At 63.2% G+C, this 56,941-nt stretch carries 53 protein-coding genes and 3 pseudogenes; 32 read left to right on the top strand and 24 right to left on the bottom strand.

What is annotated here, in order from left to right; all coding sequences use genetic code 11:
- The 19 genes from A5686_RS05525 to A5686_RS05440 form a co-directional block, all read left to right on the top strand.
- The coding region (locus tag A5686_RS05525; protein ID WP_197520483.1) for a response regulator transcription factor at nucleotides 1–213 on the top strand (213 nt) is incomplete at its 5' end.
- Nucleotides 214–305: 92 nt separating this feature from the next.
- The gene (locus A5686_RS05520; RefSeq protein WP_082947496.1) at nucleotides 306–3,116 is read left to right on the top strand and encodes a LuxR family transcriptional regulator; all 2,811 of its coding nucleotides are present in this window, start codon (nucleotides 306–308) and stop codon (nucleotides 3,114–3,116) included.
- 86 nt (nucleotides 3,117–3,202) lie between these two features.
- A complete protein-coding gene (locus tag A5686_RS05515; RefSeq protein ID WP_067931922.1) occupies nucleotides 3,203–6,007 on the top strand; it encodes a LuxR family transcriptional regulator in 2,805 nt (934 codons plus the stop codon).
- An 858-nt stretch (nucleotides 6,008–6,865) separates the two neighbouring features.
- Nucleotides 6,866–8,011: an alpha/beta fold hydrolase gene (locus A5686_RS05510; RefSeq protein WP_156749952.1), complete on the top strand. Its 1,146-nt coding sequence runs from the start codon at nucleotides 6,866–6,868 to the stop codon at nucleotides 8,009–8,011.
- 838 nt (nucleotides 8,012–8,849) lie between these two features.
- Nucleotides 8,850–11,117 carry a LuxR C-terminal-related transcriptional regulator gene (locus A5686_RS05505; protein WP_067931918.1) on the top strand — a complete coding sequence of 756 codons (2,268 nt, stop codon included), beginning with the start codon at nucleotides 8,850–8,852 and terminating at the stop codon, nucleotides 11,115–11,117.
- 217 nt (nucleotides 11,118–11,334) lie between these two features.
- Complete coding sequence (locus tag A5686_RS05500; RefSeq protein WP_369829679.1) at nucleotides 11,335–11,847, top strand: hypothetical protein; 513 nt, start codon at nucleotides 11,335–11,337, stop codon at nucleotides 11,845–11,847.
- Nucleotides 11,848–11,967: 120 nt separating this feature from the next.
- Nucleotides 11,968–12,279: a protein UsfY gene (usfY, locus tag A5686_RS05495; RefSeq protein WP_197520482.1), complete on the top strand. Its 312-nt coding sequence runs from the start codon at nucleotides 11,968–11,970 to the stop codon at nucleotides 12,277–12,279.
- A 189-nt stretch (nucleotides 12,280–12,468) separates the two neighbouring features.
- Nucleotides 12,469–12,708, top strand: a complete 240-nt coding sequence (locus A5686_RS27070) for a LuxR C-terminal-related transcriptional regulator (protein ID WP_231986294.1) — start codon at nucleotides 12,469–12,471, stop codon at nucleotides 12,706–12,708.
- 329 nt (nucleotides 12,709–13,037) lie between these two features.
- The gene (locus A5686_RS05490; protein ID WP_197520481.1) at nucleotides 13,038–14,393 is read left to right on the top strand and encodes a cytochrome ubiquinol oxidase subunit I; all 1,356 of its coding nucleotides are present in this window, start codon (nucleotides 13,038–13,040) and stop codon (nucleotides 14,391–14,393) included.
- On the top strand, nucleotides 14,393–15,655 hold the full coding sequence (gene cydB, locus A5686_RS05485) for a cytochrome d ubiquinol oxidase subunit II (RefSeq protein ID WP_067931914.1): 1,263 nt from the start codon (nucleotides 14,393–14,395) through the stop codon (nucleotides 15,653–15,655). The genes A5686_RS05490 and cydB overlap by 1 nt, the downstream gene beginning before the upstream one ends.
- The gene (locus A5686_RS05480) at nucleotides 15,645–17,321 is read left to right on the top strand and encodes an ABC transporter ATP-binding protein/permease (protein ID WP_067931911.1); all 1,677 of its coding nucleotides are present in this window, start codon (nucleotides 15,645–15,647) and stop codon (nucleotides 17,319–17,321) included. Before cydB ends, A5686_RS05480 begins: the two co-directional genes overlap by 11 nt.
- Nucleotides 17,318–18,868, top strand: coding sequence for an ATP-binding cassette domain-containing protein (locus A5686_RS05475; protein WP_197520480.1), 1,551 nt, complete (start codon nucleotides 17,318–17,320; stop codon nucleotides 18,866–18,868). Before A5686_RS05480 ends, A5686_RS05475 begins: the two co-directional genes overlap by 4 nt.
- A 386-nt stretch (nucleotides 18,869–19,254) precedes the next feature.
- Entirely contained in the window at nucleotides 19,255–19,770 is a 516-nt protein-coding gene (locus A5686_RS05470) for a YkgB family protein (RefSeq protein WP_067931907.1), read from the top strand.
- A gap of 80 nt (nucleotides 19,771–19,850) precedes the next feature.
- Nucleotides 19,851–20,090, top strand: a complete 240-nt coding sequence (locus tag A5686_RS05465; RefSeq protein ID WP_067931906.1) for a hypothetical protein — start codon at nucleotides 19,851–19,853, stop codon at nucleotides 20,088–20,090.
- Nucleotides 20,091–20,540: 450 nt separating this feature from the next.
- On the top strand, nucleotides 20,541–20,918 hold the full coding sequence (locus A5686_RS05460) for a tryptophanase (RefSeq protein WP_231986293.1): 378 nt from the start codon (nucleotides 20,541–20,543) through the stop codon (nucleotides 20,916–20,918).
- 163 nt (nucleotides 20,919–21,081) lie between these two features.
- A complete protein-coding gene (locus A5686_RS05455) occupies nucleotides 21,082–22,320 on the top strand; it encodes a thiolase family protein (RefSeq protein ID WP_067931935.1) in 1,239 nt (412 codons plus the stop codon).
- 36 nt (nucleotides 22,321–22,356) lie between these two features.
- Nucleotides 22,357–23,817 carry a mycothione reductase gene (gene mtr, locus A5686_RS05450; protein WP_067931904.1) on the top strand — a complete coding sequence of 487 codons (1,461 nt, stop codon included), beginning with the start codon at nucleotides 22,357–22,359 and terminating at the stop codon, nucleotides 23,815–23,817.
- A 389-nt stretch (nucleotides 23,818–24,206) separates the two neighbouring features.
- The gene (locus tag A5686_RS05445; RefSeq protein ID WP_067931901.1) at nucleotides 24,207–25,145 is read left to right on the top strand and encodes an SIS domain-containing protein; all 939 of its coding nucleotides are present in this window, start codon (nucleotides 24,207–24,209) and stop codon (nucleotides 25,143–25,145) included.
- Between the two features lie 15 nt (nucleotides 25,146–25,160).
- A complete protein-coding gene (locus tag A5686_RS05440) occupies nucleotides 25,161–26,114 on the top strand; it encodes an NAD(P)/FAD-dependent oxidoreductase (protein WP_067931899.1) in 954 nt (317 codons plus the stop codon).
- A 114-nt stretch (nucleotides 26,115–26,228) separates the two neighbouring features.
- Here A5686_RS05440 and A5686_RS27820 read toward each other — a convergent pair whose 3' ends face one another.
- From A5686_RS27820 to A5686_RS05395, 10 genes are all read right to left on the bottom strand, one after another.
- Nucleotides 26,229–26,636, bottom strand: a complete 408-nt coding sequence (locus tag A5686_RS27820; protein WP_082947494.1) for a four-helix bundle copper-binding protein — start codon at nucleotides 26,634–26,636, stop codon at nucleotides 26,229–26,231.
- A 223-nt stretch (nucleotides 26,637–26,859) separates the two neighbouring features.
- The gene (locus A5686_RS05435; protein ID WP_067931897.1) at nucleotides 26,860–27,351 is read right to left on the bottom strand and encodes a DUF421 domain-containing protein; all 492 of its coding nucleotides are present in this window, start codon (nucleotides 27,349–27,351) and stop codon (nucleotides 26,860–26,862) included.
- Between the two features lie 98 nt (nucleotides 27,352–27,449).
- Nucleotides 27,450–27,872: a Rid family hydrolase gene (locus A5686_RS05430; RefSeq protein WP_082947493.1), complete on the bottom strand. Its 423-nt coding sequence runs from the start codon at nucleotides 27,870–27,872 to the stop codon at nucleotides 27,450–27,452.
- Nucleotides 27,873–28,150: 278 nt separating this feature from the next.
- Nucleotides 28,151–28,801, bottom strand: a complete 651-nt coding sequence (locus A5686_RS05425; RefSeq protein WP_067931893.1) for an RraA family protein — start codon at nucleotides 28,799–28,801, stop codon at nucleotides 28,151–28,153.
- On the bottom strand, nucleotides 28,801–29,076 hold the full coding sequence (locus A5686_RS05420; protein ID WP_082947492.1) for a DUF6510 family protein: 276 nt from the start codon (nucleotides 29,074–29,076) through the stop codon (nucleotides 28,801–28,803). Before A5686_RS05420 ends, A5686_RS05425 begins: the two co-directional genes overlap by 1 nt.
- A 14-nt stretch (nucleotides 29,077–29,090) precedes the next feature.
- Entirely contained in the window at nucleotides 29,091–29,831 is a 741-nt protein-coding gene (locus A5686_RS05415) for a ferredoxin reductase (protein ID WP_067931891.1), read from the bottom strand.
- Nucleotides 29,832–29,839: 8 nt separating this feature from the next.
- Entirely contained in the window at nucleotides 29,840–30,439 is a 600-nt protein-coding gene (locus A5686_RS05410; RefSeq protein ID WP_067931931.1) for a molybdopterin-dependent oxidoreductase, read from the bottom strand.
- A gap of 136 nt (nucleotides 30,440–30,575) precedes the next feature.
- On the bottom strand, nucleotides 30,576–31,940 hold the full coding sequence (locus tag A5686_RS05405; RefSeq protein WP_067931889.1) for an NAD(P)/FAD-dependent oxidoreductase: 1,365 nt from the start codon (nucleotides 31,938–31,940) through the stop codon (nucleotides 30,576–30,578).
- A 154-nt stretch (nucleotides 31,941–32,094) separates the two neighbouring features.
- Entirely contained in the window at nucleotides 32,095–33,510 is a 1,416-nt protein-coding gene (locus A5686_RS05400; protein ID WP_067931887.1) for an NAD(P)H-quinone dehydrogenase, read from the bottom strand.
- Nucleotides 33,511–33,547: 37 nt separating this feature from the next.
- A complete protein-coding gene (locus A5686_RS05395; protein ID WP_067931885.1) occupies nucleotides 33,548–34,015 on the bottom strand; it encodes a DUF5709 domain-containing protein in 468 nt (155 codons plus the stop codon).
- 790 nt (nucleotides 34,016–34,805) lie between these two features.
- Between A5686_RS05395 and A5686_RS05390 the strand changes: the two genes are divergently transcribed.
- Nucleotides 34,806–35,480, top strand: a complete 675-nt coding sequence (locus tag A5686_RS05390) for a sigma-70 family RNA polymerase sigma factor (RefSeq protein WP_082947491.1) — start codon at nucleotides 34,806–34,808, stop codon at nucleotides 35,478–35,480.
- Between the two features lie 108 nt (nucleotides 35,481–35,588).
- On the top strand, nucleotides 35,589–35,828 hold the full coding sequence (locus tag A5686_RS27065; protein WP_156749950.1) for a hypothetical protein: 240 nt from the start codon (nucleotides 35,589–35,591) through the stop codon (nucleotides 35,826–35,828).
- 32 nt (nucleotides 35,829–35,860) lie between these two features.
- Here the strand turns inward: A5686_RS27065 and A5686_RS27060 are convergent, their stop codons facing one another.
- The 6 genes from A5686_RS27060 to A5686_RS05360 all read right to left on the bottom strand — a co-directional run bounded on the left by A5686_RS27060 (nucleotide 35,861) and on the right by A5686_RS05360 (nucleotide 41,236).
- Nucleotides 35,861–36,136, bottom strand: a complete 276-nt coding sequence (locus A5686_RS27060; protein WP_156749949.1) for a hypothetical protein — start codon at nucleotides 36,134–36,136, stop codon at nucleotides 35,861–35,863.
- A gap of 219 nt (nucleotides 36,137–36,355) precedes the next feature.
- Nucleotides 36,356–38,062, bottom strand: coding sequence for a cytochrome c oxidase subunit I (gene ctaD / locus A5686_RS05380; protein ID WP_067931880.1), 1,707 nt, complete (start codon nucleotides 38,060–38,062; stop codon nucleotides 36,356–36,358).
- A 46-nt stretch (nucleotides 38,063–38,108) separates the two neighbouring features.
- Nucleotides 38,109–39,197 carry a transaldolase gene (tal, locus tag A5686_RS05375; RefSeq protein ID WP_067931878.1) on the bottom strand — a complete coding sequence of 363 codons (1,089 nt, stop codon included), beginning with the start codon at nucleotides 39,195–39,197 and terminating at the stop codon, nucleotides 38,109–38,111.
- 156 nt (nucleotides 39,198–39,353) lie between these two features.
- Nucleotides 39,354–39,908 (bottom strand): peptide-methionine (S)-S-oxide reductase MsrA, encoded by a 555-nt coding sequence (msrA, locus tag A5686_RS05370; protein ID WP_067931929.1) that lies wholly within the window; start codon nucleotides 39,906–39,908, stop codon nucleotides 39,354–39,356.
- On the bottom strand, nucleotides 39,908–40,393 hold the full coding sequence (gene msrB, locus A5686_RS05365) for a peptide-methionine (R)-S-oxide reductase MsrB (protein ID WP_067931876.1): 486 nt from the start codon (nucleotides 40,391–40,393) through the stop codon (nucleotides 39,908–39,910). The genes msrA and msrB overlap by 1 nt, the downstream gene beginning before the upstream one ends.
- A gap of 72 nt (nucleotides 40,394–40,465) precedes the next feature.
- Nucleotides 40,466–41,236, bottom strand: coding sequence for an SDR family NAD(P)-dependent oxidoreductase (locus tag A5686_RS05360; protein WP_067931874.1), 771 nt, complete (start codon nucleotides 41,234–41,236; stop codon nucleotides 40,466–40,468).
- A gap of 579 nt (nucleotides 41,237–41,815) precedes the next feature.
- Between A5686_RS05360 and A5686_RS05355 the strand changes: the two genes are divergently transcribed.
- Nucleotides 41,816–42,127: a putative quinol monooxygenase gene (locus tag A5686_RS05355; protein WP_067931872.1), complete on the top strand. Its 312-nt coding sequence runs from the start codon at nucleotides 41,816–41,818 to the stop codon at nucleotides 42,125–42,127.
- A 163-nt stretch (nucleotides 42,128–42,290) separates the two neighbouring features.
- Here A5686_RS05355 and A5686_RS05350 read toward each other — a convergent pair whose 3' ends face one another.
- Nucleotides 42,291–42,536, bottom strand: coding sequence for a hypothetical protein (locus A5686_RS05350; RefSeq protein ID WP_067931870.1), 246 nt, complete (start codon nucleotides 42,534–42,536; stop codon nucleotides 42,291–42,293).
- A gap of 242 nt (nucleotides 42,537–42,778) precedes the next feature.
- Between A5686_RS05350 and A5686_RS05345 the strand changes: the two genes are divergently transcribed.
- The gene (locus A5686_RS05345) at nucleotides 42,779–43,444 is read left to right on the top strand and encodes a TetR/AcrR family transcriptional regulator (RefSeq protein ID WP_067931868.1); all 666 of its coding nucleotides are present in this window, start codon (nucleotides 42,779–42,781) and stop codon (nucleotides 43,442–43,444) included.
- Nucleotides 43,445–43,547: 103 nt separating this feature from the next.
- Here the strand turns inward: A5686_RS05345 and A5686_RS05340 are convergent, their stop codons facing one another.
- The 5 genes and pseudogenes from A5686_RS05340 to A5686_RS05320 form a co-directional block, all read right to left on the bottom strand.
- Complete coding sequence (locus A5686_RS05340) at nucleotides 43,548–44,258, bottom strand: TetR/AcrR family transcriptional regulator (RefSeq protein ID WP_082947490.1); 711 nt, start codon at nucleotides 44,256–44,258, stop codon at nucleotides 43,548–43,550.
- Nucleotides 44,259–44,354: 96 nt separating this feature from the next.
- Nucleotides 44,355–44,960 (bottom strand): GNAT family N-acetyltransferase, encoded by a 606-nt coding sequence (locus tag A5686_RS05335; protein ID WP_067931866.1) that lies wholly within the window; start codon nucleotides 44,958–44,960, stop codon nucleotides 44,355–44,357.
- A 505-nt stretch (nucleotides 44,961–45,465) separates the two neighbouring features.
- Nucleotides 45,466–46,638, bottom strand: a pseudogene (locus A5686_RS05325) (N-acetylmuramoyl-L-alanine amidase); the annotation flags it as partial.
- 375 nt (nucleotides 46,639–47,013) lie between these two features.
- Nucleotides 47,014–47,160 (bottom strand): hypothetical protein, encoded by a 147-nt coding sequence (locus A5686_RS27055; RefSeq protein WP_156749948.1) that lies wholly within the window; start codon nucleotides 47,158–47,160, stop codon nucleotides 47,014–47,016.
- A complete protein-coding gene (locus A5686_RS05320; protein ID WP_067931860.1) occupies nucleotides 47,160–47,498 on the bottom strand; it encodes a hypothetical protein in 339 nt (112 codons plus the stop codon). The genes A5686_RS27055 and A5686_RS05320 overlap by 1 nt, the downstream gene beginning before the upstream one ends.
- Before the next feature lie 934 nt (nucleotides 47,499–48,432).
- Here A5686_RS05320 and A5686_RS05315 point away from each other — a divergent pair.
- From A5686_RS05315 to A5686_RS05305, 3 genes are all read left to right on the top strand, one after another.
- Nucleotides 48,433–49,686 (top strand): cytochrome P450, encoded by a 1,254-nt coding sequence (locus tag A5686_RS05315; protein WP_067931858.1) that lies wholly within the window; start codon nucleotides 48,433–48,435, stop codon nucleotides 49,684–49,686.
- Complete coding sequence (locus tag A5686_RS05310) at nucleotides 49,679–50,353, top strand: TetR/AcrR family transcriptional regulator (RefSeq protein ID WP_067931856.1); 675 nt, start codon at nucleotides 49,679–49,681, stop codon at nucleotides 50,351–50,353. The genes A5686_RS05315 and A5686_RS05310 overlap by 8 nt, the downstream gene beginning before the upstream one ends.
- 87 nt (nucleotides 50,354–50,440) lie before the next feature.
- Nucleotides 50,441–51,262 carry an SDR family oxidoreductase gene (locus A5686_RS05305; protein WP_067931926.1) on the top strand — a complete coding sequence of 274 codons (822 nt, stop codon included), beginning with the start codon at nucleotides 50,441–50,443 and terminating at the stop codon, nucleotides 51,260–51,262.
- A 344-nt stretch (nucleotides 51,263–51,606) separates the two neighbouring features.
- On the opposite strand, the gene A5686_RS27810 is transcribed toward A5686_RS05305, so the two are convergent.
- Together A5686_RS27810 and A5686_RS28195 are read right to left on the bottom strand one after the other, a co-directional pair.
- Complete coding sequence (locus tag A5686_RS27810; protein WP_231986296.1) at nucleotides 51,607–51,981, bottom strand: hypothetical protein; 375 nt, start codon at nucleotides 51,979–51,981, stop codon at nucleotides 51,607–51,609.
- Nucleotides 51,982–52,020: 39 nt separating this feature from the next.
- A pseudogene (locus A5686_RS28195) lies at nucleotides 52,021–52,200 on the bottom strand (helix-turn-helix domain-containing protein); the annotation flags it as partial.
- A gap of 167 nt (nucleotides 52,201–52,367) precedes the next feature.
- On the opposite strand from A5686_RS28195, the gene A5686_RS05295 reads away from it, so the two are divergent.
- From A5686_RS05295 to A5686_RS27795, 6 genes and pseudogenes are all read left to right on the top strand, one after another.
- Nucleotides 52,368–53,579 carry a cytochrome P450 gene (locus tag A5686_RS05295; protein ID WP_067931852.1) on the top strand — a complete coding sequence of 404 codons (1,212 nt, stop codon included), beginning with the start codon at nucleotides 52,368–52,370 and terminating at the stop codon, nucleotides 53,577–53,579.
- A complete protein-coding gene (locus tag A5686_RS05290; RefSeq protein ID WP_067931850.1) occupies nucleotides 53,576–54,880 on the top strand; it encodes a DUF427 domain-containing protein in 1,305 nt (434 codons plus the stop codon). Before A5686_RS05295 ends, A5686_RS05290 begins: the two co-directional genes overlap by 4 nt.
- A 25-nt stretch (nucleotides 54,881–54,905) precedes the next feature.
- A complete protein-coding gene (locus A5686_RS05285) occupies nucleotides 54,906–56,117 on the top strand; it encodes a cytochrome P450 (protein ID WP_067931845.1) in 1,212 nt (403 codons plus the stop codon).
- Between the two features lie 11 nt (nucleotides 56,118–56,128).
- A pseudogene (locus A5686_RS05280) lies at nucleotides 56,129–56,323 on the top strand (cytochrome P450); the annotation flags it as partial.
- Nucleotides 56,324–56,415: 92 nt separating this feature from the next.
- Nucleotides 56,416–56,577 (top strand): hypothetical protein, encoded by a 162-nt coding sequence (locus A5686_RS27800; RefSeq protein ID WP_231986292.1) that lies wholly within the window; start codon nucleotides 56,416–56,418, stop codon nucleotides 56,575–56,577.
- A 62-nt stretch (nucleotides 56,578–56,639) separates the two neighbouring features.
- Nucleotides 56,640–56,792 (top strand): hypothetical protein, encoded by a 153-nt coding sequence (locus A5686_RS27795; protein WP_369829678.1) that lies wholly within the window; start codon nucleotides 56,640–56,642, stop codon nucleotides 56,790–56,792.
- Nucleotides 56,793–56,941: the final 149 nt, after the last annotated feature.

Raw genomic sequence — 56,941 nt, 5'->3', positions numbered from 1 at the left:
ACGCGCCCGCGGGCAAAAACGGGCTGGGACAGCCTGACCGAGTCCGAGCTCAAGGTGGTCAACCTGATTGCCCAGGGCGCGACCAACCGTGACGTCGCGCAACGGCTCCACCTTTCCCCCCATACCGTTAAGACACACGTGCACAATGCTTTCGCCAAGCTGGGCATCGCGTCTCGGGTTCAATTGGCGCAGCTCATCCACGGCACTGATTGACCGACAGCAAATCGGATAGCTGACGGCGGCATGCCTACAATGACATGCACTGCAGCGACAATCCGGTGAACGGTAGGTAGATAGGACACCCGGTGGGGCCTCCAACCGGCATTTTTGACGTCGGCGGTCGGCGGCTGGTCACTCCGCCGATTCGGGGGCGGTCAGACGAGCTGAAACTGATCGGCGCGCTGGTGAGCGCGGTGGCCCAAGGGCGCGGGGGCGTGCTGGTCATCGAGGGGCCGCCGGGCATCGGAAAGAGCCGCTTGCTCACCGAAGTATTAGCGCTGGCCGACAAGTGCGGGGTGCGCACCTTATTCGGTGAGGCGTTCGAATACCAGCAGATGGTGCCGTTCTATTCGCTGTTCATGGCGACGCTGAACGCTGATCCCCCGGTGGGAGACGCCGAGGCGTTGCGCGGACTGGCCGGCTCGGCCGATTTGCGCTACTGGGTGGTGCACGATCTGGCCGACGCGATTCATGCGGCGGCCGCGCAGACCCCGCTGGCGATCGTGTTGGAGGACATTCACTGGGCCGACAGCGGGACGCTGTTGGCTTTGCGGTCGCTTGCCAACGTGCGCGCGGATGTGGCGGTGTTGTGGGTGTTGACCGCCCGCACCGGGGCCGGCGGGCCAGCGGTGCAGGAGACCTTGTCGGTGCTGCAGCGCGCGAAGGCCACATTCGTGCGATTGCCGGCAATCGCGCCGAACGCTGTCGCCGACATGGTCTGCGACACGGTGCGGGCGAAAGCCGACGTGTCGCTATTGAATCTGGCCGCCAAGGCGCACGGCAATCCGTTTCTGGTCAGCGAGCTGGTCGGTGGTCTCGGCGAGGAGGGCCGGCTCACTCTTTCCGGCGGCCGTGCGAAGGTGACCGGAGAGGGGCTGCCGCGGCGTTTGGGCGCAACGATGCACCAGCGGCTGGACCTGCTCTCCGAGGATGCTTCGGAGGTGGTGCGGGTAGCCGGAGTTTTGCCGGACCGGTTTTCGGCCGGCTTGCTGGCCGCGATGCTGGACCGCCAGCCCGTCTCGTTGCTGTCGGCGCTCGAGGAGGCGGTGCGCGCAGATATTTTCGTCGAAGACGGTGAGCGGTTGAGGTTTCGGCACGATCTATTGCGCGAGGCCACCCGGCAGTCTCTGCCGCAGTCGCTGCGGCGAGCGATGGAGCGCCAATCGGCGTCGGTCATGCTCGGGATGGGGGCGGTGCCGGCCGAAGTGGCTGCCCAGCTGGCGCGTAGTGCCGAGCCAGGAGACGGCGAGGCGATCGGGGCACTGCGCCAAGCCGCGGAATCGGTTGGCCACAACGACGCCAGTTCGGCCGCCGACTTGAGCATGCGCGCGTTGGAGCTATTGCCCGCCGACGACCCCGACTACGGTTTCCTCGTCGCCGACACGGTGGAGTGGCTCAACCGGGCCGGCCGCTACGACGATGCCGAAGAATTGGCCGTCGTGGCCCTCTCGCAGGCGGCTTCGCCCGAAGAACAGGCCGAGATTCGCCTCCGGCTCCCGGCTCACACCAAGCACAACACCCAGCGGCGCGTGGAGGAGAATCGGCGCGCGCTCGAGTTGAGCGACATCAGCGAGGTCACCCGGGCACGGCATCTCGCGTGGTTGGCCTACAACGTGGCGTTGCAGGACCAAGGTGGGCAACGGCGCACGACAGCCGACCAGGCTGCCGCGGCCGCCGCAGCCACCGGTGATCTCGAGGCCACGATCATGGCCGATGTCACCGTCGCTGTGCTCGACGCAGGTGAGGGGTACACAGGCCGCGCCGTAAGCCGCCTCGAAGAGCTTTCCCCGCCCACGTCCACGAACGACGCGGCCTTAGCTTTTGCCTATGCCGCAATGCATTACGCGAACCTGCTGGCGGTGGTCGGTCGGTTGGACGACGCGACGGCACGGGTCGCCCGCGGCATCGGGCAAGCCCAGCGGGAAGGCAACGCGATGGCCCTTTTTATCTGGGCCGTCTTCAGTGGGATTGTCCACCTCGCTGCGGGCCGGCTATCGGCCGCTCGCGACGCCACGGAGTCATTGCCGCCACCACAGCCGACGGGTGCGACCGAGCCCGACATACTGCGGATGGTGACTCTGGCTGAGGTGGCAGTGCACACCGACGATCGAAACTTGCTGCAGCACATGGTCAACGACGCGCGCGATGCTTACGCCGCCGGCTCAGCCGCGGTGCGTCGAGGAGCGGCGTATGTGCTCGCACTGGCGGCGTGGCAGCACGACGACGTTCATGACGCGATGCGCTGGCTCGGCGAGGTCACCCTATTGGGGACACCACTTTTCCCCCATGCATTCGTTCGGCTGATCTTGGGTGCGCGAGTTGCTCTGGCCGCCGGTGATGCCGGCTTGCGCGCACGGGTCTTGCAGGCCACCGAGGTGCTGGAGCGTGAGCGGCCTGCGGTGCCGCTGTTGGCAGGGCTGGCCGGCTATGCCCGCGGGGTCCTCGAACACGATGCCCAGGCGCTGGTGGCCGCCGCGGAGTTGCTTCACTCGTCGGCGCGCCCGCTTCTGTTTGCAAGCGCGGCCGAGGACGCCGGCGCTGAGCTCGCTCACATCGGCCGTGGCGATGCGGCGGTTGCTCACCTCAATGCCGCATTCGACACCTACACAAGCCACGAAGCGATTGCCGATGCGCGCCGGGTCGGCCGCGCGCTGCGCCGACTAGGAGTGGAACGTCGCATCGTCACCCACCCGCGGGCGAAAACGGGCTGGGACAGCCTCACCGACTCCGAACTCACGGTCATCAACCTCATCGCACAGGGCGCGACCAACCGCGACGTCGCCACCGAACTGCACCTCTCCCCCCACACGGTGAAAACCCACGTCCACAACGCGTTCGCCAAGCTAGGCATTACTTCCCGCGCCCAATTGGCCCAGTTCATGCGCGGCACTGATTGACCGACAGCAGATCGGGTGGTGTGGGCGGGCAGGCCTACAATGGCGGGCACTGCAATGCAGTCCGGTAGACGGGAGACAAAAACCCGGTGGGGCCTTCAACTGGCCTATTTGATGTCGGCGGCCCGCACCTTGTCGCGCCGCCGATTCGGGGCCGGGCAGGCGAGCTGAAACTGATCGGCGCATTGGTGACCGAGGTGGCTCAGGGGCGCGGGGGCGTGCTGGTCATCGAGGGGCCGCCGGGCATCGGCAAGAGCCGCTTGCTCACCGAAGTGTTAGCGCTGGCCGACAAGCGCGGGGTGCGCACCTTATTCGGTGAGGCGTTCGAATACCAGCAGACGGTGCCATTCTTCTCGCTGTTCATGGCGACACTGCGCGCGGATCCCCCTATCGGTGATGCTGAGGCGTTGCGTAGCTTGGGCACGTCTGCCGATTTGCGCTATTGGGTGGTGCACGATCTAGCCGACGCTATTCATGCGGCGGCCGCGCAAACCCCGCTGGCGATTGTGCTGGAGGACATCCACTGGGCCGACAACGCCACGCTGTTGGCTTTGCGGTCGCTTGCTAACGTGCGCGCGGATGTGGCGGTGTTGTGGGTGTTGACCGCCCGCACCGGGGCCGGCGGGCCTGCGATGCAGGAGACCTTGTCGGTGCTGCAACGCGCGAACGCCACCTTCGTGCGGCTGGCGGCCATGACACCGGACGCCGTCATTGACATGGTCCAAGACGCCGTGCGGGCGAAAGCCGATGTGTCGCTGTTGAATCTGGCCGCCAAGGCGCACGGCAATCCGTTTCTGGTCACCGAGCTGGTCGGCGGGCTGGGCGAGGAGGGCCGGCTCACTCTCTCTGGCGGCCGTGTGAAAGTCACCGGGGACGAGCTGCCGCGGCGCCTGGGCGCAACGATGCAGCAACGGCTGGACCTGCTGTCCGGCGAGGCCTCAGAGGTGGTGCGGGTGGCCGCCGTGTTGCCGGACCGGTTCTCGGCCGGGCTGTTGGCCGCGATGCTGGAACGCTCACCCGCGTCGTTGCTGTCGGCGCTCGAGGAGGCGGTGCGCGCGAATCTTTTCGTCGAAGACGGTGAGCAGCTGAGGTTTCGGCATGACCTGTTGCGCGAGGCCACCCGGCAGTCGTTGCCCCAGTCGCTGCGGCGAGCGATGGAGCGCCAATCGGCGTCGGTCATGCTGGGGATGGGTACGGCCCCGGCCGAGGTGGCCACCCAATTGGCGCGCAGCGCTGAGGCGGGAGACCGGGAAGCCATCGATGCGCTGCGCCAAGCCGCGCAATCGGTTGGCCGCGGCGATGCGAGCGCGGCCGCGGACTTGAGCAAGCGCGCGCTCGAACTACTGCCAGCCCACGACCCCGACTATGGGCCCCTCGTCGCCGAGACGGTGGAGTGGCTCAACCGGGCGACCCGTTATGACGAAGCCCAAGGGCTTGCCGACAGCGCGCTCGCAACGCAGCTGTCGCAAGACGACGAAGCCGAGATTCGGCTGCAGGTGGCCGCTGGGACCGAGGACCCGGAGCAACGCATTGCCGAAATCCGTCGCGCGCTGCAGTTGGTCGGCATCAACGACATCACCAGGGCACGCCACCAGTCGTGGGTTGCCTACTTCGAGGTGGTCAATGGCCTGCAGTCGGACGCCTCGGTAGTGAGCCTGGCCGCGGCCGCGGCAACGGCGACCGGTGATTTGGAAGCCCGGATCGTCAGTGACACCGCGCTTGCCCTGATCGACTATCAGGATGGATATGCAGTGCGCGCGCTTCGGCGCATGGACGAGGTGGCAGTGCTGTCGCGCGACGGCGAGGCCACCTTCGGCGCCGTGTATGCGGCCAAGCGCCGCGCGGGTCTGGTTGTTTGCGTGGGCAGCTTGGAGCAAGCCCGCGCGCTGGTTGCCGAGGGTACCGAAAAAGCGCATCGCGAACGTAACGCGATGGCGCTTCCCGGCTGGACCCACCTGAGCGGGATGGTTCATGCTGCGGAGGGCCGTCTGGCCGATGCCCGTCGCACCATCGAGGCTTTGCCCCGGCGCGAATGGGCGAACAGTACCGAGGTCAACATTGAGCGCATTCTCGTTCTAGCTGAGGTGGCCGTGCGGACAGGTGATCGAAAGTTATTGCAAGGCCTAGTATCTGAGGCGCTCGGTTTGTGTTCGAGCACCTCTCCGTTGTTGTCCTGCGGCGCGGCTTACGTGATCGCTCTTGCCGCGTGGCACCGCGGCGACGTTCACGATGCGGTGCGCTGGCTAGGGGGCCAGAACGTGCGTGTAATCACACCCCTGTTTCCCAACGTGTTCGATCAGCTCATCTTGATGTCACGGGCGGCCATCGCGGCCGGCGACGCCGGACTGCGCGCGCGGGTCCTGCAGAGCATCGAGGTGCTGGAACGCGAGCGCCCAGGAGTGGCGTTGTTCGCGGCGGTCGCGCACCAGGCTCGCGGAATCCTGGAGCGTGACGCCGATGCGTTGTTGGAAGCGGCCGACGCGTTGGGCACGTGGCGTCCGCTTCTTCACGCGGGTGCCGCCGAGGACGCCGCGGGCGAACTAGCGCGCGCCGGACGCGACGCGGAGGCCATCGAGGGCCTCAATAAAGCATTCGACGCTTTCGTGGAATGCGAAGCGATCGCCGATGCCCGCCGAGTGGGCCGCGCGCTGCGCCGATTAGGCGTGGAACGTCGCATCGTCACCCAGCCACGGGCCAAAACGGGCTGGGACAGCCTCACCGACTCCGAGCTCAAGGTCGTCAACTTGATTGCACAGGGTGCGACCAACCGCGACGTCGCCACCGAGCTGCACCTCTCCCCCCATACGGTGAAGACCCACGTCCACAATGCATTTGCCAAACTGGGCGTTGCCTCGCGTGCCCAGTTGGCACAGCTCGTCCGCGGCGCTGATTGACCGACACGTCAAATACGCGGCCGCCTAGTACTGCATCCATGCGGCCCTAAACATCAACCCTCGGGCGATGGTTTTGCGCGGTCCGCGCGATGACCGTAGTAGTCGACAACTGATCAAGTGCTCACCGAGCGACGATCGAGGCGCAGCCGTACGCCCCGCCAGTGAGCCCACCAGGGGAAGAGCGAACAATGCTGGACGCAGCATGCGAAATGCTGGCGGTGACGTTCCGGGTGGCCGGGTACGCGATGGTGTCACGGTGACCGCGAGCTGGCTCAGCCCGATTGCCGATTCCGCACGCCGCGTTATCGATGCCGGCACACAGGAACGACGCGCGCGCAGTGGTCAACTTGCAGCCACGATCCAGCGGTTGAGTGCCAGGCGGGCACGAAGACGACATGAGCAATGGGAATTCAGGGCATGGCTGCAGATAACCGCAGACCCTCTTTGGTAGACGTTGTCGGCCACCCCGATGGCCTGACGATGTCCGAATCCAGTTGCGATAGCACAACCAATCACGCTCAAACCTGAGCGACGGTTTGATGATTCAGAATCGGCAACGGCTCGCGTCGCTCATGAGCGAATGCTGTTGTTGTCACGGCCGCGTTCAGCGCTTCGGCCTAGTACTAGACCCCTTCGGCCCTAAACATCAATCCTCGGGCGATGGTTTTGCGCTGTCCGCGCGACGACCGTAGTAAACGACAACTGATCACGTTCTCACACCAAAGCGATGGCGTAATCACGCCACACCGTTGCGGTGAGCACACAAAGGAAAGAGCGAACGATGTTGAATGCTGCGCATGGGATGCTGGCAAAACTGCCAGTGGCATTCGGTGTCGCTGGGTACGCGATGGTGTCCCCATGACCGCCGTTCACATCAGCTTGATTGACGAATCAGCAAGCAGCACTGCATATCCAGAGCGCGCCATGTCTGGTAACGAAGTGACGACGCCAAAGACGCCACCCATGCGAAGCAGCCGCAGGCGAATGCCAGGCGCACGCCAGTCGCTGGCCTGCCATCGCACAGTTACCACCAGCGATGGCGTCTCGCTGTCGGTTCGCGACTGGGGATCTCACACCGCTGCTCATACAGTCGTGCTTCTCCACGGCTTTTGCTTGAACAAACAGTCCTGGGATATTCAGATGGCGCAGCTGATCCGCCGCTGGGGCAACAAGGTTCGTATCATCAGTTATGACCACCGCGGTCACGGTGACTCGGGCAATGCGTCAATGCACACATACCGGATCGACCGACTGGCCAACGACCTCGCCGAACTGCTGGTTGCGCTTGGGGTTACGGGCCCGCTCACCCTGGTAGGCCACTCAATGGGCGGCATGACGGCCTTGGCGTATCTTCGTCGGCCAACGAGCAACCGTCCCGTTGAGCCGGAGAGCCTTGTTCTCATCGCGACCGCCGCGGGAAATCTCGGCTCACACGGCCTCGGCCGGCTGCTGAACACCCCCGCGACAAGCATGCTCTACCACCTCGTCCACCGCATGCCTCGCGCAGGTACCGATGGGATAGTTCAATTCCTCTCCCGACCGGTGTGCGCGGCGGTAACCAGGCGTGGCGGATACGGTGAAGCCGCTCCGAAATCGTTGGTCGCTAAGTCAGCGGCCACTATCAACACCACGCCCTCGACGACCAAGGTCGGCTTCCTACGCGGTCTAAAAGACTACGACTGCTCTCATACGCTGGGCTTCATCGTTGCCAAGACGACCATCATCAGTGGAGGAGCGGACAAGCTCACCCCGATGTGGCACGCCCGCGAGCTCGCCGACGGTATCCCGGGCGCAACCCTCATCCACCGGCCCACCGCGGGGCACACGCTTTTGCACGAAATCCCTCAGGTCGTCACCGAAGCCATCAGCTCCGCCATCGCCGCCGGTGGCGCGGCTCTGGCGTCCGTGCGGTCGGAAAACCCGCCAGCCGGCGACTACCACATCGACCATTGCGATTCGGCATCCAAGGCTTCATCCGTCGAAGTTGATGAGCGAGCGTCATGACCCGGGCAGGCAGAACCTCCGCCTTACGTCAGCTGATCGATTTCGACGTCTGTGCGGGTGCCTGTGCAGTCGCCTTACCGGACCCTTCAGTCGACTATGTCTTCAGCGCAACGCACACGCAGCTCGTATTGACCAGTCCGTCAAGAACGCGGTCGTTAGGTATACACCGACCCCGCACTAAAGATCACCCGCTGGTCGATGGTGGCGGCGGTGCCGGGCTGCCAACGTAGTCATTGAGCTCTGGATCGCCACGATATCGCCGCCGTCCTATCACCGGCTTCGAGAGCAGCGACGAGACAGAGGAATTGAGGAAACGATGATGAGCACGGTGTTGGGAATGTTGATGATGCTGCCGGTGGTGTTCGGTGTCGGCGGATACGTGTTGGTCAACCACCGACCATGAGACCCCCAAGACGACACCGCGGCGCGCGCCGGCGCCCCCACGGCGTCTCTACTTCGAGATGCCTACTCACTCCATGTTGAGACGCGCATGATCAGCGCGCGCTGCGGTGTCATGGGGCGCCAGGGACATTCCATCGATGGGAAGAGGAGAAATACGGTGAGCGGCCACAACCTGAGCGCGGCTCACGAGGAAATCCTCGAGCCGTTGGCGCTACGCTGGTCCGCCAGCCCAAACGGGGACGGCCAGCATGCGCCGAACGTAACCGCGGAGAACGCATCTGATTCAATTGGGTCACCGCGATTGCGGGGCATAACCAGCCCGCCCGGCCCTGCGGGAAACGATTGGGATGGCGATAGGCCCACGCCCGACCACGACGCGGCAACGCCGAACATTTCCGTTCGAGCGCTCGGTTCAAGGAATTGGCGCGGTTCGGACGTGACCGGCACAGCCGGGCGTCGCGACAGCGGCCCCGGAGAAACTGCTGCGCGAGCAATTCTGCTCGGCACCAAGCTACATGTTCCGGCCATCGGGCCCGACCTCGTTCAACGGACCGCTCTGCTAGACGCATTGTCGGAGGGACGCCGCCGCAAGCTGACTCTACTGAGCGCGCCGGCTGGCTGGGGCAAGACGACAGTCCTGGCGCAATGGGCCCTGAGCGCGGGTGAAGACCAGCGGTTTGGCTGGCTGTCGCTCGATACGTCCGACAACGACCCGGTGTGGTTTTGGATGTACGTGGTAGCCGCGCTGCAGCAGGTCAGTCCCGGGATGGGGATTCGCGCGGTCGAACTCCTAGCGATGGGCGCCGACCCAATGCAGGTCGTGCTGCCTACCCTGCTGAACGATCTGGACACGATCGCTGAACCGATGGTGCTCATTCTTGATGACGCCCACCTGGTGGTGAATCGAGCGGTTCATGAGCAGCTCGCATTCTTCATCGGCCGGTTGCCGGCGAATCTTCACTTGGTGTTGGCGACCCGATCTGACCCGATATTGCCGCTGGCCCGGCTGAGGGCCAGGGGCGATCTTGCCGAGGTGCGAACAGACGATTTACGTTTCAAAGCTAGCGAAGCGCAGCATCTGCTGAACGATGTATTCGGGTTGGGTCTGGCAGACGCGGACATTCAATTACTGCACCAACGCACCGAAGGGTGGGCTGCCGGGCTCTACCTTGCCGCCCTCTCGCTGGCCGGGCGTGCTGACGCCACGGCGTTCATCAAGACGTTCGCAGGCGATAACCGCCATATCGTCGACTACCTGATGGCCGAGGTGCTGGACGGCCAGCCACCGCACGTGCGCAGCTTTCTGTTACGTACCTCGCTCCTGGAACGACTCAGCGGACCGCTGTGCGACGCGGTGCTGCAAACGTCTGGTTCTGCCTCGGTCTTGGAAGAGATCGAACGCGAAAACCTGTTTGTGGCACCGCTGGACATGTCGCGCCGCTGGTATCGCTATCACCAGCTGTTCGCGGAGTTGCTGCGCACCGAGTTGCGTCGCAGCGAGCCCGACCTCGTCGCCGATCTGCACCGACGGGCCGCGACCTGGTTCGAGGAAGAGGGGCTGATCGATGAGGCGCTACGCCACCTGATCGCCGCCGGTGACATCGCGCGCAGTGCTGATCTGATCGCCGCGGACTGGGTCGACGAATTCAACGGCGGCGGCTCCTCGACCATTTCGGGTTACCTCGATCTGCTTCCCCAGGAGACCGTTCTACAAGATTCGCGGCTGTGCGTGGCGCGGGCCTGGATCGCCTTGAACGCGGGTCAACTTGACGATGCCGCCAGGTGGATCGACGCAGTCGAGACGGAATCCCCGGATGACGGTGACGGCATCAGCGCTCAAGCCGTCGTGTTGCGCGCCACTCACTCCTTCAAAAAGGCCGAAGTCGCCGCTGCGCTTGAAACGGCTCGCCGGGCGATCAGCCTCGATCTCGGCGTAGCGCCCCAGGGTCAAGCTAGCGCTTACTCCGTCTATGGGTCCGCGCTCTACTTTGCGGGTAGCACCCACGAGGCGCAAGGCGCTTTCCGGCGGGCCGTACGGCTGGCCGAGAAGGTGGGCGATCGTCGCACCCGCAGCTACGCGTTGGGCTATCTGGCGCTGATTTCGGCCGAGCAGGGTCAGCTCGCAGACGCCGAACTGCGGATCCGTCGGGCATCCGGTAGCTCCCGGGACCTGGCCGACGGGGAGCACTTCGTGGACGTGATGGTGTCGCTCGCCGCGGCCGAGGTCCTCGCCATGCGTGGTGATGCGGCCGCAGCGGTGGCCGCCGCCGACATGGCCCTCATGTCGGCCCGCCAAGGTGGTGCGATCCTCGAGATCGCCAAGACGTTGCTGGTCAGGGCGGATGTCTTCGAGCACCTCGGTGACCACCAGACCGCGAAGGCCATGCTCGAAGAGGTGGAAACCCTGATGCGCGATTGCGCGGACGCTGGCATTGGCTCGCCACTGCGCGCTTCGGCGCGGCGGCGCGCGCCCGTCGCAGTGACTTCGCGCCACGAGGGTTGCGCGGCCGGTGAGGCACTGACGCCCAAAGAACTCGAGGTCCTCCGGCTGCTCGCTACCCGGTTGTCGCGACGTGAGATTGGTGCGCGGCTTTACGTTTCGCTCAATACCGTGAAGACCCATCAGCGCGCTCTGTACCGCAAGCTGTGCGTTGAGCACCGCGGCGCTGCGGTCAGCCGGGCGCGAGAACTCGGCCTGTTGTAATGGCCTGCCCGGGCCCTTGCCGGACGGTGCTGAACCTGAATCATGGCTCCTGAGAACGCCTCTCATTAATCACCCGGGTGAACAGACGGTCGGGGTGAAGACGATTCACCCTACGCGGGTGCAGCCTCATCGAAGAGCAGATGTCGGCGGGCTCATGAACATAGCTAAAGAGCACCGCCCCGGCCGCCGCCAGGGGGATCGGGAAGGGAACCAGGACGTGCCTAGAGGCTTCGAGGCCAAAAGGGTCGCCGCCTGCGCCGGCGATGCCGCCATGAGGCCGCAAGCCTCGGTCAACGCCGTCGATGGGAACGGCAGCGCCGTCACCGGTGGGCGCGCCGGAGCCGGTGCCGGCAGGCAAATCCTGCTGCGGGCATTTGGGCTTCTGGCATCGTGGGCGATCGGACTACTGGTTGCGGCTTGGATTGTTCCCAGAGTTTCGTTGTCGGTAGCGGGATTCGTCGTCGCGGTAGCCGTGTTCGCGGTAACGCAGGCGATGCTGTCCCTATCAATCTTGAAGTTGCCCAATCGGTACGCGTCGCTGCTCCTTGGGGGCACCGGCTTAGCATTGACGATCGTCGCGTTGATCCTCGCGTCGGTATTGACACACGGGCTCACTATTGTCGGCATTGCATCCTGGCTAGCCACGACGGTTGTCGTGTGGCTCGTGACAACGATTGGGGCAATCACGCTGCCCGAGTTGCTCATCCGCGACGGGACCGACTCGACCTGACCACATACACGCCTGTGCTAACGGATGTACGTGGGGTGGTTCGTGTCGAGATTGTGCATGTCGGGGTCCGCGCTGTGAGCAAAAATTTTGACATCTCGTCCAACAACGGAAGGAGCGGTGATGGGAGACACTCATGACGATCCGACGGATCACTCCCGGACCACGCAACCGCACGCGGGTATTACGATGAAGGACAACTTTTTCTGGCCGGGGTTGATCCTGCTGGTCGTAGCGACGGTCGCGCTGATCAGCACGGCGGCAACCGCTGCCTACCGGCATTACGAATGGCTTTCCACCACGGTGCTCATCGCCGTTCTCGCCGCGGTCGCCGGAACGCTGTGGTTCGTCATGGAGAATCGCCGCGTGACCCGCATCGATGCGCAGTGGGACGCCGCGCACCCAGGTAGTCGGACGCTTCCGCGCACTCGCTGATCACAACTGAGCCCTCGACAGTGATGTCCAGGGACGTCCGAACCGCAACATCCGCGCAGTTGTTATCATCTTGTCCTGCAACATGTCGCGCATTTCTGTCTGTGTCGATAATCCTTACGGGTGCAGCGTCCCGCATTGTGCCAACCGTTTTCGAGGGCCGTAGAAGCAGCCCAGAGAGGCTCCCAATGAGTGCGGTCGTCCAGAGACACGCCGAAGATCGGTGTCGAGGAGCTTCGGCCGGGATCCGGCCAAACGAAGCTTGAGGTTCTTCGCCTTCTCGCGACCCGGTTATCGCGACGTGAGATCGCCGGCCGGCTATACGTCTCGCTCAATACCGTAAAGAGCCACCAACGCGCGGGTGTACCGCAAGCGCCGCGTCGAGCACTGCAGCGCCGCGGTCAGCCGGGTGCAGAACTCGGCCTGTTGTAATTCGCCTGCCCGCACCCCCGCCAGATGTGGTCGGTCACGAATTTTCGCGTCGAGAGCGCCTCACATCAATCACCCGGGCGAGCAGACAATTGGGGTGATGACAATTCACCCCACGCGGGGGCAGCGTCATAAATCTGCCCACGAAGGCATAGGCGACCTCGCCCGGTGGGCAGCTTGGCTGCCGATTTTCTGACACCGCGGCCAGGGCCACCATTGACAAGTTATGCGTCGCCGCGTCTCCGATTAGCGGCCACGCCTACGGAAGGTGATTGCCGGGTGCCCGAGATCGATTCAAGGGGGCGCAAACAGTGTCGCCAACCCTTCTAGATGTGTCCCGATGGCAGTTCGTCATCACGATCGTCTTCCACATGACGTTCCCCGCCATCACGGTCGGCTTGTCGGTGTTCTTGACGGTCGTTTATGGTCTGCACCTTCGCACCGGTCAGGTCATTTACTTGCAGATCTTTCGGTTCTGGAAGCGAATATTCGCGGTGGGGTTCGGGCTGGGGGTGGTCAGCGGAACCGTGATCACCTTCGAGTTGGGTTTGAACTGGGGGCGTTTCGCCAGCGCCACCGGGCCCGTCTTGGGGCCGATCATCGGCATGGAGGTGGTGAGCGCGTTCTTCGTCGAAGCCGCGTTCATCGGCGTGATGCTTTATGGCGACGGTCGAGTCAAACCGCGAACGATGTTCGTGTCGTGCTGCATGGTTGCACTGGGCACGGTGTTGTCGACCCTTTGGATCCTGGCCGCCAATTCCTGGATGCAGACCCCGGCCGGTTACCGCAGGGACCACGGTCGGTTCGTGCCCGACAACTGGTGGTCGATCATCTTCAACCCGTCGTTCTCATTGCGCTTCCCGCACATGCTGTTGGCCGTGATCATCTCGGCCGCCCTGTTTGTCGGCGGAATCGCGGCCTATTACCTCATCAACCGGCGACACGACGAGTTCGCTCGGCGCACGTTTTCCATCGCGCTGGGAGTTCTTGCGCTGCTCATCCCTGTCCAGTTCTTCTACGGCGACAAAGTCAGTTTCATGGATGAAGACCACCAGTTGGCGAAGTTCGCTGCGTTCGAGGGCGATTGGGATTCGACCAACACCGGCTACAACCTGATCGTGATTCCTGACCAGCCACATCAGCGCAACCGAATGCAGATCAGCGTCCCCAAGATGGGCAGCATGATCAGCGGCGACCTGTCTGGCCACACACCGTTGCCCGGCCAACACCAGATTCCCCGGGATCGACAGCCCAATAGCTGGTCGGTGTTCTGGGGATTCCGGGTGATGTTCTACGCCGCCACTGTCATGCTGTTCGCCGCGATCACCAGCGTAGTGCTGCGGCTGCGAGGCCGGCTGTTCATCGCGCGCTGGTTTCACCGGTTGATGCTGTGGCTGACACCGCTGGGTGTCGTTGCCATCATCGGTGGGTGGGTGACGGCCGAAACGGGACGCCAGCCCTACCTCGTGTACGGGATGCTGCGCACCGATCAGGGCGTCTCCCTTATCGCCTCACCCGCGGTCCTCGCCTCGTTCTTCACTTTCCTGGTCTTGTATCTGGCGCTGTTCGGCGCCTGGATCATCTATGTGGTGCGGACGGTGCGGCGGGGACCTGACCCGCACGATCTGGAGATCGGGCCACCAGGTTCAGCGTCCATCGCCGACGATATCGCCGCCGTGGAGGCGTGATGGCCGCAACGATTTCGTTTTGCTTGGTGCTCGTGTTCTGCCTGGGCATGTACGTGGTGCTGGATGGATACGACCTCGGCATCGGGATGCTGTTCCTCACCGAACGGGACGTCAATACCCGCCGTGAACTGATCGAGGTGGTGGCGACCGCATGGGATGGCAACGAGACGTGGCTGATCCTTTTCGGGGTAACGCTTTTCGGGGGCCTACCCACCGCCTATGGCGCCGCACTGCCCGCGCTGTACGTGCCGATCGTCGTGATGCTGCTGGCGCTGGTGTTTCGCGGCGCAGCAATCGAGAGGGTATCCGACACGGTCGGCGTGCCCCGAGGGTGGGGCTTGGCGTTCGGCGTGGGATCGCTGGTTGCGGCGTTCGCACAAGGTGTAACGATCGGCGGGGCACTTAGCGGGATCGCCGTCAACGACGGTCAATTCTCCGGCGGCACTTTCGATTTCATGACCAGCTATGCCTTGCTGACGGGTGTCACCACGGTCGTGATGTACTGCGCCGCCGGCGCGGCGTACGTCCAGCTGAAGACCACCGGCAATTTGCGGGCCCGGGCTGCGTCGCTGGGCCGTCTGCTCACCCGGGCTACCGGCATCCTCACGCTCGCTTGCGCGGCACTGTTGGTGCCATTGACACCGGTGCGCATCGGTGCGGCGGGTACGGCGGCGAACGTGCTTGCCGCTATCGCCGCGGTAATGGCGCTGGCAGGTCTCACCACATCGCTGTGGGCGTTCGGCCGTCGCCCTGACGAGCGTCCCATGATCGGGATCGTTGCAGCCGAAGCATTCGGCTTGGTGGCGCTGGCATTGCTGTATTACCCGACTGCGCTGCCGCCCGGCCTCACCGTGGATCAGGCCAAGGCGCCGGCGGGCACACTGAACTTCCTGATGATCGCGTCGACCCTTAGTCTTCCGGTCTTGCTGTTTTTCAGCTGGTACGCACATCGGGTCTTCCGGGGGAAGTACCGCGAACCGTCGGCCACTGTGGCCCTGGCCGGATCGGGCCGCGTCGCCTCGACGGCGTCCTACAGTCCGGCTCAGCCTGGACGGCATCCCAGGCAGAGACCGAAAATGCTGCGCTGGGCCGCAAATCTCATGTGGATCGTTGTCGGGGTGCTGATTGCCGCAGTCAGCGTCGGGGTCTTTAGCAAAACCCCGACCGGCCTCGTCATAACCCTCGTCGCGCTGGTGTTGATCGTCATCGGCGGAGCCGTGGTGTGGTTGCGCGACGAGTTGCGGCACGCCGATGCCGAATAGCGACGCCGTGGCCGAAATCGGCCAGGCCCAACACATTCGGATGCACCAACTGGGTGCGCCGGGCCACGCCGACTTTCGCCGGGCCACCCTCGCCAAAGCGGTCGCGTCCGCTCTCTTGGTCTCACAATGGGCAACTTTCGTCGCCGTCGTCGCCGCGGCGTACCGCGGTGACGGACGAAACGGGTTATGGGCTGGGGTGGCGCTCTTTTTCGGCGTCGCGATCGCCCGGGTCGCATGCGAGACCTGGGCGCGCAGTCACGCCGACGCCGGTGGTGCGGCCGTCACCGCCGCGGTCGCCACTGCAGTCCTCGACCGAGATCTCGGCGCAAGCATGTCGGACCCGACAGCGCCGGCACACCGGGCGGTCGAGTTGGCCAGCCAGATCGGTGAGCATCATGCCCATTTCACGCCGGCACGTCGCGCCACGCCATGGTGCTGCGCGGTAATCCTGATCACCGCTGCGGTCGCGCATTGGCCGGTGGCAGTGTTGCTGGCCGCCGCAACCCCGATCATCCCCGTCAACGTGCGGATGGTCGGGCTGGCCACCCACGACGCGGCGGCACGCCAACTAGCTGCCACCAGAGCCTTGTCCGCGCGGCTGTTGGACCGTTTTCGCGGTCTGCCCACGCTCAGCACGCTAGGCGCCATACCGGCGGAGCAAAGGTCTATCACCAAAGCCGGCCGCGACCTCAACCGGGCGACCATGACCGTGCTGCGCCGCGCACTTGTGGCCGGTGCGGTGCTCGACGTGGTGATCACCCTCGGCGTCGCGATCACCGCGATCTATTGCGGCTTCACCCTGCTCGGATATGTCCACATCCCCGGCTCCGGCGCTCTGACTTTCGGACGGGCCCTGTTCGTCTTGATGCTGGCACCAGCCTATTTCGCCCCGCTACGCGACCTCGGCTCCGCCCACCATGCGCGGGAACAAGCGGTCGCCGCGGTCGCAGCACTGGCTGAATTGAGCGCGTCGAAAACGCCCATGAGAGCGAACGTGATTCGTCACGCGCCACGAGTGACGTTGGCTGGGATCTGTGTGCGATATGGCGCGGCGCCCGTTTTGGATTCCGTGGATGCGGTCATCCCGGCCGGGACCAGCGTGGTGGTGCGGGGCCGGTCCGGCGCGGGTAAATCGACACTGCTCGCCGCGGTGGGCGGGCTGATCCAACCCGCATCCGGACTGGTGCAAATCGACGGGCGGCGTCCGCAGCCCGGAGCGGCGAGCTGGATCGGGCAGCAAACCGTGATCCTGCCCGCAACGCTTGCCGACAACCTGCGGCTCGGCAGCGCCGACGCCCGCCCAGCAGCGTTGTGGGATGCTGCCGAGCGGGCCGGGTTGGGCACGTTGCTCGCTCGGCTACCAACTGGATTTGATGCCCCGATCGGTGAACGCGGCTGGGGGGTGTCGACCGGCGAGGCGCAGCGGGTGGCCATTGCACGCGCCTTGCTGCGCGACGCGGGCCTGTGGTTGCTCGACGAACCGACCGCGCACTTGGACGCCGAAAGTGAAGCGGCACTGGTCGACACGCTGGTCGAGGCGGCCCGCGGTCGTACGGTGTTGATCGCCACTCATTCGCCTGCAGTTGCCGAGATCGCCGATCAGCAATGGGAGATCGTCGATGCGGATTTGCTGGTGACCCAAGCGTGTCAATCGGTGCCGTCGTGACAGCGCTGCGGGACTACTTGGGCCTACTTGGTGGTAAGACCCTCGCTCGCCTGGCGGCCACGGCGATCCTGTCGCTGCTCGCCTCGGGCGCGACCGTCGGCTTGCTCGCGCTGTCGGGCGGATTGATTGCGAGCTGCGCGATCGCCGGTTCGGCCACTGTCTTCTCGGTCTATGCACCCAGCGGCGGTGTGCGAACATTTGCACTTACCCGAATCCTGGCGCGGTACGGCGAACGGCTCAGCGCTCACGCGATCAGTCTGGAGTGGCTGATTCGGCTGCGCCGCAGACTGTTCGTCGACCTCGCGGCGCTCCCAGTCGCCGCGCAGCGGCGGTTCGCATCCGGCGAGCTACTCGACCGCGCAATGGCCGACGGCGACGCGGTGGTCGAAGCATTGCCCGGCGCCGTACTGCCGCTTGCCGCGAACGCGGTGACGGTGGCCGTCAGCACGACCGTCGTTGCGGCGATCAACCCGCTCGCCGCAACCCTCCTCGCGGCGGGAGCCGCGGTGATCGTCGCCATGGAAACACATGTCAGCCGGCGGCAACGCCGCCTCGCCGCCGATGTTGCCCGCAGTCGCGGCGCGGCGCGCGCACAGCTGATAGCGGCAACGGTGGCGGCCAACGAACTCGTTTCACTCGGCGCAATTGCCGAAGTGCGCACCACGGTGGCGGGCCGGATCGCGTCTGCGGCCGTAAAGCGCACCGCCGCCGATCGTTTCGACCGGTGGGCCGCGGCAGCCATCTCGGTGGCCCAGGCGGCGACGATACTCGTTGTAGTGGTTGCTGTGCTCATGACACCAGAAATTTCGCTGCCGAGGGCCACGCTTCTTCTGCTGATGACCATCGCCACCGTGGATCTATTCGCAGACACGCACCGTCAGTTGCGGCAGCTGACCGGATCGGCAGCTGCGGCAACCAGGCTCGCTTTGGCTGCACCAGCAAAGGGGGAAAACCGGCCGGCGCCTTCTAACGCCGGGACGGCGGGGGTGCGCATCGATATGCCGGCCACCGGCATATCGGCGCACCCGGGCGAGACCGTCATCGTGCAAGGTCGTTCCGGATCAGGGAAAAGCACTCTGCTTCAACGTATCTCGGACCGTAGCGATGACATCTTGCTCGACGGCCAGCCATCACACGAGCTTCCTGCCCGCGCTGTCGTCCTGGTCGCAGCCGATGAGCCACTGTTCTGCGGAACCGTCGCGGAAAATCTCAGACTCGGCGACAGCGACCTGGACGACGCCGAGATGCGCCGATTGCTGGGTGACGCGGGTCTCGGCGAGCTCACGCCCGACACCGCGGTAGGCCAGGGTGGACGCGCCATGTCCGGCGGCGAGGTGCGCCGCCTCGCGGTATTACGTGCCCTGGTGGCCCGGCCCCGCCTGCTGCTGCTCGACGAACCGACAGAGGGTCTGGACGCATCCACCGCACAACGAATGCTTGGCCTGATACGAGAAGAGCTGCCGCACGCCACGGTGATCGCCGCGATACACGACCGCCACCGCTCGCACCTTGCGGGTGCCGCGCATCGTGTCGTCGAGGTTGGATGACCGGACCGAGTTAACCCCGCTACCCCACCGCCAGCTAGGACTGGCCCTTCATGGAAGTTGTTCATCAAGAGCACATTCGACGAGGCGATGCGGCCTGAGCAGGTCGTCTGCGTTCCAGGCCGCAGTCGTCTGCAGAACCGGGGCGTCCGCGGCCCGATGCTGACCGGGCGGCGAGCGGCGAGCGTACCGGCCGAGTTCACCCGGGTGAATTGCGCGCGTGGATGAGGACAACTCACCCGCTGCGTAGCGATAGTGGTCGCTGACCTGAGCCGCGGCCGCAAACCGCCTGGGTCACCGTCTCGGCGCCGAACCCCTCCGCCAAGGAAGGCAGTGTGAGTTCGGCAGCGGCGATGCGGTGAAACGACACACGCAGAACGGAGACAGCAATGTCACAGAATGAGGCCACCGTTATGAGGACTGATGGCCCCGGAAAGTCTTTACCGACCGGCATCGCGCCCCTGGTCGCGCGGTATGGTCTGGTGATAGTCCTGGCCTGGTTCGGCGCCATGAAGTTCACTTACTATGAATCCCACGGTATTTCACATTGGGTGGCCAATAGCCCATTCATGAGTTGGATGTACCACATCATATCCATCGACGCCTTCGGTCGATTGAACGGATCGATAGAATTGATTACCGCAGGACTGCTAGCCGTCAAGCCGTGGTACCCGAAGGCGTCCGTGGTGGGCGGCATATTCGCCTCGCTATTCTTCGTGACCACGCTGAGCTTCATGATCACGACGCCCGGCACCGGCGAGGCGTCTGCTGGGGGTTTTCCCATTTTGTCCGCCGACGGGGAATTCTTGATGAAAGACATTGCGCTCCTCGGCTTGGCGCTGTGGCTGCTGGCGGACGCGATTGACGCAACCCGCAGACAGGCGAGGCTCGCCGAAAAGTACTGAGGCAAGATGTCCTGATCGCCAAGTGTTGCGTCGATATCCTCCGCGCCAACACCCCCGGCTCCGGTCGCCGCAGCTATGAGATGGTCACGATCCCGATCCGATTGGACACGCTCAGCGGCGATCCGGCGGTCGTGATCCGCGCCATCGGCATCGTCAAGCGCACCGAGCTATTGGTGGCCATGGGGTTTGAGGTCGCTGACCGATTCAAACAGCGCACCTCGGTGTTTCATCACGATTTCGGGGGTGTCTGCCTCACCGCAGAATCACCGGTGGCCACGAGGCGATTGCCGCTGTGCCGCTTCCGCTCCGAGGAATGGTAGGTATCAGCAGCGTCCCTTCCGCGCAGTGGAAGTGACGCACCGCGCTTCTAGTTTCATGTGTTGCATTCAGCCGGGGGTGGGCGCCGGTTGTGCGCGATCCCGAATCGTCTCGTCTGGGAAGGCATCACGGTAATTCACCCGGGCTAACAGGCGGTGGGGGTGATGACGATTCACCCGACGCGGGCGCAGTCTCATGGAAAGAGATGTCGTCGGGCTGAGGACCACGTCACAGCTGTAGCGCAGCGGTCCAGCAGTCGCCTAGGCAAACCGGGAAGGGAACCAGGACATGCCCACAGGCTTCGAAATTAATATGGTGCTCGGTAGCGCCTTGAACTCCTCAGGTCCGTGTGGTCATGCTCAGCGCGGTGTCGCCGAATCGATCGACGTCGCGGTTACCGGCGCCTATCCGAGCAACCCAAGGGCGCGCCGCGCAGACCGGTGGCTTCTGACATGAAACGTGCCATTGCGCGATTGGGGTCATCGACCACGCTGAACTTCGCGAGTCGTGGTTCGCTGGCGCAATCGCGCGCAACGACTGACTCGCCGATCATCTCGGACGACGACATGGCATGGTTACTGGTCGACGCGGCGCCTTCGTGTCTGACCGGTTACGAACGCACGAATGTGTTCGTCGAATTAGGCTGCGGGGAGAGTTTTCTCGCGATAAAGCGTATCCTCACCGCCATCCTGTCTAACCAAATGACAATGCCGGTGACGATACTCTCAAAGCTGACCTGCTGGCTGAATGGCTATGCCGGTAGCCCAGAGGAGGCGCGGCTGCGCATGACGCTTGCCGTCATTCGTCTGCAGCAGTCCGAGGCGGTTTAGGTGGGCACGGCCGGAGGCATCGACCTCGCGAGTTCGACCCCACTGTCCCGGCGCGCAAATCACTGCGAAGACTCAACGGGCAAGCGCCGCTATGTAAGTGGGACAAATAGGCCGGTTCAATCACAAGAGCCCGTCCGACCCGACGCATTCGAAAGGGATGGCGATGACTGAGGCTTACGTTTTGGGGGGTGTGCGAACCCCGTTTACCCGCTATGGCGGCACACTGTCGGGTATTCGCGCCGACGACTTGTTGGGTATGACTATGAAGGGCGCCTGCGACCGACTGGGTGTGCCGCTCGGCGCCGTCGAAGACATCGTGGCGGGTTGTGTGAATCCCGCTCACGAGGGCATGGGCGACGTCGCCCGGTGGGCAGCGCTGGCTGCCGGTTTTCCTGACACCGCGGCTGGGGTCACCGTGAACAGGTTTTGCGGATCTTCACTCACCGCGGCGGTGACCATCAGCCACGCGATCAAGGCCGGAGACCTTGGCCTGGGCATTGCCTGTGGAGTCGAGTCGATGTCTCGCTCGGGGTGGGCGTTGATGAAAGGCGACGCCGCGTTCAGTCCGCGGGGCCCGGTCCTCATGCTCGACACCATGTGGAGCGGGGCCGGCGGGCCGCCCAACCCGGTGTTGCTGGCCCGCAACGCTTACATCAGCATGATCGAGACCGCGCAAAATGTCGCCGACCGCTACTCACTGAGCCGCGAGGAGATTGACGCCTTCGCATTGCGATCCCAGCAGCGGGCTAAGGCCGCCCGCGATCGAGGACGGCTAGCCAAAGAGATTATCCCCGTGACGATCCCGGCGACGAAAAAGACACCTGCCCGGCGGGCAGAACATGATGAGTTCATCCGCGATGACACCACCGCCGCGGCGCTGGCGGCGTTGCCCGCCCAGCCCGGGACTACCCAGATGACGGCGGCCAACTCCTCGCCTTTGAGCGATGGTGCCAGTGCCGTGGTCATCGCTTCCGGTGAACGAGCCAGCGAACTCGGCGTCAAACCGTTGGCCCGAGTGGTGTCGAGCGCGGTCTATGGCATCGACCCCCTGATTATGGGCGTAGCCCCTGCATGGGCGATCCCTGCTGCGATCCGCCGGGCAGGACTTAACCCCGAGCAGATCGACGTGTGGGAAGTCCACGAGGCCTTCAGCGCCCAGGCGCTGGGCGTGCTGCGGGAACTGCCAAACCAGCTGGACGGTTTCGTGGTGCCCGATGACAAGTTGACACCCAATGGTGGCGCGGTCGCGATCGGACATCCCTTCGGAGCCACAGGAACTCGTTATTTGTTGACGCTGGCGACCGAGCTGCGTGAAAGGGACGCCCAATATGGGGTTATTGGGATCTGCATCGGCTCCGGCCAGGCAGTAGCAGTGGTTTTGGAAAATGTCGGCGCACAATAGGAGACGTATGCTCGGACACGGCCCGAGATTTTGACTGTGGACCATTTCGACATCGCCATCATCGGCACCGGGTCTGGCAACACCATCCTCGACGAGCGCTATGCTGACAAACGCATCGCGATATGCGAGCAGGGCGTGTTCGGCGGCACCTGCATCAACGTCGGCTGCATCCCGACGAAGATGTTCGCCTATGCCGCTGATGTGGCGCAATCCGCCAGAGATTCACCACGATTCGGTGTTGATGCGCGCGTCGACGGTGTCCGCTGGAGTGAGATCGTCTCGCGAGTATTCGGCCGCATCGACCCACTGGTGATGAGTGGCGAGCAATACCGGCGTTGTTCGCCCAACGTAAAGATGTTCACGAGCCACACTCGGTTTGCCCCGACCATGGACAACGGTCGCCACAAGCTCCGCACCGATGACGGAGACGAATTTTCCGCCGACCAGGTTGTGATCGCCGCGGGCGCCCGCGCCACCGTTCCGGACGCCATCGCCAGGTCCGGGTTGCAGTATCACACCAGCAACACGATCATGCGCGTCGCGAACCTGCCCGAACACCTAGTGATCGTTGGCGGCGGTTTCATCGCGACTGAGTTCGCGCACATCTTCTCGGAACTGGGGTCGCGAGTCACGCTGGTCATTCGTGGTGGCACGCTACTCAGCCAGTGCGACGACGCCCTGTGCGCGCGCTTTACCGATATCGCCGGCAAGAATTGGAGTATCCGGAGCCGCCGCAACGTGGTCGGCGGCACCCAAGACGACTTCGGGATGACCCTGGATCTTGACGATGGTTCGCGGCTTCAGGCTGACGCCTTGCTGGTATCGACCGGGCGGATCCCCAACGGCGACTTGCTCAATGCCGAAGTGGCCGGGGTGAAGGTCATCGACGGGCGGGTGATGGTGGATGAATATCAACGCACTACGGCCCGTGGCATATACGCACTGGGCGATGTGAGTTCGCGATACCAGCTAAAGCACGTAGCCAACCATGAGGCCCGCGTGGTCAAGCACAACCTGCTGGCCGACTGGGACGACACCGCTACGCTCATGCGGGCCGATCACCGTCACGTGCCGTCGGCGGTGTTCACCGACCCGCAGATCGCGATGGTTGGGCTCACTGAAAAGGCCGCCCGCGCGGGCGGTTACAACGTCAGGTCGAAGGTGCAAGATTACGCAGACGTCGCCTATGGATGGGCGTTGGAAGACACGATCGGCTTCGCCAAAATCGTCGTCGACGATGACACCGGGCAGATCCTCGGTGCCCATATCATGGGCCACCAAGCCGCGCTACTGATCCAGCCCCTGATCCAAGGGATGCGCTTCGGCCTAACCGCCCAAGACATGGCACGCGGTCAATACTGGATCCACCCGTCTCTATCTGAGCTCATTGAGAATGCGCTGCTGGCGGTATGCGGCGAGCCGCCTTGGCCACCCCGCTCCGACACTGACAATGTCTCACCGGCCCCGAGCCACCGGCTGCCGGCGCGACGATCGTAAGGTCCGCGGTTTTGGCAACGGTCGGAAACGACCCATTTCAGTTGTGCCGCAGCTGAAACGCGGGTCGCCCGCAGACATGGGTTGCTGGTACATGGGCGGCCATTCGCCTCGGCCACACCCCTCGTTGTTTTCACCCGGGTGAATCGGTCTCGAGGGTGATGCCATGTCACCCGGCCCGGCAGCACGCTCATAGTCGATCAGCGTTGCGGTTCCTTTCGTGCACGGGTCCCCATCAAAGCTGCCGTGTCTCGCCGATGGGTTCGCGGGACACCATGGCCAAACCACAACCGCGTCGGACAAAGAAGAGGCACTAACCGGTGAACCCCAGAACAGCACTGCTACTTTGCAATAGACAGTCGGCGCGGCATCGTTTCAGCAGTCGGGTCTCCGTGCACGTCGACGCCGAGGCCCAAGCTCGATCATTACTCAAATTCGATCAGGCACCGATCTCGCTCGGCTTGTACCCGTTGATCCGCGACCGCCATCGCCGCATCGTCCTCACTGGTATGGGCGCCTCGCATTTTGCCGCCCTGCCCAGCTGGCGACGGCTCGTTGCCGCCGGCAAATCCGCGTGGTGGGTCGATACGGAGACTCTTCTGGATAATCCGCAACTCGTCACCTCCGACTCGTTGCTGATCGCCACGTCACGGTCGGGCTCGGGCAGGCATGCACTCGCGTTGACCAGTCGGCTCGGCCGGACCATGAAACCGGCAGCGATGGTCGCGATCACCGACGACCCGGCCAGTCCCCTCGCCGCGGTTGCCGACTGTGAAGTTCTGCTGCGTAGCGAGGCATCGCGCAGCCCGACAGGATTTCTGAACGCGCTGATAGTCCATGAATATGTCGCCTCGATGATTCTCAACCAAGACAATGACGATGTCTCTGGTACCGCCCGCGTTGTCGCTACCGCGACGTTGCCCGCCGAACTTCGCGAAGTGGCCGCTGATGTCGCGGCCCAGCACGAGTCACGGTTGGCTTACGCCGGGTGCGACGGGCACGCCGCCGCTGCTCTATACGCAGCGTTGCTCACAACCGAGGCGACTGAGATCGCCGCCGAAGCCCACATCACCGGACAACATCGACGCGACCTCGTGCGGCGGGCAAATGAACAGCTGACGGCTGTCCTTTTCGGTTGCCACAGCCACCCCAACGCGGCCTTGCACGCGCTGGCCGATGATCTGATGGCAGCGGGATCGAACGTGGTCGTGCTCGGGGGTGCCGGCATCCCCGGCTCGACCCATATCCCCAGTCCCACACGCGACGTCGGCGCTGAAGTCGCTCACAACGTTATGGTCATCGAGCACTTTGTGTCGGCCTTGGCCGGTTGAGTCGGCAAAGCGTTGATGGGGTCCGCGGGCCGGGTGCGTGATGTCATCGTCGTCGGGTCAGGCCCCGCCGGCTACACCGCGGCGATTTACACCGCGCGAGCCGGACTGGACACCCTGGTCGTGGAGGGCGAGGTGCCCGGCGGTGCGCTGATGGCCGCCGGACCGGTGAACAACTACCCCGGTGTCGGCCCGTGCGTGTGCGGACCCGCGCTGGCGGCTGCGATGCGCGACCAGGCACAGCGCTTCGGAGCCGAGCTTCACCCAGGCGAAGTAGACCGATTCGATCTCCACGGCGAATTCAAGACCATCGCCATACGCGACGACCTGCACCATGCTCGCGCCCTGGTGCTCGCGATGGGCTCGGCCGGCCGGCCGCTCAATGTGCCCGGCGAGCGTGAGTTCTTCGGCCGCGGCCTTAGCAGCAGCGCAAAACTCGACGGTGCGCAGTTCACCGGCTCCGAGGTCGCCGTCATCGGTGGCGGCGACGCCGCTGTCGAAGAGGCGCTCTATGTTGCATCGCGCGCCCACCGCGTGACCCTCGTCCATCACCGCCCCCGGTTACGGGCGTCGGCCATCGCCGTCGCGCGGCTTCGCGCTCATCTGAATGTCACGATCCTGACGTCCACTGAAGTGCTTGCCGTGCACGGCAAACACCATGTCACCGGGCTGCGGTTGCGCAACACGCAGCGCGCCGTCGACTACGACATCGACATCGCCGCGGTGTTCGTCGCCGTCGGACAAATCCCCCGCTCTGGCCTATTGAAGGGAGACGTCGAACTCGACACCCGCGGCTATGTGCGAATCCGCGACGGTACCAACCACACCTCGGTGGACGGCGTATTCGCCGCCGGGGACCTGATCGACCGACGCTACCGCCAAGCGATCACCGCCGCGGCCACCGGCTGCGCGGCCGCACTCGACGTCCAGCGCTGGATCAGTGAGTCACAACCTCGCACCACACCGCAGTAAAATCAGGGGTCTGCACAGCGTCATGCCAGCTGCCACGCATCCGGACAGCTTAGCCATCACCAATCTCGACCCTGATGCACTTGCCCCGTCGAACTGCTTGCGCACCAAATCTATTCAGCTCAACGAACTAAGAAGCTCGCGACATGCCTTCTCGCAGCGGCGGCACACGCCGGCGCAAATGCGGCAGTGCTCATGATTCGTTGAATGCAGATCGCACTCGTCAGCGCATGCCTTGCAAGTAACCGCGCATGCCTCCAGCACCCCACGGGTGACGTTTAGATCGTATTCGGTACGACGAGACAGTACACGGCCGGTGGTCACGCACACGTCAGCACAGTCGAGGTTTGTGCGAATGCATTTCGTGAGGTGTGCGACCCGTTCTTCGGCAAGGTCGGCGTCCGAGCACGCCGTGCAGGCTTGGGCGCACTCGATGCAGGTTTCGATACATCGGATCAGCTTCGCCCTGTCAATGCGACCAAGCCCCGCGGGGTAGGTCTCCAGCATGCTGGTCACGGTGCCCATAAAACCCTGCCCCAATCTGGCTGAAACCGACAATATCTGTGGCGTAGATCAACAGCGTTGACTGGGACACTCAACCCAGTACTCCCGGGTGACTGTCGCACCAACACATCTGGGATGTTGTCTTCAAACATGTCAACTCGCTTGTGCGAACCAGCGCTAACACCGCATTACACGCTCAACGCGAAATCACTACGCTATAAAACTAATTCGAGAACGACCCCGATCACGTTCTCCCATCCGTTTGCAGGATCGAGATCGCGCCTTTGGCTTCGAAGATCGCCAGGTGAATACGATCAGCGCCTTCGTGTCCGTGCTGCCGCAGCACGGCCTCGAGGTCGGCAATGGTAAGTCCGCATCGACGCAAGTTTCGCCCGTCGACCGTTCCGTTGCGGATCAGCACTTTCAGCGGCGGATCTATGAAACGTCGAATCCCCGGAATGAAGCGCAATCTCGCTAGTACGGCGTGGGCGGCAAGAAGGCAGATGAGCCCCACCGTTGCGCTGAGCCACGAGGTATCGCTGGCGGTAGCAGCCCGACCGACGATTGCTCCGGCGGCGACGGCAGCGATCCAGTCGAAAGGAGCGAATTCGGCGAGTGTGCGGCGCTCCATGAAGCGAAACAGGATCGCTGCCGTGAGGAACAGCGCCGAAGTTTTGATGCCGGCATCGATGGCACCGGGTGCATCACCGATCAGGGCATGCAATATTCGGTCCACGTCTGCCTCCGTTTGAGGTGTGAGTCATCCACCTTTTTCGGCCTTTGGCAGCCGGGCCGGTCGGCGGCATTGCCGGCTTCGCGACCTAATATCACTGTCTAGCTGGATCCGACGACGGCCACGACCTCGATCTCGACGCGTTGGTCGGGCAGTGCTAAGGCCTTGACGCCCACCGCGGTCCACAGCGGCAGACTTTCGTCGAACCGCTTGCGAAACTGGTCCACCATCACCGCCATGTGTTCATCACCAATGGAATCGGCGGCCGTCGGCACGTGGTAGGAGTGGATGTTGACGACGTCGCTCCAACTGGCGCCCGCCTCAGCCAGGGTCTTCTCGACGTTGTCGCACGCCTTGACGATCTCCTCCTCCAAGGACGTGGCCGACAAGGTGAAGTCCGCCTCCCAACCGCCTTGCCCAGAGATCTCGATGCGATCTCCGATGCGCAGAGCTTGCCTGTACTGGTTACGAGTGCGGGCGATCTCGCCGTATCCCGGTGTGTCGAAGAATTCGGGCTTGGCCATCGGTTTTCCTCTCGTCATTGATTGTTGGAGCGATGGTTGTTGCGACTGATGCGCTGTCCGTGCCGCGCGATCGGTCCGGGTGCAGGTCGCCGACTCAGATCAACGACCACTATCGGCGCGCAAGGGGTGAGATGTCGTCATCCGGACGTGCAATTCACCCGGGTGAGAGACGAACGAGAAGACGGATCTGCGGTGCAGATTCTCGACCGTACGCGCGTGGCGAGCCGGCATGCGTGGTCGACTCCCCGAGATGCAGCAATCCTTTTCGTCCCGACTCGTCAGTTCTCGTCGCCTCCGGATGTGGTTGGGCTTTCGTCCCGGATGGCTGCGGTGGCCGCCGCGTCCTCCACCATGACCTGATTGGCGGCGCGTAATACAACGCGCACGTCGCCGGCGGGTATGACCGCGGCGCCGGAGGCGTCGGCGAAAACGTAATCCCCGGGCCGGACAGCCACCCCGGCGACCACGACCGGCCGGTTCACCTCGTACGGCGTGACGACGTCGCCGCCCCATCGGGTTGTTTCGCCCCGGCAATAGATGGCGAGGTCGTAGAGTCCGAGCTCGGCGAAGTCGCGCAATCGCCCGTCGGCGAGAATGCCCGCGAGCCGATGGTTTTGAACACGCGACAGCTTTGTCGCACCGCCCAGTGATGCATCGGTGTAGCCGTTGCTGGCCAGGACGAGGACCCGTCCGACGGCGCCGCCTTCGATGGCGTGGTAGAACAGGCTCTTGAAGTTGTAGCGCTCGGGCGGGAGAGCGGCCCGGCAGGCCGGGAAGTAGGACATGGTCACGGCGGGACCGAAGAGCCGGCGACCGGGCGTCGGACTCACCAAATCGAGCAGATGGCACCGATGCCGGTGCCGCCGCCCCATGGCGTCCACGATGTCGGCGGTTCGCACGCGGCTGGCGAGTGCGGCCAGGGACTCCATCAGCGTGCTGGGATCGCGACACGCCAGGACTGGGCGCCGCCGAAGTCGAGCCACACGTCGGTGGGCGTCTGCACCAGCCGGGCCAGGACGTCCCCGCAGCCCGGGCAGCGCACCACGATGCCAGGCCCGCGCTGATAGACATGACTCTCGGCGAAGGCCCCGACGCGACAACATGTCCCGCAGGTCAATGTCGCGGTGGTGACATCGAATCCCAACACTTCCGCGAAGGCGCCCGCGGCCGCATTACCGTCGACGTGCGTTGGCTCGGTCATCATTCCTCGTTCCTGGACTAGTTGCTCGGCCCGAAGCGCTCGGTCCGGATGGCTGACGGCCGATGCCCCTGCGCGATGAGCTTCGCGGTTGCCGACTCGACGAATCCCGTGGGTCCGCAGACATAAACGCGCGTGCCGCCATCGGGGGTCCACCCGGTCGGTGCGAGGTCGCCGGAGCGGACCCGGCCGGGCGGCCGAGCGGTCTCTGACGCGGCCGTGCGGGTGTAGACCAGCGCGGTCTGCAGCCAACCACATTCGCGCTCGAGCCGGTCCAGCTCTTGGGCGTAGTACACGTCGGCGGGGCTGCGCACCGAATAAACCAGCCGAATTTCGGCGGTGCCGGCCACTACCCGCTCTCGCAGCATGGCCATCAACGGCACGATTCCCGATCCGCCACCGACGAGCAGAACCCGACACTGCTCGTCGGGCCGCCAGACGAACCAGCCGCCGATGGGTCCGCGAAGTTCGATCTCGTCGCCGGCGGAAAGCCCGACAAGATAGGGCGAAACCTCTCCGTCGTCGATCCGCTGCACGGTGAGTTCGATGCGCTCACCGTTGACCGGCCTGCTCAGTGAGTAGCTGCGCTGCGCGGTGTACCCGTCCTCTGCCGTCAGCTTGAGATCAACGTGCTGGCCGGCCAAGTGGCCGCTCCAGCCTGGCACGGTCAGCCCGATCGTTTGCGCCGACTCGGTCTCCGGTTCAGAGTCCACCACACGCGCGACTCGCCAGCGCAGCCTCGGCCAAGCGTGGACGTCCATGAACGTCGTCAATCCCCGGCGTAGCGTTGCTCTTGCCACGGGTCGCCGTAGCTGTGGTAGCCCAACCGCTCCCAGAATCCTGGCGCATCGTTGTCACGCAGCTCAATGAATTTCACCCACTTCGCGGACTTCCAGAAGTACAGATGCGGCACCAATAGCCGCGCCGGACCACCGTGCACCGCGCTAAGCGGTGCGCCCTCGTACGCGTAAACGATCCACGCCTTGCCACCGAGCAGATCGCCCAATGGAAGGTTGGTGGTGTAACCGCCGTAGGAACCGACCAGCGCGAATCTGGCTGCGGTGGTGGTCGATTCGAAAAGTGTATCCAGGGAAACGCCTTTCCATTTCGTGTTCAGCTTGGACCACGTGGTGACGCAGTGGATGTCCACGTTGAGCCGCTCGCTGGGCAGGAGTTTGAGCTGGGCCCAAGTCCAGGACTGCTCGGCGCCGAGTTCGTCGCGAATGGTGAACCGCCAGTCATCGAGATTGATTCGTGGAGTCGGTCCTGCTTGCAGGACGGGGAAGTCCGCGGTCAGATGCTGGCCGGGCGGCAGCGCTGCGGCCGATTCAACGCGACGTCCGTGAAACCCTCTGTTGACGACAGCCATTGGCGCTCCGTTCGTGGTGGTGATCATTCCGACAAAGCGGGCGTTGGGTCAGCGATCGGGATAGGACGGCGGATCACATCGGATGCCGTTGTCTTGCGCGCCGCCCGGCCGGCGTGGGAGCAAGCAAAGTTGAGCATCATTCTGCCCCTGCCGCGGTTGGTAGCTCGAAGGCTTCACTGGTGAATTGGGCGTCGACACCGGAAACGAATCCCATTGACAGCACCGTGCGCGCGAAGAAGACGTCGGTGAGGTAGGCGAGTGCGACCGCCCAGCGGTTGACGAACCGGGGAAGCGCGTAGAGATGGTAGGCCCGGGTGACAAACTTCGCGGGATAGCCCGATAGGTGCACGCCAAGCGGGTTGGCGACGGCATAGCGCGGACCCAAGTCGACCACCAAACCCTTATCGCTGTGCCGGTAGTCTTTCCGCGCGCCATAGCCGAGACTCGCGGCGACGTTGCGGGCCAACGTTTTACCTTGGCGTGTCGCGTGCTGGGCAGTGGGTGGGGCGATCTTGCCCGGCCGAGTTAGATCCGGGACGGCGGCGGCGTCGCCGGCGGCAAATACCTCCGGGTGGCCTGGTACCTGCAAATCGGCCCGTACCTTCAGTCGGCCCCGCTCGGTTTCCAAGCCCAGCGTGGCGATCAGCGGTGACGGAGTCACGCCGGCCACCCAGGCTACCGTGTAAGTATCGATGCGGGAATCATCGCTGAGCACAACATGATCGGCGTGAATCTCCTTGAGCGTCGTGCCCAACCGCACATCGATTCCGCGAGAGCGCAGCACACGCATCGCCGCATTGCCGAGTTTTTCCCCCACCTCGGGCATGACGTGGTCAGCCAAGTCCAGCAGGACAAACCGCACCGATGCCCGATCGAAGTTCATCTGCTTCGCCGCCGCATCCGCGAGCGCGCGCAGCTGCGCAGTCAATTCGGACCCGGAATACGACGCACCCACAACGACAATCGTGCGTCGTGCGGCCGCGCGAGCCTCGTTTTCGTCGGCGCAAGCCAGTTCCAACTGCTCGATGACGCGGTCACGCAGATACAGCGCCTCGGCCGTCGACTTCAGCCCGTGCGCGTGGGTGGCCAAGCCGGGCGTATCGAACAGCCGGGTTACCGAGCCTGGTGTTAAGACCAGCCGATCCCACGATCGCGTTCTGACCCGGCCCTCCGGATCGGTGAACGTGAGCATCTGCCGATCGAGGTCAACGCTGTCGACGCGGCCCCGCACCGCCTGCACGCCCTTGAGCGTTCCGGCCAGCGGTACACAGACAAACCGCGGGTCGACCAACCCACCGGCCACGTCAGCCAGCAATGGTGAGTACTGCAGGTAATCGACGGGCGAAATAATGGTCACCTGCACGTCCGAGGCGCGGGCCCTACCTAACCGTCGGGCCAGTCGTCGCGCGCACTCGAAGGCGGCGAATCCGCTGCCGACGATCACAACGGAGGTGGCCGGCTCGGTCTTCGCCGATTGCCGGTGAAGTGGGACCGTGTTCATATGTGCTCTCCTGTTTGACATTCCGGTGGTGAGCGTCGCCTGCCCCTGGCCCATCTGTCATCACCCCTGCGCACGAATCACCCGGGTGATAGTGCTCAATCTGGGATCCCTGAGTTCGACTGGCTGTCCCTCATTCGCCTATTCAGTTCGTGCATCAGTTCAGATCGTCGTGTGCGATGAGCCGACGCGCCGCCTCGGTGATCGAGCCGGACAGCGACGGATAGATCGCAAGCGTCTGCGCCAGATCGTCCACGGTGATGCGGTTTTGAACGGCAAGCGCGATCGGCAGTATCAGTTCGGAAGCGATCGACGCGACCACGACGCCGCCGATTACCACGCCGCTGTCCTGCCGGCAAAATAGTTTGACGAAGCCCTGACGCAGCTCCGACATTTTGGCCCGCGCATTGGTTTTCAACGGCAGCGTGACGACACGCGCCTGAATCGACCCGTCGTCGATCGCGGCCTGCGAGACGCCCACCGTCGCGACCTCGGGGTGGGTGAACACCGTCGCCGCGACGGTGCGCAACCGGAGCGGATTAACGGCTTCGCCGAGCGCGTGATACATCGCGATCCGGCCCTGCATCGCGGCGACCGAGGCTAACGGCAGAACGCCTGTGCAGTCCCCCGCAGCGTAAATGCCCGCGGCCGATGTCCGCGACACCCGGTCGACGGCAATGTAATTGCCGGGTCCTGGGTCCATGCCCACGCGCTGTAAACCTAGCCCGCCGGTGTTGGGCACTGACCCGAGTGTCATCAATGCGTGGCTGCCCTCGACGGTGCGGCCGTCAGTCATTGCCACCAACACCCCGTCGTCGGTGCGCCGCACGGATTGTGCCCGGGCCCTTTTGAACAGGTTGACCCCGCGTTGGGCGAACGATTCCTCGAGCACCCGTGCGGCGTCGGCGTCCTCGTAGGGCAGCACCCGGTCACGGCTGGCTACCAGCGTCACGGCCACACCGAGTTCGGTGTAGGCGTTGGCGAATTCGGTGCCGGTCACCCCGCATCCCACCACGATGAGGTGCTCTGGTAACGAGTCCAGGTCGTAGAGCTGGCGCCAGGTCAGGATGCGCTCGCCGTCGGGGCGCGCCGACGGCAGGATCCGGGGGCTGGCACCGGTGGCGATCAACACAACATCGGCATCTCGGGTCGTCGTGCTGCCGTCGCGGGCTGTCACCTTGACGCGGTGACGCGCCAGACCGGGAGCCGCATCAACCAGTTCGCCGCGGCCCGCGATCAATTCGACACCCATGCTCAGTAGCTGCGTGGTGATATCCACGGATTGTTCGGTAGCGATCGTCTTGATCCGCTGGTGGATTTCCGCCAAACAGATATTGGCGTCGTGGGTGTGGATGTCGAAACCCAGGCTGGTTGCCCGTCGCAGTTCGGTGCGCAGCCCCGTGGAGGCGATAAAGGTTTTCGATGGCACGCAGTCGCACAGCACAGCAGCGCCACCGACTCCGCCGGAATCGACGACGGTGACGCTGGACACTGCGAAATCTCGCGCAGCTGCAACCAATGCCGCTTCGTAGCCGGCGGGGCCGCCGCCGAGGATCACAATGCGGGTCACCACAGCTCAAATTTCACCAACTGGCCGGATGGCAGGTTCATCAGAGCCGCCATCCCCCACCGGCGCTGGCGTCTTCGTCGACGACGATATGGATGGCGGCTTCCTCAGCCGAGGCGGCACCGCCGTCAATGCCGACGTCGTGGGCAAGGTAATCCGTAGCAGGATCCGTAGGGTCGACGTCGAAGGCGACCAACCGCCCTGCGCGCACGTCGCCAACCTGATCGTCGATCGGCTCACCATCACTGTCGGCGCTATCACCGATTCCGTCGCCATCCCACTGATCGGTCACGTCGGGCACCTCACGGGCCAGTCGGCGCGCCAGACTTTCGTGGGTCCGCGCTTCCCTCGCCGTCAGCCCCCACGCCCTCAATTCACGTGGCCGTTCCGGGGGTGAATAGCCTTCGTCGAAGTCGATGCCAGTTTGCTCTGAGTCCAGGCTTTCTTCTGGTTCGAGCAGATGAGCCTGCACATCATCGAATTCAGACATCCCCATCGGCGCCGTCTCCATCCGTATCTGCGAGGTCCTATTAGCGCTGCGAGGTCCGTCGTTGGGTTGAACAAGGGCATACAACCGCGCAGCTGTGGACGTTCTGATCATGGCGTGCAGACGGGTGAACTGTCGTCGCCCACCGCCATGACTCACCCGGGTGATAGACGACTGACCGATCGTCAGACCGGTGGACCAGTTCGCTGGTCGCACAGATCGACGCCCGACCCGGTCAGAGCGCAGCAATCTGCGCCCAGGAACCCCAACGGGTTCGTCATCGACGCGCCACGCAACTGGTAAGCGTTGTCACGCCCTCGACGACCGCCGATTGACGGGGGCGGGAGGTGCAGTCGCTACCGCACCACTAAACCAAGGAGCCATAGCCTTGACGGCCCCCCGATGTCGTGGGTCGCGCGGGCGTTCACCCGGATGAATCGCGTCGGCGGGTGATGACCACTCACCCGCCGACGGTGGATGCTGGCACCAGAGTGACCAGCGGAGGTTCTGGGGACGAGGAAACACTGCCGGCTACTTCACCGGTTTCTCGGCCGGGGCGTTGAGCCCAGATCGGGATTTATCAGGATCAATCGGCCGCACGTACCGCGCCAGAAAGAAGACGATGCAATGACCGGCGCCGCCACATCTAGACGCTCGCGCATTCGGTCCTGGCGTTCCTCCACGGGCTGGTCCACCGAGCTGACCAGAACTCCTCTCCCGGACCGGTTCCCTGCGGACGGGTTTTGCCTGCCTCCGGCAAGCGGTGGCCGGACTCAAGGCGTGCCAATGCTTTCCGCCATGGCAGGGATCTAACGTGGGTCGCGTGCGCGCGGGATGTACCACGGCGCCGGACGCCGCGTTGACCTCTCAATTTGAAACCGCCGTCACCCCGCTCCTTGAGCCGCTGTATCGGCAAGCTCTTCGGATGACCTCCAATCGGGTGGATGCGGAGGATCTGGTGCAAGAAACGATGCTCAACGCTTATGCCGGTCTCAGGGCGTTCGAACCAGGAACGAACCTCAAGGCATGGCTGCGGCGGATCATGACCAACACCTATATCAACGGCTACCGGAAGCAAACGCGCCGTCCCGCACAACACCCGATTGGTGAAATCACTGATCGACAACTCGCGGCCAGCGGGCCACGGACGCCTGGGGGCCTACGGTCGGCCGAAGACCAGGCCCTCGAAGTGCTGCCAGATCCCCACCTCAAGGCGGCAATGATGGTGTTGCCCGAGCGCTTTCGCATCACCGTCTATTTTGCCGACATTGCGGGATACTCCTACAAAGAGATCGCCGCCATGACAAACACCCGGCAAGGAACCGTGAGTTCGCGGCTCAACCGGGGACGAAAACAATTGCGCGAATTGCTATTCGACTCGCCAGCCGGCAGGACGATCAACAAGACCGCAGACAAGGCAACCCAAGAGCGTGCAATCGTCAGCGGCGCCAAGCTCAGTTGCGGTCATCCACCAGCCGTTGATCACTGATCGTCCTTGGCCACGCCGACGGCGAAGAAAGAGGCCAACGCCGCATGCCAAGTAGATGGTGCCCCCATCGGTGCTCCATGCGAATCGGTCGGGAGATCAGGAGGAGGCATGATGAACAAAGCAAGAGCACACCGCAAGTGCACGGCTACCCCGTCGTCGCCCTGGAGTGTTGGCGTAACGTTACCGGCACCGGAACATCTCGTGTTCTATGCCGGTGTCGGTGCGTTGGCCGTGTTTGGGATCATGGAATGGCCTGTCGTCGCCACGTTGCTGGTGGGTCACACGCTTGTCAACGCGCAGCACAACAAGGTTCTGCAATCACTTGGTGAGGCATTGGAAGAAGCCTAGTTGCAGCAGATAACGAGCCGGTTTTTTGAATCTCACGGCCGCTGAATTAGGACGGCCACACCGCTGGCAATGAACCCGAATAGTAGGTGAAGCGCTAGCGCGATCGGGACAGGATTCAGCTTCGCGACCTGACGTGCACCCAGATGGATCGCGCCGATGCCGAGATAGTTTATGAGCCAGAGCGCCGCCCCACCCACCAGGCCAGTTATGAGGTACGCGTGCGTGAAGTCCTGCGCGAGAAGGACGATGACAATGCCGAATACGGCCGAGAGCAGGAGGTGTAGGGCCGCGCCAACGAGGGTGGCCACTCCAAATCGCCTTACGTCAGCGCGTCTGGGGCCCAATATAATTCCGCCGATGCTGTTGGGCAGCGCCCACAAACCCCGCCCGCTCGCGGCGCCGTAGGCCATGCCTAGCACGGCTATGGCGAGACCGCCGACAATGCCACCAATGGCCCCAGCAACGTAGCCGCTCACAGTTCCTCGTTGAATCGAATCTCCGCCCCCATCACAAACATCCGGTTCCAGCTAGCGCATGTTCGCTCGTGCGCGCAGGAAATGCGCCTCACTGCGCATCCGTTCGATCATGTGCGGATAGTGCAGTTCGAAAGCCGGCCGCTCAGAGCGGATGCGGGGAAGTTCGGTGAAGTTATGCCGAGGGGGTGGGCTGCTGGTGGCCCACTCCAAGGAGTTGCCATAGCCCCATGGGTCGTCGACGGTGACCGGTTCGCCGTAACGCCAGCTACGGAACACGTTCCATACGAACGGCAGCACCGAAGCCCCAAGGATGAGTGCTCCGATCGTCGACACGATGTTGAGTGTCGTAAACCCATCAGTGGGCAGGTAATCAGCGTAGCGGCGCGGCATTCCCTTATTACCTAGCCAGTGTTGGACCAAAAATGTTGTGTGGAAACCGATCAGCGTCAGCCAGAAGTGCAACTTGCCCAGCCGTTCGTCGAGTAGCCGCCCGGTCATCTTCGGAAACCAGAAATACACCCCGGCATAAGTGGCGAACACGATGGTCCCGAACAGCACGTAGTGGAAGTGGGCGACGACGAAATACGTATCGGTGACGTGGAAGTCGATTGGCGGGCTGGCCAGCAGCACACCCGACAGGCCGCCGAGCAGAAAAGTCAGCAAAAAGCCCGCCGCGAACAACATCGGGGTCTCGAAGGTCAACTGCCCCTTCCACATTGTGCCGATCCAATTGACGAATTTAATCCCGGTCGGAACCGCAATGAGGTAGGTGGCGAAGGAGAAGAAGGGGAGCAACACCGCACCGGTCGCATAGAGATGATGCGCCCACACCGCGATCGACAGCGCCCCGATGGCGATGGTCGCGTAGACCATGGTCGTGTAGCCGAACAACGGTTTGCGGGAAAACACAGGAATGACTTCGGTGATGATGCCGAAGAAGGGCAGCGCGATGATGTAGACCTCCGGATGACCGAAGAACCAGAACATGTGCTGCCACAGCAGGACTCCGCCGTTGGCTGCGTCGAATACGTGTGCGCCAAGATGACGGTCGGCGGCCAACCCGAACAACGCGGCCGTCAAAAGCGGGAACGCCACCAGCACCATAATGCTGGTGACCAGGATGTTCCAGGTGAACACCGGCATCCGAAACATCGTCATGCCCGGCGCGCGTAGGCACACGACCGTCGTGATCATGTTGACCCCGCCGAGGATGGTGCCCAACCCACCGACGATGAGCCCGAGGATCCATAAGTCACCACCAGGGCCCGGCGAATGGACGGCGTCCGATAGCGGGGTGTAAGCGGTCCAGCCGAATGCCGCTGGCCCACCGGGGGCGATGAAGCCCGCCAGGGCGATGAACGCACCGAACACAAAGAGCCAAAACGACAATGCGTTGAGCCGCGGGAAGGCGACATCGGGGGCGCCGATCTGCAGGGGCAGCACCAAGTTGGCGAACCCGAACACGACCGGGGTCGCATAGAACAGCAGCATGACAGTGCCGTGCATAGTGAACAATTGGTTGTATTGCTCGTTGGACAGGAACTGCAGACCCGGTGCGGCCAGCTCGGCACGGATCAGCAGCGCCATGAGCCCGCCGACGAAAAAGAATGTAAAGCAAGCGACGACATACATGATCCCGATCACTTTGTGATCCGTCGTTGTGATCAGCCGGTAGAGCAGGCTACCCGTGGGGCCGGTACGCTCGGGAAATGGCCGGCCGGCCCGAAGCCCTCCTAACGGCGGCGCCGAGGTGGACATTAGATCCGTCTCCTAGATGCGTAGAAGGTGAAGCGGCGCCCAATGTTTAGCGCTGACGCGTCCGCGACCAGGACGCCGCGAACCTGGACACTCCGTCATGTTCGAGCACAGCGAACACGTCAGGCAGATCGACACCGACCGCGGTCAGCCGGTCGAACACTTCCCGCGCTTGCGTCGCCCTGCCAGTCACGGTGTCACCGGCGACGAAGCCATGGTCGGCCACCGCCTCCAGTGTCGGCTCAGGAATAGTGCTGACCGTGTTCGGCGCCACCAGTTCGGTGACGTACATCGTGTCGGGGTAAGCAGTGCTTTTCACTCCAGTGGAGGCCCATAGCGGGCGCTGCACGCGAGCACCCGCGGCGCGCAGCGCGGCGTAACGTGGCGCGGCTTCAAAAACTTGCTGGTAGGCCGCGTAGGCCAATCGCGCGTTGGCGATGCCCGCCTGTCCTCGCAGTTTGAGTGCCTCATCCGTGCCGATCGTTTCGAGTCGCTTGTCGACTTCGGCGTCGACCCGCGACACGAACAGTGATGCCACCGAATGGATTTGAGACAGGTCGACGCCCGCCTGTTGGGCGGCTTCGATGCCGTCCAGATAAGCGTTCATCACCGCTCGGTGCCGTTGGACCGAAAAGATCAGCGTCACATTGACACAGATTCCCTTGCCCAGCGCCGCGGTGATCGCGGGCAGCCCCGCGTCGGTGGCCGGTATTTTGATGAACACGTTGGGCCGGTCGACGATCTTGGCCAATTCGATGGCCTGCGTGACTGTCGCATCGGTATCGTGTGCCAGCGTCGGGTCGACTTCGATGGACACTCTTCCGTCGACGCCGTCGGACGTCTCCCACTGCGGACGCAGCACATCGCAGGCCGCCCGGACGTCGTCGGTGATCGCCGTGCGCACTGCGGTGTCGATGTCGGTACCGCGGGCCGTCAGCTCGGCGATCTGGCCGTCGTAGGCGCGGCCGTGTGCAAGCGCGCGCTCAAACGTGGACGGGTTAGTGGTCACGCCTACAACGCTTCTCGTGTCGATCAGTTGCCGCAGCTTGCCGGATTGCAGCAAGTTGCGAGACAGGTCATCCAGCCAGACCGACACCCCCGCCGCCGACAGCGCAGCCAGATTCGAGTTCTGAGTCATCCCGTCACCGCCACTTGCCGGTTGCGAGGTCGCGGTGTAACCCGTCCTGCGGCACACGCGGCGCCGCAGAGCACAAGCGGCGCATACGCGCTCAACAGCACGCGCCAATCAGGCGGTGTTGTCGAGTCCCTGTCTCGTGGCCCCGGGCACATGCCCTTATGGAGCGGGCTTGGCATGTTCCGCCGTCGCTGCCCCCGGACCTGTGCCGTTACCGCGGTCGGGCAGTGCCCAGTCGGGGCGGATGTAGTGGCAGGTGTAGCCGGATGGGTAGCGTTGTAGGTAGTTCTGGTGCTCGGGTTCGGCTTCCCAAAACTCGTCGGACGCGTTGACCTCGGTGACGACTGCGCCGGGCCATCGGCCTGAATCCTCGACGTCGGCGATCGTGCGCAAGGCGATCTGCTTCTGCTCGTCGTCCAGATAGAAGATTGCAGATCGGTAGCTGGTTCCGACGTCGTTGCCCTGACGGTTTTTCGTGGTCGGGTCGTGTATCTGGAAGAAGAATTCCAATAGTGCCCGGTAGTCGGTCTCGTCTGGGTCGTAGGTGATTTCGAGTGCCTCGGCGTGACCGGGATGATTGCGGTAGGTGGGATTCCTGTTGCTGCCGCCGGTGTAGCCGACACGGGTGGACACCACACCGGGCTGCTCGCGGAACAAGTCCTCCATGCCCCAAAAGCACCCGCCGGCGAGAATGGCGATCTTGTGGTTGGTCATCATTTCTCCTCGCCGGTGCCTTGGTGTTGCACCGACACATCGTCCGTGAACAGCTGCAGATATTGCCCATAACCTTGGGCTTCCAGGTCATCGCGATGTATGAATCGCAGCGAGGCCGAGTTGATGCAGTAGCGCAACCCGCCGGCTTCCGTGGGACCGTCTGGAAACACGTGACCCAGATGGCTATCGGCGTGCGCTGACCGCACCTCGACCCGCTCCATGAAGTGGCTGCGATCGCGCCTCTCCACCAGGCTGTCCGCATCGATGGGCTGGGTGAAGCTGGGCCAGCCACTGCCGCTGTCGAATTTGTTCACCGAGGCGAAAAGCGGTTCGCCAGAAACGATGTCAACGTAGATGCCGGGCTCATGGTTATCGCAGTACTCGCCGGTGAACGGAGGCTCCGTGCCGCTCTCCTGCGTGACGTGGTACTGCTCAGGGCTTAACGCCTCGACCGCGGCAGGGTCCTTGCTGTATTGGTGTGACACCTAATCTCCTTCGTTTGCACAGGCTTTGTGGTGACGCACTTTGCATTAGGGTGCATTCGCGTCGTTGTCGGGTCAGTTGCGGCCGGCCATGATGCCGCCGTCGACGTTGAGGATCGCGCCGGTGACCCAACTGGCCTCCTCGGACAGCAGGTATGTCACAGCGTTGGCCACGTCAGCGGGGGTACCTACCCGCCCCAAGGGATGAAGCGGCGCGAAAGTGGTCAAGGTGGCGTCGATCTCGTCCTTGGGGATGAACTTCTCGTACAGCGGGGTCTTGACGACGGCCGGCGCAACCGCGTTGACCCGAATCTTGTGCTCGGCAAGCTCGATGGCCAGGTTGTGGGTGAGCGCATGCAGACCGGCCTTTTGCATCGAGTAAACCGACGATGGGGTCGCGCCGATGGCCTGGTGTGCCCACATGCTGCCGATGTTGACGATGGAGCCGCCCTCCCCGCGGGCGATCATGCCCTTAACGACGGTCTGGGTCAGGAAGAACAGGGCGTAGTTGAGCTCCATGTATGAGTCGTAGACCTGCTGGTCGTACTCGAGAAATGGCTTGGGGATGAAGTATCCGGCCGCGTTGACGAGTAGCGTCGCGTCGCTGTGCTGCTCGGAAAGCGCGCGCCGAACGTCGGCGACGGCCTCGCGATCCGTCAGCTCGGCAGTGATGCCCCACGCTTGGCCACCCGCGCCGGTCAGTTCGGTCACGGTGTCATCGACCCGGTCTTTTGACCGGCCGACGATCACGGCGCTGCCACCGTGGCGCATGATATCAACGGCGACCTGCCGGCCCATGCCGGCGCTGCCTCCGACGACGATGACCTTCTTGGAATCGAAGTGCATGGTGAGACCCTTCTGCTGATCATTCTCGGCGACTCCTACTGGGCCCGTTGCCCAGCAAGAAACGTTGTTAGCCCTGCCGACGACACAGAGCGTGATGTATGCCGACGTTGAACTGGCCTTAGTCTTCTGCCCGGCGGGGTGAGCTGTCATCACCCAGACGCTGTTTCACCCGGGTGAGTCCGGGCGTAGTGCCGGGGCCAACTATGACACCTGAAGCCCCGTCGATGTGTGTTGTCGTCATGCGGCGCGCGGCTTCGTGACATCAAACCGGGTTCGGGCGCCGCTGCAGATAGAAGCTCGGTGTCCCACTGAATGGCGCACTCGCAGTGTGGAATTCGCTTTCGGGTTCCGATGACACCTGACCGTTAGGTCACTGCTCGTGTGTTCTAGCCAAAAGTGGGTTATAATACCCAGAGCGCGATAGGGAAGATCGGTTGCGAATTGTTTTAAGCGGCCATTATGCACAGCGACAGGCGCGCCACATCATCTCAATCAGCCACCTGAACTGACTACTACGCCCGCAGGGCGCTTCCTCGGTACGGCGGCTGCACACAGCTTTGAGGGGAAGGAGCGTCAACAATGTACGGCTCAGATGAAGAAGTGGTGCTGATCACCGAGGCCACGGCTCTGCCAGGTAGAGGCGATGACCTGCGGCGCGCGTTTGTCGAGTTAATCCCCCAGTCGCTGGCCGAAGGAGGTGTCTGCACTTTCCGGCTTCACGAAGACCGCTCTCTGCCTGGGCATTTCACGCTTTACCAACGGTTCCGCGACCAGCACAGTGTCGACCTTCACGTCCAAACCGATCACTACGCGCTCAGCGTGGCAGCCCTGGCCCAGTTCGCCGAAGGCGGCGAGTCCCAGGTCACCTTCTACAGGGTGTTGAGTCGCTAAGCCCTCTGACCTGGACAGGACGTTTGGATGACTCGAACGGAGGGTCACCAGTGTCGGCGGATTCGGAGCCATGCGCAGATGGTTCGCGAGCCAGCCAAGCACAAGCTGATGTGGCCGGTCGGGCCGCTTGACGGTTTCGGCGGTGGACGAAAATCCCCATCGCTCATATGCCGAGTACGCGCGATGCGACGGCCATCCCATCAGTCTCGAGAGACGGTTGCACGCTCACAAGCTCAAGGCCGAGATCGCTGACCCGGTTGAGAAGACCGTAGAGCTGCGACTGGTCGCGCACCTCACCGGTGAATGTCGTCATTGCCGAACCAGTCTGCAGGCGCATGCCTTCGAGAGCCGACCCAAACCGTTCGCTGAGCTGACCGCGAACGCAGATCTGATACGCCGTTGGCTTCACCTTGACCTCCGCTCAATCTGTGCTTAGTCAGTGTCGATCGCGGCGGGGTGAGTGGCCATCGCCCAGCACACGACCTCACCCAGGTGAAAAGTACTGATGCCGGCGGCCGTGATCCTGTCGAACCGTACAGTTCTCGGGGGGTCGGAACTGCGGAGCGTTATGACGCTGCTGGACATGGGTGCCGGTAGGATTGTCAATTACGTCGTTGAGCTACCACTTCGGACCCTCTGTGAAACTCGGACATGATTGATGACACCGCTGCGGGCCTGACCCCACGGGGTCGGGCGACCTATGCACGCATCGTCGGCGCGGCCGCCGACCTGGTACATAAGAATGGGCTGCACAACACCACGGCCAACGCTGTGCGCAAGGCGGCCTCGGTGAGTGGATCGCAGATGACCCACTATTTCGATGACAAGCCCGCCATGGTGCGCGGCGTCATCGGCTGGCGCCGTGATGAATTGGTCGCGTTTCACACTTCGGGTGAACTGTCCAGGCTGGACAGTCTCGAGGCGCTGCAGAAGTGGGCTGATCTCAACACACAAAAGCAGAGCGACATGAACTGTGTGGGCGGTTGCACATTCGGTTCGTTAGTCGGTGAATTGGTCCCACCGCACGATGATGTCCGAAATGACCTCAGCGCGGTCTACGAGGAGTGGATTGCGCTGTTTCGCAGCGCATTGAGCTCGATGCGTAAACGCGGAGACCTGCGTGCCGATGCCGATCCGTTGCATCTCGCTCGAGTGCTCGTCGCCGCCCACCAGGGCGGGTCGCTGCTCACCCATACGACTCGCACTATCGCACCATTGCGCGAAGCACTGAATGCCGCCGTCGATTACGTCCGTTCGTTTGCGACCCAACCGCATGCGGCTGTTGAACGTAAGGCGGCCTCGAGTCGCAGGCGCTAGCCGGCGCGCATCGCCTTACTCGGCAACCGATGTTGAAGTCCAACAACGCCGTTCACCGCCGATCAGGCCCCGTTACCCTGCTCATCGATTCGAGTGCGTGAGGTCATGACGCGCGGGATTTCATCGGCCGCTCCGCACGGGTGGAGGTCCCAGCCGCCCGCGGAGTCGCTGCTCGCCGGTGACGCGGCCGAGCGGCGAACTGGCGCAGGTAACTCAATGCGAAAGTCAGCGCGTCGCGATCCGGCCAGGTCTTGCCGTACGCGCCGGCCATCAAGCCTCCGCCTTCATGCGCCGTCACCAGAACGTTGGCCAGAGCCGCGGGATCAGCGGACTCGATAAGCAACCCGCTTTTCTTCATGCGCGCCAGACCACGGCGCAACAGCGCGGTCCACTGCCGGTACCCCTCGGCGAGCAGTTCGCGCGTCTGCTCGTTGTGCTTGCCCAGTTGGCCGGCCAGCATCCCATACGTCGGCAACGCGGGATGGCGATGTTGCCGCCGACTCAACACCAACGTGAGTTCAACCCACTTCTCGAAATCCTCGAAGGTGTCCAGATTGTTCAGCGCCGGCTGTCGATGAAAGTCCAGCAGCACCTCGGTTTGCCGAGCGATGACGGCTCGTATCAGCGCATCCTTGTCGGCGAAGTAATGCGCCAGCTGTGAGCCACTGACCAAGGCGGCTTGCCGTACCCGATCCTGAGTTACCGCGGAAACTCCTTCGGTCACAAGCAGCTCCGCGGCGCAGCTGATGATGCGGTCGCGCGTAGCTCGCCCACGACTTGTCATTGGCATCTGGTCGGCATCCTCTTCGGACATGCCGTCAGATTACCGCGCCGCCGGCCAGTATGGGATTTATACCCCACTAGATGTCTGAGGGAGGTCCGTTCAGCCAAGAGCCTACGGGTTTGAAGGCTAGTTGCGATCCCGTGGTGGTGCGCAGGCCGGCTCTGGCAGATCCAAATCCGCTTTGCTCAGCCGGTAGACCTCGAGCGTCAGGTTGTAATACTTGTCGGTCTCACCGACCCAGTCCATGCCCACTCGCCGCGCGGTAGCCACCCCACGATGATTGCCTGGCCGCACGACGGCGAAGACCTCACTGACACCAACGTTCGTGAATGCCTGGTGGGCCACCGCATGACCGGCTTCCGCGCCGTAGCCGTGACCCCACTGCTTGGGTGCAACCTGCCATCCGATCTCGAGATCGGTGCGACCCGGCGGAAGTGGAAGCAGTGCCACTCCCCCGAACAGTTCGCCAGAGTCTCTATCGGTGATAGCCCATCGGCCCTGGGGTAGGCCCGCCGCGTCGCTTTCGGCGATCCATTCCTTCAACACTTGCCGCATGCGCTCGAGGTCGGTGATCAACGGCAGCGCGGGCGACAGCCAACGGGAAACTTCCGGCGCCCCGTATATCTCATAGGCGGCCTGGTCGTCGTCGAGTTGCCACGGGCGCAAGTTCAGGCGGGCGGTCGAGATGCATCGCGTCTCAATGTCCCATTCGACGTGTCGATGCTCAACCATGTCGCCTCCTGGGGTTCACGATACATACACTGGGGCATGCCACCCAATAATAGGCCGCCTGTCAATTGCGGCTATTCGCTCTGCATATCGTCTGGGGCACACCTCCCAGTCCGACATTCGAGTGTCCTGGGACCCCGACTACAACTATTGCGCAACCAACAAATCGCCTCCGGAAGATGGCCGGGGCAATCTATCACCGATCATGCGACTCACGTGTAACCGATGACTCGACTCATGACAATGGTGGAGCTAAGGGGACTCGAACCTCTGCCTTGACCACGAAAACGCCGCTTTAACTGCAGGTTCGGTACATCTCGTTGCAATTCATCCCGTTCAATACCTGCGGCTTGCTTTCGGTCTTGACGGCGTCAAGAGCGCTCTCCTGCGGGGGATCCAGCCGCACAATAGGACCGAGCGCAAGCGCGCGATGCACGCCCAGGAGGCCAATCGGGTCAATAAATCTCAGTCCACACATGACTACCGCGTCGGGGAACAGGCGCCACGGTCAAACTCGGTTGCGCGCCGGCGAAAACCGTTCAAGCTGCACGGGCGGCTCGCCTGCTGACGGCGGCGGAACCAGTCCGGCAACACCGTCGATCACGCTAATGACTTCCCGACTCCCACGATCAAAGTTCAGGGTGCCGTGTTGAAAATTCTGGACGGCCCACTCGGGCTCCTGAATTTCAGCGCTGGTCGGCAGCCCCAGCGCGCTGTGTTCGTAGCCTAGGGTGCCCCACGCGGCGTAGATGGCGCCGGTGACGGGCTGGGCCCCGCTGGCCGGTGACCAGTACATGGCTCCTTTCTCGAAGATGACGTATCGTGTGGCACCCGCTCCTTGCGATTCCGGCGACGTCGGTGCGCCCAGTGCGCTGTTTATGCCGCCCATCGCCTGCCACCGGTCATAGATCGCACTACCTTGTAGCGACTGCGCCAGATCCTGGGCGCTGGGGCGTTTGTTGAATCGCGCGGCAATGTCGCGGATCTGGTTCATCAAGGCATATCCGAGGTTCCCGGGGCAATCGGTATCGCTGACGTCGCGGTGGGCGAAAATGCACGGCAGGCTCAAGGCGGCGCCTTGGGGGAAACGGGTGTAGGGGCCCCCGTCCGATGTCAACGCGACGCTGCCCTGCGGGTCGATGCCATCCATGGCCAGCCGCCACCCGAGTAGGCGCCCGACGGTGCGCACCTGAACCGGCGTGGGGCCCACCGCGCCGAACTCCCCGATCATGCATACCGCCCATGTGTTGCGGTTGAACCCGCCAGTGTGGGTGCCCCGAACCGCTCTCGTCATCCCGCCGAATCGGCCCTCGAATACTTGACCGTACTTGTCGACCAGAGCGTTGTAGGCGATGTCCGACCAGCGCAGGTTGCGGGTGTGGTAATCGTAGATCGACCGCACAATTACCGCCGAATCCTGCGGCGCGTAATCATTTACGCCAGCGGTATGGTGCACGACTCCTGCCTTGATTCCGTTGTCGTACATCGGTGCTCGGCTGCGAATCGACTCGTCGGCGCCCCACTGGGCGCGGCTGACGATATTGACCGCCTGCCCGGGCGCTTCGACCGCCGCGACCAACGCCGGATCGGCCCCCGCGCTCGGGGGTTGGACCTGACCTGATGCGGCGGCGCCCAAACCCAGCATAATTGGTGCAGCCGCAACGTATTTGAGGACATCGCGGCGCGAAAAATGGGGTGACGCTGAACACCCGCACCAATCAGGCACGGCAACACGGTAACCCGCGGTAGCATTATTCATAACGCGACCCGCCGCAACCGAATACGGTTGAACGCGGCGGGTTCGCAATTCTGCCAACAACGGTCCAGCACAAACAAAGCCACGCGCGTCTGTGACGAGGCAGCCGGGGACCGCGACGGCCCAGCATCGGTCCGGAATATCCCGATCGGGCGCTCGCCCATCGATTCGGACGCGGTGATTGCCGATATATCCCGTATTTGTTTGGCAATCAACCGATTTCACTGCTCGTTAGCCGCTCATGGTCGCCGTTAAGTCTCGTTGCCTCTCGACCATGAAAGGCGAGCTCGGCTGACGCACCTATTCCGGGTACCTTCCGACCACAGTGCAGTAGATCTTCGGCGCGATGCTGGAAAACGGTGCCGTCGAATCCACCAGGTCGGCGAACAGCATCGTCACTGCGGAATTTCGACGCGCATGGGGGTGGCGATAATTCCCAGTTCTCATCAGGACCACCCTCGACCACCCATCCACAACGGCGGCTCCTGGCCGTTGAACATGCTTTTGGGCCGCCATCGCTGTCTGCGCAACAGTCGACCGGCGTGGTGCTCGGCCACGTCCTTGAGATACTCGACGTCGTCGCTGGTCCACGGGTGCTGGCCGGTCCCGTCCAACCACCACCTCGGTTGGCCGTCCTGCTCGTAGGGCGTTATGCGGTAACGCCAGGCGGTGTGCCTACCCTTGGCGTCAACCTGCCAGTCCAGCAGCCGCGGCCGGACGGCTTCGGGCGTCGTCTGGATAAATTGCCGGGGGTCTATTCGGATCTCGACAAACTCGCGACCCATGAATTAACCCTACCTATGCCAGCTGCACATCACCTCGGCATCGGCACCGCCCATGCCGGCACCAAGTCCTCATCCTCGTCACCACAGCAACCATCAGCGTCCTAACCACACCCAACGGCCAACTCATCGCCAGCCACACCGTCGACCCCGACCGCAACTACTGGCGCAACCAACAAAAACACCCCGGCCGATGGCCGGGGCAATCTGTAACCGATGACGCGACTCAGGTGTAACCCATGACTCGACTCATCACAGCGTGGAGCTAATGGGACTCGAACCCCTGACCCCCACACTGCCAATGCGATCGGACATGTTCGCTGATATCCGCGGAATGCACGTTATTGCAGCTAGATAGCGCTTCATGCGGCCAGCGAACATTGCCGGATATAGGCGAATTCGTGCCTGGTTTGGGTACGAAACATGGTTGCGGCCGACTCCCCAGCACGGCCAGCACACTGCAGCGCCCCCCGGCGCCCGGTACGCCTGCAACTCGGCAAGCCCACGACCGAGCGCGCCGAACGGTGACAGAGCCGCAGGCCTGTCGGTACTCGCGGTCATCGTGGCCCCCGGCCATCGAACGGGAGAGGACGGGCCGATGGGGAAGCGCGAATGACGCGACTACTGGTCGGGCCGGAACTAGTCGTTACGCGTACACGCTCGTCAATTCAAGGTCCACTCAGACTCGATCAGGGCAGTCCGTATCCAGTGCTGTGTTCGCTTCGGCGGTGTCTTGCGGCTAGATCCCTTCGCTAGAACTGCGGCCCGCAATACGGACGTATCTGGACACATTGTATGATCAGCGTAGGCGGCACATTGCTTTACCTGGATAAATATCGCCAGTCATTGACAGTTGGGGGGTTATGGTCATACGCTTTGAGAAAGTATGTCCGGGGGACGCCCACAACGATGGCCTAGTGGAAGTTGAGGCATCGCGATGAACGTGAACACTGCCGCTCCCAGCGTCTTCGAAGCTGGCCTCCCCACGTTCAGCTACGACTTTACCGCCACTCCGCAGGACATCCTCGAAGACGTGCGAGCTGCGCAATCGTGTGCTCCCATCGCAATTGGCCCTCTCGGTCCGGAAATACTGTCCTACGATTTGGCGCGGGACGTGCTGCGCGACAACAGATTCCGACTGCCACCCGGGCTCACGCTGGCAGCACAGGGCGTCACCTCAGGCCCGCTGTACGACAAGATGATGAGCAGCCTTCTAGGTCTCGATGGCCCGCCACATACTCGCTTACGCAAGCTGGTGTCGAGGGCGTTCACTCCCCGCTCGACGTCGCGCCTACAGGACACGATTCATGAGGTGATGAACGGGCTGATCGATCAAGTAGTAGAGGTCGGTCGTTGCGACGTCGTGACCGATATCGCGCGGCCGTATCCCACCCCGATCATGTGTGCGCTGATCGGTGCGCCTCGGGAAGACTGGCATCTATTCTCAGAGTGGACCGCCGAAATCTTCAAGGCTTTCAACTTTCAGCCCGACGCCACCTTCGATGAAGCCGCGATCATGCGGTCGTGGAGCGAACTGGACGCCTACGTCGATGACATGGTCGCCGCACGCCGGAGCCATCTGACTGATGATCTGCTGTCTGAGCTTATACGCGCCGAAAGCGACGGGGACAGGCTCAATCTCGATGAACTGCGCATGCTGGTGGCTGGCTTCTTGATGGCGGGGACGGACACCACCCGACACCAACTGGCCGCCTCAGTGCAGGTGCTGTGCGAGCATCCGGATCAATGGGCGAAGCTGGGCGACCAGCCAGAGCTTGCGATGCAGGCGGTTGAGGAGAGCATGCGGCACTCGCCTGCGGTCTGTATCTCGGTGCGAGCCGCCACAGAGGATGCCGAAATTGGTGGGTACACGTTCCCGGCGGGGACCTTGGTCGTCGTGAACACCTTTGCAGCCAACCGTGATCCAGCGATTTATGAGGATGCAGATCGGTTCGACATCGCCCGCAACGACTTACCTGCGATTTTGACTTTCGGTGGTGGCGCGCACTACTGCCTAGGGGCGAACCTCGCACGGCGGGAATTGGCGGAAGCACTTATAGTCCTCACCCGACGTCTCACCGCACCCCATCTCGTCGCTCCTGCGCCGTGGAAGTCTCTGCTCGGTATGACCGGCCCCACGACGCTTGAGATTGAGTTCGACAGCGAAATGGTTGTGGCAGCGGATGCGTAGTCGCGGCTGGGCGGGTGTCACACCCGCCTCGGACGAGGAGGCAATTGCCCGCATTCTGGATGCGGTAGACGACGTGATCGCTGAACACGGGTCGGCGCTACGGCTTGCCGACGTCGCCCGAAGGCTCGGAGTCACTCGTCAGACGGTATACCGGTACTTTCCCAACGCGGACGCGCTCCTCATTGCCAGTGCAATGCGTGCGGTCAACGGTTTCATCGACCAAGGTGTGCAGCACGTCAGCGGCCTCAATGACCCGGTCACTGCGATCGTCGAAATAATTTCGTTCGCAGTTGAAAACCTTACCGGCGATCCACAGTTGGAGAGCTTGCTTACCCAGACCCCTGAGGGCGAAGCTGCCATCTCGCTCACCTCCGACACAGCGATCGTTTTCTGCTTGTCGGCCTTCCACCGCCTCGATGTCGATTGGAAGCTTCACGGCTTCGACACCACCGCGCTCAATGAGCTTGCCGAAATGACCTTGCGCACAGTGCATTCTCTCCTGACCGATCCCGGGCGGCGGCAGCGCGACGGAATCGCACTTCGCCGCTTTGTTGCGCGATGGCTCGGTCCAGCGATCCTCTATCCACGGATGACGTCGTTGCCGGTCCACGAACGGCACGCATCATCGGACGAGCACATCAAGCCGGACAGGTGCGCTGAATCGTGAACTTCGGACGAGAGGCCGCCGACGGTGCCACTATCTGACGGACAGGCTTGCAATTACCCTGCAAGGGCGAGCGATTATCCTTCGTCAATTGCATCGAGCGTGTCGGGGAAGGTTGCGTTCGTTACCGGCGGGGCGTCCGGCATTGGCGCCGCGTTGACGACCAAGTTGGTCGATGGGGGCGCCGAGGTCTGGATCGCCGATCGTCAGATCGGCCCCGCGCAGGACCTGACGCAACGCCTCAACAGGGGTGGCACAAAGGCGCACGCGATTGAGCTGGATGTGCGCAGCTATCCATCGTTTGAGCGTGCCGTCGCCGAGGCAGTAGGGCAGTCCGGGCGGATCGACTACCTGTTTAACAACGCAGGCATTTTGGTCGACCGTGAGGTCGACTCGTACACGCTCGATGACTGGAACGACGTGTTCGATGTGAACCTGCGCGGTGTGGTGCACGGCATCCAGGCGGTCTATCCGATCATGATCGGGCAGCACTCCGGCCACATCGTGAACACAGCCTCGATCGCCGGTCTCGCCGCCGGCGCAGCGCCGGCCAGCTACACCGCCACCAAGCACGCCGTTGTCGGGATCTCCAAGTCGTTGCGCATCGAGGCCGAGCGCCACGGCGTGCAGGTATCGGTGCTTTGTCCTGGCATGGTCTCGACTCCGATGGTGCTAACGGAGAGACATCGGGGGATGGCACCAGGACCAATAGAACGCTTTCTAGAAACGTCAAAACCCGAACGGTTCGCCGAGCGCGCCCTTCGTGCCGTGTTGCGGGGAGACGCGATCATTGTGTTGCCGACGTGGTGGAAGGCATTCTGGTACCTGGAGCGGTTCTCGCCCGCGTTGTCGATGCTCGTCGCAAAAGCCATGCTTAAGCAAAAACGTCGGATGCAGTCCACCGCCGCCTGATCTGCTGTCTTATGGCTAGGCACACCGGGTTCTAAAACTCGCGTGGGCCGGTACGGTGGGTAATCTTGCCGCAGGGCATGCAGCCATACGTTTCGGCTAGCCACGTTTCGGGCAAAGTTGAAACTTGGGCGTTTGTTGTCACTGACAGCGTTGACGCTCATGTAGGCCAGCAGGTCACGGCGTTGGCGACGTTGGCCAATGAGGGCCGCTGTTTGGACCTACTCCGGACGGACTGCGGACGCTTCGTCCGAAGCCATCTCTCCGGAGAAAGACGGTGCTCGCCGTACGAGGCACACGTCAGTCGGTCGAGCGGGCACCCCCCCACCCCTATCGATCCCGCCCGACTAGCTCGCAGGGGGTTCGCCTTCGACTTCGCGGAGGTAGCGCTCGACGAGTCCGACTATCTCGGTGTGCCCTGCGGTGATGTCGATTTGGTCCTCCATGAATAGGACTGGCGGGATGACGGTCATCAGGAATGCCACCGCCATGGGCGGAACGCTTTGTTCATCGACGTCGTACTTCTTCAACACGGCGGCGACCATCTCAGCTTGCTGGGCGCGGAACGTCTGTGCGTAGTGGCGTAGTTCGGCTGCGAGTTGCGGACGATGGTTGGCCAGGGCAAGAACCTCGATGGCCCACTTACCCCAAGGGGCATCGCGAATCATCCGCCAGAGTGCCCACAGCGGCTGCGGCGATTCAAGGGCTTCAGCGTGTGCCATGGACCCTGTTTCGGCTTGGCGTTGGAAAACCGCTCGAAGGAGATCGTCCATGGTGCCGAAGTGGTAGTGCACGAGCTGTGAGCCAAGACCGGCTCTCTGCGCAACGCGGCGGCCCGTGACGGCTGCCCAGCCCTCATCGAGCATCAGTTGCTCGGCTGCATCCAGTATCACTGTGCGTGTCTTCGCGTTTGGCGACGCGATCCGTCGTGGCGATGCCATTCATGACTCGCATTCTTCGTAAGTGCTGACAGGTCAGGCTATCGGGTTGACCGGCTCCACCTCGGCATGTTAAGCATATGCTTAACTTTTAAGCACATGCTTAAAAGTACTGCACAACACGGCTAGCGGCAACTAACCGCACGTCGGCGAGGTAGAGGAGCGACTAAATGTCCCGCAACATGACTGGTGAGCTTCGTTTCGACCCTTACGACGTCGACCTTGTCGCCAATCCTTACCCCTTGTACCAGCGGTTACGAGATGAGATGCCGCTCTACTACAACGAGCAGCACGACTTCTTCGCGCTGAGCCGGTACACAGATGTCGAGAAGGCTCTCTTCGACAACAAGACGTTCAGTTCCGCGCGCGGCGACATCTTGGAGTTCATCAAGGCGGATATGGATATTCCGTCCGGGCTTATCGTCGCGGAGGACCCACCCCGACACGACATTCACCGAAGGCTGTTGTCGCGGATGTTCACTCCGCGCAAGATCAGCGCGTTGGAGCCGCGGATTCGAGAGTTCTGCGTGCGCAGCCTCGACCCGCTCGTCGGTGCAGGCGGATTCGACTTCGTCACGGACTTCGGCGCGGAACTGCCCATGCGGGTCATCGGCATGCTGTTGGGCTTCCCCGATGAGGATCAACTGAGGTCTCGCGACCACGCGAACGAGATTCTGACCACCGAGGCGGGTCGGCCCATGGAGTCCGCGTCGACCGGATTCGATGACGGTCAACTCTGGGCGGACTACATCGACTGGCGAGCGGACAATCCGTCCGACGACATTGTCACCGAACTGCTGAATGTGCAGTTCGAAGACGAGCAAGGCGTCACCCGCCACTTGGAGCGCGCCGAGCTGCTCATGTACGTCAACATGGTCGCCCTGGCGGGCAACGAGACCACAGCACGGCTGATCGGATGGGCGGCAAAGGTGCTCGCCGAGCATCCCGACCAACGACGGGAACTCGTCGCCGATCCGGGTCTGATCCCTCAGGCGGTCGAGGAGTTATTACGTTTCGAAGGTCCCGCTCCGTTTGTGTCGCGTTACGTCACACGCGAGGTCGAGTACTACGGCCAGCAGGTGCCTGCCGGCAGTGTGATGACGCTCCTCATCGCTTCGGCGAATAGAGACGACCGCCAATTCGGCCACGACGCCGAGGTGTTCAACATTCACCGCCAGACCCGGTCACACATCGCCTTCGCCGTCGGTGCGCATTTCTGCATTGGTGCGGCCTTGGCGCGCCTGGAAGGGCGCATCGCACTCGAAGAGATCTTGAAGCGGTTCCCCGAGTGGGACGTCGATCTCTCGGCAGCACGGATGTCGACCACCTCCACCGTCCGAGGCTGGGAAACCATGCCCGCACTCGTCAGAGATAAATCGTGACACCCACCGACCGGCAGGCCGCGAGCGATCAGGTCGACTCGGCGTGGCCCGACCACCCGGACTATCGGATTGACATCACGCCCTCTCAGCACACCGGTCAGCTCTGGCATGGTGACGTGCTCATCGCCGAAAGTGACGGCTGTCTGGTGGTGACCGAGACCGATCATGTTGACCGACTGTATTTCCCGAAGTCCGACGTCCGTTGGGACCTGTTGACGCCCTCGGATCGCACAACGGAATGCCCGTTCAAGGGTCGCGCTGCATATTGGGACCTCGCAGGTGCCCACGACCACGCGGACAGCGTCGCGTGGACCTACCGCACTCCGCTTCCCGAGGTCGCGGGGATCGCGGACTACGTGTCGTTCTACGACACGCCCTGTCGCATCGAAATCGTCGAGCGGTGGCCTGAGGGCAGGAGCGTTCCAGCCTCCTTCCCGCTATGGGGCGACGCTGCCGAGCTGGTGCGGATCGTTGATGTCGAGCCCGCCGGCGAGGGCCGGTTCGTCGGCCCCGCGCACGGACCTACCTGGCGCAACGTCGTGGAGGGTGGCCAACTCGTCGCAGAGTCCGTCGTCGCGGTATCCAAGTCGCTTCCGGGCCAACGAGTTACCTCTGTATCGACCATTTTCACAAAATCAGCAGCCCTCGATCGCCCGGTCGATCTAACCCTCGAGGTGCTGCGGCACGGCAAGACCTTCTCTACGACGCAAGTCCACGCCACTCAACACGGCGCGCTGTGCTGCGCGGCGCTAGTGCTCGCCGATTCCGGCGCACCCGACCTGATTCGCGACCAGCCACCCATGCCCGACGTGCCAGGACCCGGGGCGGCGGAAAGCTTTCCGGGATTCGGAGTCACCGGACGCGAGATACGAGTCGTCAACGGAGCCTACGATTCCGACCCCGACCGCATCGGACCGCCCCACATCGATGTGTGGGTCCGCTTCCGGGATGCGCCTGACGAGTCGTATTTGCACGCTGCGCTTCTTGCCCAATCGACCACACATTGGACCATTGCGGCAGGCATGGCACCGCATCGGGGCTTCGGTGAAGCCCAAGCACACGACACCATCTCGACCGCAGTCATGATGAGCACCATCGCCTTTCACGACGACGTCGATGTCAGCAACTGGCTGCTGTACAGCAATGACGCCTTCTGGTCGGGACGTGGACTGATCCAAGGCAACGGCAAGGTCTTCACCGTCGACGGTCGCCTCGCAGCGTCGTACACAGTGCAGGCCATGGCACGCGCGTTCGACCGCACCCCGGCAGCTATGGACCGCGACAATCACACTGCGATGTGATGTATCCGAGGTATTGGAAGGTGCCATGACGACCGCACAAATCGTCTTCGATCCGTTCTCGGAGGACTTCTTCAACGGGGCCTACCACACCTACCGACGCATGCGCGATGAGCAACCGGTCTACTACAACGCCGACCTCGACTTCTACGCACTGACCCGCCATGCCGACGTCGCGCCCGCGTACAAAGACGCGGCAACCTACTCGTCGGCCCGGGGAACCGACCTCGCCTCGATCCGCAACGGACTACCCGTCGACACCGGCCCACGCATGATCATCATGATGGACCCTCCCAGCCATCGAGACATGCGCAGCTTGCTCAACAAAGTCTTCACGCCCAGAGCAATCCAAGCCCAAAAGCCAATGGCCACCGAGAAGATCGACAAGTACCTCAGCCGGGTCGACCCCGACGGATTCGACGCCGTCCAAGACTTCGCCGCACCGTTTCCCGTCGAAGTCATCACCAGCATGCTCGGCGCACCTGAGGACGACGCACAAAAGGTGCGGCACTGGGTCGACTTGTCCTTAACCCGCGAGATCGGACAACTCGAACTGACCGAGGAGGGCACCCAAGCCTCCATCGATACCGCGATGTACTACTACGAGCTAATCGAGCAGCGCCGCACCCGTCCCCGAGATGATCTGCTCACCAAATTGCTCGAAGCCGAGTTGGTCCGTCACGACGGCAACAAGACTCGACTCGACGACATCGAAATCGCCGCATTCGCAACGATGCTCGGCGGAGCGGGCGCCGAAACCGTGACCAAGCTCGTCGGCAGCGCGATCTACCTCTTCGCCAGGCACCCACACCAATGGCAGAAGTTGCTCGATGATCGAAGCCGCATCCCCGCTGCGGTCGAAGAACTACTGCGGTACGAGGCACCGTCGCAATACAACGTGCGCGTCGCCACGAAAGACGTTCACCTGCACCGACAAACGATTCCCGAAGGCGCCCCGGTGTTCCTGATTGGAGGGGCTGCCAATCGTGACCACCTGGTGTGGACTAACGCCGACACGTTCGACATCGACCGAGACCGCACCGAGGCCCCGAATCTCGGGCTCGGATACGGCATCCACAGTTGCCTCGGCGCCGCGCTGGCTCGCATGGAAAGCGCCATCGCGTTGGAGAAGCTCCTCGACTTCATGCCGCGATACGAAGTCGACTTCGACCGGTGCGAACGGGTTCACATGGCGAACGTGGTCGGCTGGAAGACAATACCGGTACGGGCAATCAAATAGGTGGCTACACGATGACCGCCCTTAATGATCCGATTCACTTTTTCGGTGTCGACGCCCTACAAGATCCCTATCCGCTCTACGACCGTATGCGCGCCGAGGCCCCGGTGCATCGAATCGGTGATTCAGTGTTCTATGCCGTGTGCGGCTGGGATGCGGTGATGGAGGTCATCGACCGAGTGGAGGATTTCTCCTCAACGTCAACCTCAGTGAGGGGTGGCTGAAGGTTCGCAGCACTCTACGCCGTGTCGGCGATGAGCTGACGATCACCGAACCGAAGTCTGAGCGGTCCCGGCGCACGGTGCCCCTGTCACCGGCCATCGTGGCGATGCTCAAGTCTCAGCGCGCGGCCCAGGCCGCAGACCGGTTACACGCCGGTGAGCATTGGACTGACACCGGCCTGGTGTTTACCACCGAGTTCGGGACGCCGGTCGAACCGCGCAACGTGCTGCGCACCATCTAAGTCGCGGCATCCAGAGCCGGTGTCGAGGGCGTCGGGGTCACACCCTGCGGCACAGCGCCGCCGTGGCGTGGCTGGCAGCCGGTGTGCACATCAAGGCCGTGGCTGACCTGCTGGGCCATGCCTCGATCTCCATCACCGGTGACATCTACGGCCACACCAGCGATGCGAGCAGTCGGGCCGCGATTGACGGGCTGACCAGCGCATTAGGTATCTAGTTTGCTGGCGTGGCCTCGCCGATAGCCGGTTTGGGTGCGGCGTTGTGGTATTGCCCTTACCGTAACAGCCTCAATAACGGTGTTCGTGCTGGTGGAGCTAAGGGTGTCTGAGTTCACGACATAGGTGACAGATGAGTCGGGTCATGGGT

Origin of the sequence: Mycobacterium sp. E2479, from assembly GCF_001667925.1 — a bacterium.
GTDB lineage: Bacteria > Actinomycetota > Actinomycetes > Mycobacteriales > Mycobacteriaceae > Mycobacterium.
This window is presented reverse-complemented; position numbering and strand designations above follow the sequence as displayed.

What these genes read in the sequence shown, in the direction of transcription:
- A5686_RS05295 (WP_067931852.1), top strand. Translation starts at nt 52,368, where the DNA reads ATGTCCCGCAACATGACTGGTGAGCTTCGTTTCGACCCTTACGACGTC.
- A5686_RS05355 (WP_067931872.1), top strand. Translation starts at nt 41,816, where the DNA reads ATGTACGGCTCAGATGAAGAAGTGGTGCTGATCACCGAGGCCACGGCT.
- A5686_RS05360 (WP_067931874.1), bottom strand. Translation starts at nt 41,236, where the DNA reads ATGCACTTCGATTCCAAGAAGGTCATCGTCGTCGGAGGCAGCGCCGGC.
- A5686_RS27820 (WP_082947494.1), bottom strand. Translation starts at nt 26,636, where the DNA reads ATGGGCACCGTGACCAGCATGCTGGAGACCTACCCCGCGGGGCTTGGT.
- A5686_RS27810 (WP_231986296.1), bottom strand. Translation starts at nt 51,981, where the DNA reads ATGGCACACGCTGAAGCCCTTGAATCGCCGCAGCCGCTGTGGGCACTC.
- msrA (WP_067931929.1), bottom strand. Translation starts at nt 39,908, where the DNA reads ATGACCAACCACAAGATCGCCATTCTCGCCGGCGGGTGCTTTTGGGGC.
- A5686_RS05405 (WP_067931889.1), bottom strand. Translation starts at nt 31,940, where the DNA reads ATGAACACGGTCCCACTTCACCGGCAATCGGCGAAGACCGAGCCGGCC.
- usfY (WP_197520482.1), top strand. Translation starts at nt 11,968, where the DNA reads ATGGGAGACACTCATGACGATCCGACGGATCACTCCCGGACCACGCAA.
- A5686_RS05395 (WP_067931885.1), bottom strand. Translation starts at nt 34,015, where the DNA reads ATGGAGACGGCGCCGATGGGGATGTCTGAATTCGATGATGTGCAGGCT.
- A5686_RS05430 (WP_082947493.1), bottom strand. Translation starts at nt 27,872, where the DNA reads ATGGCCAAGCCCGAATTCTTCGACACACCGGGATACGGCGAGATCGCC.
- A5686_RS05460 (WP_231986293.1), top strand. Translation starts at nt 20,541, where the DNA reads ATGAAACGTGCCATTGCGCGATTGGGGTCATCGACCACGCTGAACTTC.
- A5686_RS05420 (WP_082947492.1), bottom strand. Translation starts at nt 29,076, where the DNA reads ATGATGACCGAGCCAACGCACGTCGACGGTAATGCGGCCGCGGGCGCC.
- A5686_RS05465 (WP_067931906.1), top strand. Translation starts at nt 19,851, where the DNA reads ATGGTCACGATCCCGATCCGATTGGACACGCTCAGCGGCGATCCGGCG.
- A5686_RS05440 (WP_067931899.1), top strand. Translation starts at nt 25,161, where the DNA reads ATGGGGTCCGCGGGCCGGGTGCGTGATGTCATCGTCGTCGGGTCAGGC.
- A5686_RS05335 (WP_067931866.1), bottom strand. Translation starts at nt 44,960, where the DNA reads ATGGTTGAGCATCGACACGTCGAATGGGACATTGAGACGCGATGCATC.
- A5686_RS05425 (WP_067931893.1), bottom strand. Translation starts at nt 28,801, where the DNA reads ATGGAGTCCCTGGCCGCACTCGCCAGCCGCGTGCGAACCGCCGACATC.
- A5686_RS05340 (WP_082947490.1), bottom strand. Translation starts at nt 44,258, where the DNA reads ATGTCCGAAGAGGATGCCGACCAGATGCCAATGACAAGTCGTGGGCGA.
- A5686_RS05310 (WP_067931856.1), top strand. Translation starts at nt 49,679, where the DNA reads ATGCGTAGTCGCGGCTGGGCGGGTGTCACACCCGCCTCGGACGAGGAG.
- A5686_RS05315 (WP_067931858.1), top strand. Translation starts at nt 48,433, where the DNA reads ATGAACGTGAACACTGCCGCTCCCAGCGTCTTCGAAGCTGGCCTCCCC.
- A5686_RS05320 (WP_067931860.1), bottom strand. Translation starts at nt 47,498, where the DNA reads ATGGGTCGCGAGTTTGTCGAGATCCGAATAGACCCCCGGCAATTTATC.
- cydB (WP_067931914.1), top strand. Translation starts at nt 14,393, where the DNA reads ATGGCCGCAACGATTTCGTTTTGCTTGGTGCTCGTGTTCTGCCTGGGC.
- A5686_RS27055 (WP_156749948.1), bottom strand. Translation starts at nt 47,160, where the DNA reads ATGAGAACTGGGAATTATCGCCACCCCCATGCGCGTCGAAATTCCGCA.
- A5686_RS05285 (WP_067931845.1), top strand. Translation starts at nt 54,906, where the DNA reads ATGACGACCGCACAAATCGTCTTCGATCCGTTCTCGGAGGACTTCTTC.
- A5686_RS05480 (WP_067931911.1), top strand. Translation starts at nt 15,645, where the DNA reads ATGCCGAATAGCGACGCCGTGGCCGAAATCGGCCAGGCCCAACACATT.
- A5686_RS27065 (WP_156749950.1), top strand. Translation starts at nt 35,589, where the DNA reads ATGATGAACAAAGCAAGAGCACACCGCAAGTGCACGGCTACCCCGTCG.
- A5686_RS05415 (WP_067931891.1), bottom strand. Translation starts at nt 29,831, where the DNA reads ATGGACGTCCACGCTTGGCCGAGGCTGCGCTGGCGAGTCGCGCGTGTG.
- A5686_RS05345 (WP_067931868.1), top strand. Translation starts at nt 42,779, where the DNA reads ATGATTGATGACACCGCTGCGGGCCTGACCCCACGGGGTCGGGCGACC.
- A5686_RS05410 (WP_067931931.1), bottom strand. Translation starts at nt 30,439, where the DNA reads ATGGCTGTCGTCAACAGAGGGTTTCACGGACGTCGCGTTGAATCGGCC.
- A5686_RS05470 (WP_067931907.1), top strand. Translation starts at nt 19,255, where the DNA reads ATGTCACAGAATGAGGCCACCGTTATGAGGACTGATGGCCCCGGAAAG.
- A5686_RS05510 (WP_156749952.1), top strand. Translation starts at nt 6,866, where the DNA reads ATGACCGCCGTTCACATCAGCTTGATTGACGAATCAGCAAGCAGCACT.
- A5686_RS05455 (WP_067931935.1), top strand. Translation starts at nt 21,082, where the DNA reads ATGACTGAGGCTTACGTTTTGGGGGGTGTGCGAACCCCGTTTACCCGC.
- ctaD (WP_067931880.1), bottom strand. Translation starts at nt 38,062, where the DNA reads ATGTCCACCTCGGCGCCGCCGTTAGGAGGGCTTCGGGCCGGCCGGCCA.
- tal (WP_067931878.1), bottom strand. Translation starts at nt 39,197, where the DNA reads ATGACTCAGAACTCGAATCTGGCTGCGCTGTCGGCGGCGGGGGTGTCG.